The organism is Cocleimonas sp. KMM 6892 (assembly GCF_035798195.1).
GTDB classification, from domain to species: domain Bacteria; phylum Pseudomonadota; class Gammaproteobacteria; order Thiotrichales; family Thiotrichaceae; genus Cocleimonas; species Cocleimonas flava.
The window spans coordinates 1-57671 of sequence record NZ_JAPFBV010000003.1 but is presented as its reverse complement, the minus strand read 5'-3'; the positions used below and the strand labels follow the sequence as shown (position 1 = coordinate 57671).

The 57671-nt window shown below is 40.6% G+C and carries 60 protein-coding genes and 3 tRNA genes (1 of these 63 running past the window's edge); 38 read left to right on the top strand and 25 right to left on the bottom strand.

Annotated features, from left to right (window positions below; translation table 11 throughout):
- Positions 1-1082: the 3' portion of an AI-2E family transporter gene (locus OO007_RS09320; RefSeq protein ID WP_325808588.1), read on the top strand. Its footprint begins 25 nt before the window's first position; 1082 of the gene's 1107 nt are visible here — the last part of the coding sequence; its start codon lies off the left edge, out of view; the stop codon is at positions 1080-1082.
- A gap of 23 nt (positions 1083-1105) precedes the next feature.
- Positions 1106-1810, top strand: coding sequence for a DnaA regulatory inactivator Hda (hda, locus tag OO007_RS09315; protein WP_325808587.1), 705 nt, complete (start codon positions 1106-1108; stop codon positions 1808-1810).
- Positions 1811-1836: 26 nt separating this feature from the next.
- Here the strand turns inward: hda and OO007_RS09310 are convergent, their stop codons facing one another.
- Positions 1837-2349 carry a hypothetical protein gene (locus tag OO007_RS09310; RefSeq protein ID WP_325808586.1) on the bottom strand — a complete coding sequence of 171 codons (513 nt, stop codon included), beginning with the start codon at positions 2347-2349 and terminating at the stop codon, positions 1837-1839.
- A 302-nt stretch (positions 2350-2651) separates the two neighbouring features.
- On the opposite strand from OO007_RS09310, the gene OO007_RS09305 reads away from it, so the two are divergent.
- Positions 2652-2858, top strand: coding sequence for a cold-shock protein (locus OO007_RS09305; protein WP_131907351.1), 207 nt, complete (start codon positions 2652-2654; stop codon positions 2856-2858).
- Positions 2859-3078: 220 nt separating this feature from the next.
- Positions 3079-3822 (top strand): tellurite resistance TerB family protein, encoded by a 744-nt coding sequence (locus tag OO007_RS09300; protein ID WP_325808585.1) that lies wholly within the window; start codon positions 3079-3081, stop codon positions 3820-3822.
- Positions 3823-3952: 130 nt separating this feature from the next.
- Here the strand turns inward: OO007_RS09300 and OO007_RS09295 are convergent, their stop codons facing one another.
- The 3 genes from OO007_RS09295 to soxR form a co-directional block, all read right to left on the bottom strand.
- A complete protein-coding gene (locus tag OO007_RS09295) occupies positions 3953-4417 on the bottom strand; it encodes a hypothetical protein (protein ID WP_325808584.1) in 465 nt (154 codons plus the stop codon).
- A gap of 119 nt (positions 4418-4536) precedes the next feature.
- Complete coding sequence (locus OO007_RS09290; protein ID WP_131907348.1) at positions 4537-5139, bottom strand: carboxymuconolactone decarboxylase family protein; 603 nt, start codon at positions 5137-5139, stop codon at positions 4537-4539.
- A 257-nt stretch (positions 5140-5396) separates the two neighbouring features.
- Positions 5397-5837, bottom strand: coding sequence for a redox-sensitive transcriptional activator SoxR (soxR, locus tag OO007_RS09285; protein WP_325808583.1), 441 nt, complete (start codon positions 5835-5837; stop codon positions 5397-5399).
- A gap of 158 nt (positions 5838-5995) precedes the next feature.
- Here soxR and OO007_RS09280 point away from each other — a divergent pair, with 158 nt between their 5' ends.
- Positions 5996-6376: a VOC family protein gene (locus OO007_RS09280; RefSeq protein ID WP_325808582.1), complete on the top strand. Its 381-nt coding sequence runs from the start codon at positions 5996-5998 to the stop codon at positions 6374-6376.
- Positions 6377-6835: 459 nt separating this feature from the next.
- Here OO007_RS09280 and uvrD read toward each other — a convergent pair whose 3' ends face one another.
- Positions 6836-9028 carry a DNA helicase II gene (uvrD, locus tag OO007_RS09275; RefSeq protein WP_325808581.1) on the bottom strand — a complete coding sequence of 731 codons (2193 nt, stop codon included), beginning with the start codon at positions 9026-9028 and terminating at the stop codon, positions 6836-6838.
- Positions 9029-9172: 144 nt separating this feature from the next.
- Here uvrD and OO007_RS09270 point away from each other — a divergent pair, with 144 nt between their 5' ends.
- The 14 genes from OO007_RS09270 (at position 9173) to glmS (ending at position 22425) form a co-directional block, all read left to right on the top strand.
- Complete coding sequence (locus OO007_RS09270) at positions 9173-9577, top strand: VanZ family protein (RefSeq protein ID WP_325808580.1); 405 nt, start codon at positions 9173-9175, stop codon at positions 9575-9577.
- 181 nt (positions 9578-9758) lie between these two features.
- A complete protein-coding gene (locus tag OO007_RS09265) occupies positions 9759-10169 on the top strand; it encodes an ATP synthase subunit I (protein ID WP_131907344.1) in 411 nt (136 codons plus the stop codon).
- A 33-nt stretch (positions 10170-10202) separates the two neighbouring features.
- A complete protein-coding gene (atpB, locus tag OO007_RS09260; protein WP_131907343.1) occupies positions 10203-11072 on the top strand; it encodes a F0F1 ATP synthase subunit A in 870 nt (289 codons plus the stop codon).
- A gap of 71 nt (positions 11073-11143) precedes the next feature.
- Positions 11144-11428 carry a F0F1 ATP synthase subunit C gene (atpE, locus tag OO007_RS09255; RefSeq protein WP_131907342.1) on the top strand — a complete coding sequence of 95 codons (285 nt, stop codon included), beginning with the start codon at positions 11144-11146 and terminating at the stop codon, positions 11426-11428.
- A 51-nt stretch (positions 11429-11479) separates the two neighbouring features.
- Positions 11480-11950, top strand: coding sequence for a F0F1 ATP synthase subunit B (locus tag OO007_RS09250; protein WP_131907341.1), 471 nt, complete (start codon positions 11480-11482; stop codon positions 11948-11950).
- A gap of 11 nt (positions 11951-11961) precedes the next feature.
- The gene (locus tag OO007_RS09245) at positions 11962-12498 is read left to right on the top strand and encodes a F0F1 ATP synthase subunit delta (protein WP_131907340.1); all 537 of its coding nucleotides are present in this window, start codon (positions 11962-11964) and stop codon (positions 12496-12498) included.
- Between the two features lie 30 nt (positions 12499-12528).
- A complete protein-coding gene (gene atpA / locus OO007_RS09240; protein ID WP_131907339.1) occupies positions 12529-14070 on the top strand; it encodes a F0F1 ATP synthase subunit alpha in 1542 nt (513 codons plus the stop codon).
- 45 nt (positions 14071-14115) lie between these two features.
- A complete protein-coding gene (gene atpG, locus OO007_RS09235) occupies positions 14116-14976 on the top strand; it encodes a F0F1 ATP synthase subunit gamma (protein WP_131907338.1) in 861 nt (286 codons plus the stop codon).
- 73 nt (positions 14977-15049) lie between these two features.
- Positions 15050-16432 carry a F0F1 ATP synthase subunit beta gene (gene atpD, locus OO007_RS09230; protein WP_131907337.1) on the top strand — a complete coding sequence of 461 codons (1383 nt, stop codon included), beginning with the start codon at positions 15050-15052 and terminating at the stop codon, positions 16430-16432.
- Positions 16433-16479: 47 nt separating this feature from the next.
- Positions 16480-16902 carry a F0F1 ATP synthase subunit epsilon gene (locus OO007_RS09225; protein ID WP_131907336.1) on the top strand — a complete coding sequence of 141 codons (423 nt, stop codon included), beginning with the start codon at positions 16480-16482 and terminating at the stop codon, positions 16900-16902.
- 243 nt (positions 16903-17145) lie between these two features.
- Positions 17146-17655 carry a peptidoglycan-binding domain-containing protein gene (locus OO007_RS09220; RefSeq protein ID WP_207907147.1) on the top strand — a complete coding sequence of 170 codons (510 nt, stop codon included), beginning with the start codon at positions 17146-17148 and terminating at the stop codon, positions 17653-17655.
- 189 nt (positions 17656-17844) lie between these two features.
- The gene (locus OO007_RS09215; RefSeq protein ID WP_243651710.1) at positions 17845-19086 is read left to right on the top strand and encodes a hypothetical protein; all 1242 of its coding nucleotides are present in this window, start codon (positions 17845-17847) and stop codon (positions 19084-19086) included.
- Between the two features lie 131 nt (positions 19087-19217).
- A complete protein-coding gene (gene glmU, locus OO007_RS09210) occupies positions 19218-20582 on the top strand; it encodes a bifunctional UDP-N-acetylglucosamine diphosphorylase/glucosamine-1-phosphate N-acetyltransferase GlmU (protein WP_325808579.1) in 1365 nt (454 codons plus the stop codon).
- Between the two features lie 10 nt (positions 20583-20592).
- On the top strand, positions 20593-22425 hold the full coding sequence (gene glmS, locus OO007_RS09205) for a glutamine--fructose-6-phosphate transaminase (isomerizing) (protein ID WP_325808578.1): 1833 nt from the start codon (positions 20593-20595) through the stop codon (positions 22423-22425).
- Between the two features lie 143 nt (positions 22426-22568).
- Here the strand turns inward: glmS and nhaB are convergent, their stop codons facing one another.
- On the bottom strand, positions 22569-24041 hold the full coding sequence (nhaB, locus tag OO007_RS09200) for a sodium/proton antiporter NhaB (protein ID WP_325808577.1): 1473 nt from the start codon (positions 24039-24041) through the stop codon (positions 22569-22571).
- Positions 24042-24445: 404 nt separating this feature from the next.
- Between nhaB and OO007_RS09195 the strand changes: the two genes are divergently transcribed.
- The 3 genes from OO007_RS09195 (at position 24446) to OO007_RS09185 (ending at position 26974) form a co-directional block, all read left to right on the top strand.
- Positions 24446-26203, top strand: coding sequence for a SulP family inorganic anion transporter (locus tag OO007_RS09195; RefSeq protein WP_131907333.1), 1758 nt, complete (start codon positions 24446-24448; stop codon positions 26201-26203).
- 74 nt (positions 26204-26277) lie between these two features.
- Entirely contained in the window at positions 26278-26526 is a 249-nt protein-coding gene (gene moaD, locus OO007_RS09190) for a molybdopterin converting factor subunit 1 (protein ID WP_325808576.1), read from the top strand.
- Entirely contained in the window at positions 26519-26974 is a 456-nt protein-coding gene (locus OO007_RS09185) for a molybdenum cofactor biosynthesis protein MoaE (protein WP_325808575.1), read from the top strand. The genes moaD and OO007_RS09185 overlap by 8 nt, the downstream gene beginning before the upstream one ends.
- A gap of 111 nt (positions 26975-27085) precedes the next feature.
- Here OO007_RS09185 and moaC read toward each other — a convergent pair whose 3' ends face one another.
- Positions 27086-27589, bottom strand: a complete 504-nt coding sequence (gene moaC, locus OO007_RS09180) for a cyclic pyranopterin monophosphate synthase MoaC (RefSeq protein WP_325808574.1) — start codon at positions 27587-27589, stop codon at positions 27086-27088.
- Positions 27590-27766: 177 nt separating this feature from the next.
- Between moaC and OO007_RS09175 the strand changes: the two genes are divergently transcribed.
- Entirely contained in the window at positions 27767-28468 is a 702-nt protein-coding gene (locus OO007_RS09175; protein ID WP_325808926.1) for a ComF family protein, read from the top strand.
- A 33-nt stretch (positions 28469-28501) separates the two neighbouring features.
- Positions 28502-29371 (top strand): YicC/YloC family endoribonuclease, encoded by an 870-nt coding sequence (locus tag OO007_RS09170; RefSeq protein WP_131907329.1) that lies wholly within the window; start codon positions 28502-28504, stop codon positions 29369-29371.
- Positions 29372-29380: 9 nt separating this feature from the next.
- On the opposite strand, the gene OO007_RS09165 is transcribed toward OO007_RS09170, so the two are convergent.
- Positions 29381-29764 (bottom strand): DUF423 domain-containing protein, encoded by a 384-nt coding sequence (locus tag OO007_RS09165; protein WP_131907328.1) that lies wholly within the window; start codon positions 29762-29764, stop codon positions 29381-29383.
- 81 nt (positions 29765-29845) lie between these two features.
- Between OO007_RS09165 and OO007_RS09160 the strand changes: the two genes are divergently transcribed.
- Entirely contained in the window at positions 29846-30757 is a 912-nt protein-coding gene (locus tag OO007_RS09160; RefSeq protein ID WP_325808573.1) for a DnaJ C-terminal domain-containing protein, read from the top strand.
- A gap of 54 nt (positions 30758-30811) precedes the next feature.
- Complete coding sequence (locus tag OO007_RS09155) at positions 30812-31987, top strand: trypsin-like peptidase domain-containing protein (RefSeq protein WP_325808572.1); 1176 nt, start codon at positions 30812-30814, stop codon at positions 31985-31987.
- 365 nt (positions 31988-32352) lie between these two features.
- Here the strand turns inward: OO007_RS09155 and yihA are convergent, their stop codons facing one another.
- Positions 32353-32964: a ribosome biogenesis GTP-binding protein YihA/YsxC gene (gene yihA, locus OO007_RS09150; RefSeq protein WP_325808571.1), complete on the bottom strand. Its 612-nt coding sequence runs from the start codon at positions 32962-32964 to the stop codon at positions 32353-32355.
- A gap of 106 nt (positions 32965-33070) precedes the next feature.
- On the opposite strand from yihA, the gene OO007_RS09145 reads away from it, so the two are divergent.
- From OO007_RS09145 to coq7, 3 genes are all read left to right on the top strand, one after another.
- Positions 33071-33697 (top strand): c-type cytochrome, encoded by a 627-nt coding sequence (locus tag OO007_RS09145; protein ID WP_325808570.1) that lies wholly within the window; start codon positions 33071-33073, stop codon positions 33695-33697.
- Positions 33698-33875: 178 nt separating this feature from the next.
- On the top strand, positions 33876-34607 hold the full coding sequence (locus OO007_RS09140; protein ID WP_325808569.1) for a thiol:disulfide interchange protein DsbA/DsbL: 732 nt from the start codon (positions 33876-33878) through the stop codon (positions 34605-34607).
- 50 nt (positions 34608-34657) lie between these two features.
- On the top strand, positions 34658-35302 hold the full coding sequence (gene coq7, locus OO007_RS09135; RefSeq protein ID WP_325808568.1) for a 2-polyprenyl-3-methyl-6-methoxy-1,4-benzoquinone monooxygenase: 645 nt from the start codon (positions 34658-34660) through the stop codon (positions 35300-35302).
- A gap of 345 nt (positions 35303-35647) precedes the next feature.
- On the opposite strand, the gene OO007_RS09130 is transcribed toward coq7, so the two are convergent.
- The 10 genes from OO007_RS09130 to OO007_RS09085 form a co-directional block, all read right to left on the bottom strand.
- Positions 35648-37027: an SEL1-like repeat protein gene (locus OO007_RS09130; protein WP_325808567.1), complete on the bottom strand. Its 1380-nt coding sequence runs from the start codon at positions 37025-37027 to the stop codon at positions 35648-35650.
- Positions 37024-37296: a ubiquinone biosynthesis accessory factor UbiK gene (gene ubiK / locus OO007_RS09125; protein WP_325808566.1), complete on the bottom strand. Its 273-nt coding sequence runs from the start codon at positions 37294-37296 to the stop codon at positions 37024-37026. The genes OO007_RS09130 and ubiK overlap by 4 nt, the downstream gene beginning before the upstream one ends.
- Before the next feature lie 43 nt (positions 37297-37339).
- A complete protein-coding gene (locus OO007_RS09120; protein WP_325808565.1) occupies positions 37340-38086 on the bottom strand; it encodes a type II secretion system protein N in 747 nt (248 codons plus the stop codon).
- Entirely contained in the window at positions 38083-38580 is a 498-nt protein-coding gene (gene gspM / locus OO007_RS09115) for a type II secretion system protein GspM (protein WP_131907318.1), read from the bottom strand. The genes OO007_RS09120 and gspM overlap by 4 nt, the downstream gene beginning before the upstream one ends.
- On the bottom strand, positions 38577-39818 hold the full coding sequence (gene gspL / locus OO007_RS09110) for a type II secretion system protein GspL (protein WP_325808564.1): 1242 nt from the start codon (positions 39816-39818) through the stop codon (positions 38577-38579). Before gspL ends, gspM begins: the two co-directional genes overlap by 4 nt.
- On the bottom strand, positions 39819-41003 hold the full coding sequence (gspK, locus tag OO007_RS09105) for a type II secretion system minor pseudopilin GspK (protein ID WP_325808563.1): 1185 nt from the start codon (positions 41001-41003) through the stop codon (positions 39819-39821). It lies immediately after the preceding gene.
- A complete protein-coding gene (locus OO007_RS09100; protein ID WP_325808562.1) occupies positions 41003-42925 on the bottom strand; it encodes a transglycosylase SLT domain-containing protein in 1923 nt (640 codons plus the stop codon). The genes gspK and OO007_RS09100 overlap by 1 nt, the downstream gene beginning before the upstream one ends.
- Positions 42926-43230: 305 nt before the next feature.
- Positions 43231-44145, bottom strand: a complete 915-nt coding sequence (rsgA, locus tag OO007_RS09095) for a ribosome small subunit-dependent GTPase A (protein ID WP_325808561.1) — start codon at positions 44143-44145, stop codon at positions 43231-43233.
- A 16-nt stretch (positions 44146-44161) separates the two neighbouring features.
- On the bottom strand, positions 44162-44482 hold the full coding sequence (locus OO007_RS09090) for a hypothetical protein (protein ID WP_131907313.1): 321 nt from the start codon (positions 44480-44482) through the stop codon (positions 44162-44164).
- 37 nt (positions 44483-44519) lie between these two features.
- Positions 44520-45761, bottom strand: coding sequence for a M48 family metallopeptidase (locus OO007_RS09085; RefSeq protein ID WP_131907312.1), 1242 nt, complete (start codon positions 45759-45761; stop codon positions 44520-44522).
- Between the two features lie 113 nt (positions 45762-45874).
- On the opposite strand from OO007_RS09085, the gene orn reads away from it, so the two are divergent.
- Positions 45875-46420: an oligoribonuclease gene (orn, locus tag OO007_RS09080; protein WP_325808560.1), complete on the top strand. Its 546-nt coding sequence runs from the start codon at positions 45875-45877 to the stop codon at positions 46418-46420.
- Positions 46421-46475: 55 nt separating this feature from the next.
- Here orn and OO007_RS09075 read toward each other — a convergent pair whose 3' ends face one another.
- Both OO007_RS09075 and OO007_RS09070 read right to left on the bottom strand, forming a co-directional pair.
- The gene (locus OO007_RS09075) at positions 46476-47210 is read right to left on the bottom strand and encodes an LrgB family protein (RefSeq protein ID WP_325808559.1); all 735 of its coding nucleotides are present in this window, start codon (positions 47208-47210) and stop codon (positions 46476-46478) included.
- Between the two features lie 67 nt (positions 47211-47277).
- Entirely contained in the window at positions 47278-47682 is a 405-nt protein-coding gene (locus OO007_RS09070) for a CidA/LrgA family protein (RefSeq protein ID WP_325808558.1), read from the bottom strand.
- A 176-nt stretch (positions 47683-47858) separates the two neighbouring features.
- Here OO007_RS09070 and OO007_RS09065 point away from each other — a divergent pair, with 176 nt between their 5' ends.
- Both OO007_RS09065 and OO007_RS09060 read left to right on the top strand, forming a co-directional pair.
- Positions 47859-49814 carry an ATP-binding cassette domain-containing protein gene (locus OO007_RS09065; protein ID WP_325808557.1) on the top strand — a complete coding sequence of 652 codons (1956 nt, stop codon included), beginning with the start codon at positions 47859-47861 and terminating at the stop codon, positions 49812-49814.
- A 255-nt stretch (positions 49815-50069) separates the two neighbouring features.
- Positions 50070-50783 (top strand): Bax inhibitor-1/YccA family protein, encoded by a 714-nt coding sequence (locus OO007_RS09060; RefSeq protein WP_131907308.1) that lies wholly within the window; start codon positions 50070-50072, stop codon positions 50781-50783.
- Positions 50784-50891: 108 nt separating this feature from the next.
- On the opposite strand, the gene fabA is transcribed toward OO007_RS09060, so the two are convergent.
- From fabA to OO007_RS09045, 3 genes are all read right to left on the bottom strand, one after another.
- Positions 50892-51413 carry a 3-hydroxyacyl-[acyl-carrier-protein] dehydratase FabA gene (gene fabA / locus OO007_RS09055; RefSeq protein WP_325808556.1) on the bottom strand — a complete coding sequence of 174 codons (522 nt, stop codon included), beginning with the start codon at positions 51411-51413 and terminating at the stop codon, positions 50892-50894.
- 162 nt (positions 51414-51575) lie between these two features.
- Entirely contained in the window at positions 51576-52433 is an 858-nt protein-coding gene (gene ubiA, locus OO007_RS09050) for a 4-hydroxybenzoate octaprenyltransferase (RefSeq protein ID WP_325808555.1), read from the bottom strand.
- A 57-nt stretch (positions 52434-52490) separates the two neighbouring features.
- A complete protein-coding gene (locus OO007_RS09045) occupies positions 52491-52817 on the bottom strand; it encodes a (2Fe-2S) ferredoxin domain-containing protein (RefSeq protein WP_131907305.1) in 327 nt (108 codons plus the stop codon).
- A 107-nt stretch (positions 52818-52924) separates the two neighbouring features.
- Here OO007_RS09045 and OO007_RS09040 point away from each other — a divergent pair, with 107 nt between their 5' ends.
- Complete coding sequence (locus OO007_RS09040) at positions 52925-53989, top strand: DUF3549 family protein (protein ID WP_325808554.1); 1065 nt, start codon at positions 52925-52927, stop codon at positions 53987-53989.
- A gap of 125 nt (positions 53990-54114) precedes the next feature.
- On the top strand, positions 54115-54798 hold the full coding sequence (gene trmB / locus OO007_RS09035; protein ID WP_442784336.1) for a tRNA (guanosine(46)-N7)-methyltransferase TrmB: 684 nt from the start codon (positions 54115-54117) through the stop codon (positions 54796-54798).
- A 136-nt stretch (positions 54799-54934) separates the two neighbouring features.
- Here the strand turns inward: trmB and OO007_RS09030 are convergent, their stop codons facing one another.
- Positions 54935-56260 (bottom strand): UDP-glucose dehydrogenase family protein, encoded by a 1326-nt coding sequence (locus OO007_RS09030; protein WP_325808553.1) that lies wholly within the window; start codon positions 56258-56260, stop codon positions 54935-54937.
- A gap of 336 nt (positions 56261-56596) precedes the next feature.
- Between OO007_RS09030 and OO007_RS09025 the strand changes: the two genes are divergently transcribed.
- The 4 genes from OO007_RS09025 to OO007_RS09010 form a co-directional block, all read left to right on the top strand.
- Positions 56597-56680: transfer RNA gene (locus tag OO007_RS09025), tRNA-Tyr, on the top strand.
- Between the two features lie 69 nt (positions 56681-56749).
- Positions 56750-56823 (top strand) — tRNA-Gly (locus OO007_RS09020).
- A gap of 66 nt (positions 56824-56889) precedes the next feature.
- A tRNA-Thr gene (locus tag OO007_RS09015) sits at positions 56890-56965 on the top strand.
- Positions 56966-57045: 80 nt separating this feature from the next.
- The coding region (locus OO007_RS09010) for a GTP-binding protein (RefSeq protein ID WP_325808552.1) at positions 57046-57671 on the top strand (626 nt) is incomplete at its 3' end.

Sequence of the window (57671 nt, the reverse complement as noted above, 5' to 3'; positions counted from 1 at the left end):
GGTTAACGGTCGGTTTGATCAGTGCCGGTTTACTATACTTTTTAGCACCTATTTTATTGCCCTTTGTGGCGGGTGCTTTGTTAGCTTATCTTGGTGACCCTTTAGTAGATCGCTTAGAGAAGTTTAATATTTCCCGGACGTTATCCGTCGTTGTCGTGTTTTTCGTCGCATTTTTGATCATATTGCCGATTTTACTCTTTTTAATTCCCTTACTGGAATCACAGATTCGTCTACTTTTCGCTAAAGCGCCCAGTTATATCGATTGGTTGATGGTTAATCTGGAGCCTAAGCTTCAAGAGACTTTTGGTGTCAATATTCCAGCGTTAGAAGTTGAACAATTAAAGTCCACATTCACCGATTATTTCTCCCATGCAGGAAGCTTCTTTAAAAGCTTGTTGCGCACCGTTACTCATTCTGGATTTGTTGTTGTCGGTTGGGCGGCTAACCTCTTCTTAATTCCAGTTATTAGTTTCTATCTTTTAAGAGATTGGGATCGTCTAGTTGCCTATATTCATGACTTGCTACCACGTGATGTAGAGCCAACAATCAGCCAACTTGCTAAAGAATCAGATGATGTGCTGGGTGCTTTCCTGCGTGGTCAGATGATGGTGATGCTGGCGCTAGGTACAATCTATTCGATTGGCTTGAAGCTGGTCGGTTTAGAGTTTTCATTATTGATTGGTATGTTGGCAGGTTTACTTAGTTTTATTCCTTATATGGGCTTAATCGTAGGTATTATCGTTGCGGGAGCTGCGGTGTTATTGCAAACACATGATCCTATGAATTTACTCTGGGTAGGCGCTGTGTTTGTTATCGCTCAGATGATTGAAGGCACAGTCCTCACGCCGTTGTTAGTGGGTGATCGTATCGGTTTACATCCTGTGGCTGTTATCTTCGCTGTTCTTGCGGGTGGTCAATTGTTTGGTTTCTTTGGTATTTTATTGGCATTGCCAGTTTTTGCAGTCATCGCTGTTGTGATGCGTCATTTAAACAAATCCTATAAGGGCAGTCACCTCTATGGTTCGCCACCCGAAAGTTATATCGCGGCTGATGATGACGAAGCCTCCAGCAAAGCTTCTTAAGCTGATTAGTAGATAATAGAATCGTGTCAAATCAGCAGCTTACACTGAATGTACAAATTCGCGATGGTTATCGTTTTGCATCCTATTATGTGGATGAAACTGGCGACAATCATGAGTTAGTCGGCGCTTTGAAGTTATTTACGCAGTCTGCCGAGGCTCAGCAAAATATAATTTGGGGCGAGTCGAAATCGGGCAAGTCGCATTTATTGCAAGCTTGCTGTGCTGAAGTAGCAAATCATAAATATCCTGTTTCTTACATTCCCCTTAAGCAGCTGAAAATCTACGGTACTGAGATTTTTTCCGGCATTACCAGTCATTCAAACTTTATTGCAATCGATGATGTCGATGAAATCGTCGGTGATAAAGAGTGGGAAACGGCTTTATTTAACTTGATAAATAACACGCGGCAGCGTGGTCAGCGATTGATCATGAGCTCTCAGGAGAACCCCAGATACATTAAATGTATTTTGCCAGATTTGGCTTCGAGGTTAATCTGGGGAGGAAGTTATCAAGTTCATGCATTGAGTGATGAAGATAAGCTCAAAGCCCTTCAGGCAAGGGCGGAACAACGCGGTTTTGAATTAAGTGATCGCGTCCTGGAATATTTATTCCGTCGCTATCCGCGCGATATAGAATCTTTAATGGAAATACTAAACACGCTCGACGAGCAAAGTTTAATACAGAAAACCGTGATCACTGTGCCTTTTATAAAGCAGGTTTTAGACTAAAATCCCAGCTGTCTATTTTTACCTTTTTAGTTGCCATTATAAGCTTTGTTAAACTTACGGTAAGTATCATCGGTAATGCTAAAAACATAGCTTTGATTATATTCCGTATGGTTTATTTCGTAGTGGAATTCATTTTTCCCTATCCAGCGTTTAATCACTGAGTCAGCAATCTTTATCTGATGTTCTTTTCCAATCGATTGAGTCAGAAGAGCAATCAGTCGTTTATTATTTTCTTCGCCTTTAAATTGGCAGGTAATGTGCCCAAGCGCCTTTTCAAAAAGAGTGAATGTGCAACTTTTAAGCGGAAAGTCTAATAAGGTGAATGGAGGGCTCTCAAAGCTATAATAAGTATCAACCTGTGTATCACCGTATTTTGCGTCAGAATGCTTCAGCATTTTAGCCAAGGTGAGTGCGCTTGCAGGGTTGTCTTCTTTTATGCTGCTAGAAAGATCAGGTTTCGTTTCAGTAGCCTGTGCTAGTGAGAAATACAAGCATAGAAAAGTAGTGGATATCGATAAGATATAGTTACGAATAGTCATAGATTGATGGTACGTGTATTTCTAGTTGTCTAAAAGATTAAGATAAAAATAAATCAAGAAAAGCATAGGAACTAATTCTAATAAGGTTTGACTAATGTGGTGTGTGCTATATAATCACACACAGCTTGAACGTAAGTTACAATTTTTATGCAACACCATCTCGAAGTTCCATCTGTTTAGATCCTCGTCCTGATATTCATAAAGTCATAGCAACACCACTTCAGCAAAACCCGCCTGAGTATTTCCGTTTTGGAAGCACTTTTAAGGCACATTTAAAAAACTTTGAATAATAGGAAAATATTATGTCTACTACTACTGGAACTGTTAAATGGTTCAACGAATCTAAAGGCTTTGGTTTTATCGAGCAAGAGTCTGGCCCAGACGTTTTCGCACACTTCTCTGCGATCCAGGGTGACGGCTTCAAAACTCTTCAAGAAGGTCAAAAAGTTGAGTTTACAGTTACTGAAGGCCAGAAAGGTCCTCAAGCTGAGAACATCACAGCTCTATAATTTTTAATAAATTATAGCTCTCATCTCACTATTTCTAGTGTAGATGAGGTCAAAAAAAGCGAGCCGAAAGGTCTCGCTTTTTTTATGTCTGAAATAAACCAAAATCATAAAAGTGATACGTGTTAGAAGTAGATTTTGATGAGTGATACTTTAGCTAATGACTTGAAAATGCATCATTTAGCCCCTATAAACTAGTGTAATACTAACAAGGAGAAACACCATGGATACCAAATCATTTCTCGATGAATTACTCAAAACGGGCAAAGACCTCGCGAGTAAAGGACAAACCATCGCAGAAGAAAAATTACAAATACCCGAAGCAGGTGAAGAACGCGATGCCAAACTGGATGGCATGAAGAAAGGCGCCATGGCGGCGGGTGTTTTAGCATTGCTACTAGGAACAGGAGCAGGGCGAAGAGTAACGGGTTCGGCGTTGAAAATAGGCAGTCTTGCTGCCATTGGTGGCATTGGTTATAAAGCCTATCAAAACTGGATGTCAGAAAGAAATGCTACTGAACAAGAGTATGAGGACATCGCCAGAGAAGCGGCTGGTCAAGGCAAGAGTGAAGGCCGTTTAATCAACTTTGATAAACTAGAACCAGAGCAAGCCAATGACCGCAGTCAAACCTTGTTAAGAGCGATGGTAGCTGCGGCGAAAGCTGATGGTCATGTAAATAGTAAAGAAGAAGCTGCGATTAAAGAGCAGATAGTAAAACTAGAGCTTGGCGATGAAGTGGAAGGCATTCTGCAGGCAGAAATCGCTCGACCGCTTGATGTGAAAGAAATCGCGGCAATGGCTAAGAGCCAGGCAATGGCGTCAGAAATTTACTTGGTCTCGGCAGTGGTAGTGGATCGAGAGAACTCGATGGAACGTGATTATTTAGATTCACTCGCTAAAGAAATGGGGCTGCCAGATGATCTAGTAGCACAGTTACAAAAAGTGAAAGAAGAAGAATTAGCCTAAGTTAGCTTAAGTCATTTCATTCAAAAATAAGCTTTAAAGTAGGGGGGTGTCATTTTCAATGACTCCCCTTTTTTTGCTAAAAAAAGCATTTTATTAGATATTCGAAGGTAATTAAAACGGTTAAAACGCATTACAAATGCTCAACTTGTGCATAGCTTTCATTTTTAACCAGCTTAACTTTATCGCCTCTTTTAAAGGTTTGTGTTTCGTTCTCGAATTGTGTCACAACAACGTTCTCGCCATTATCCAGCAATAAAGAAATTTCTAATCCTGGTTTCTTGCTTAAGTCTCTGTCTGCACTGCTTCCTGCCGCGCTACCAATCATACTGCCAATAATCGAGCCAGCGATACTTGCAGAGCCAAGAATAGAGCCGGCTATAGATCCTGTTGTGCGCAGTACGCTACTGTTAGAACTCGGGTCAGCGACAGATACTTTTTTAACGTCAGATATCGTTGCTTTTTGCACTTGAAGCACGGGCTGTTTTTTAATGGTATTCGCTTTGTTGCTGGTCGTAGGCGCTGTAGAACAGGCGCTTAAAAAAGTACACAATACAATGATAGTTGAAAGTAAGATTGTAGAATTAAGTTTTTTCATGTGGGTCTCTTTTTCTCAAATGATATAAGGTAAGAGGCATTTTTTAACTTTTTGGTTCATCTAATCTACTTTTACTGCGTTGTGGTATTTGTATTTTTTGGTTGATAACTACTTATAAACTAAGACTCTTTTTTACTATCGCCAAAGATTGTATCCAGCTTTTCAGCCACTCGATTTTTTGATGCGGCGGCCTTCATGAAAATGACGATAGACTCCAATTCTCCAATGGCAGGGCGAATCTCGATATTTTGTTCCTGAAGAATCTGCTTCATATCGTTGCCGCAAAAATCGATTAAAAACTCATCATTACGCGCAATACCTATTGCTAGACCAATTAAGTAAGGCGTAGCAGTATCACCACTGGTGACTGTGATTTTGTGAGCAAAACGTTGCCACGCTTTAATCCAGTGTTCTTTTTCTGACTGGCTGATGGTTCGGGTATCGATACGTAAGAATAAAATTATTCGGCTAATGTTTTCTTGAAGTGTCGTGGTCTCCATTTTTCCGAGCTTTTTAGCCGCTTTCAAGTGATGGCTAATACAATGATCGCATTGATAATATTGCGCTAGCGCTAGAGCAACGCACTCTTTTTGGCGTAAATCGAGATACGTATCCCACTTCTCTTCTCCATCAGTACCGTTGAAAACCATCATGTGCATCAGATTCATCAAATCAGAAATGTGGCGTGGGAAAATATTATCTTGAAATAGAGTAATGCTCATAATTGCCCTTATTGTTCGTTAAATGAGTGTTGATAGTTAACGTTGATATTACTTTGGTTGGAGCTTAAAGAAAGTAATATTAGATCTTCGGGAGTGTTTATTAGGATTTGCTTAATCTAGGTCAAGTAATTGAATGCCTTCAGTTATTTGGGATTGTTTTAAATATAAAAGCCCCCCCCCCCCCCTACTTACAGGCGTTTTTTTAAGAGTATCTCAAAAAAGCACGGTCGTTACACACATGAAAGAAAACAGTGATGCTAACTTTCGTCTGGTTTATCACCCAATAGAAAGCGTGCTCCAGAACCATTTTTTGAAATATAGTCACCGGCGTTGTAAAGCTCGCATTTCTTCAGCGATAAACAACCGCAACCGATGCATCCCGATAGTTTTGATTGTAACTCTCTAAGTTGTTTAATTCTCGATTCGATATCTTGACTGAATTTTTTGCTCAAGCGCTCCCAGTCTGCCTTGGTGGGTGTGCGATTCTCGGGCAGCGAATCCAATGCGCCTTTGATTTCCTGTAAGGAATAACCCAGATTTTGAGAAATCAAAATAAAAGAAATACGACGAATCACCGAACGGTGGAAAAGCCTATGACCGCTAGGACTTCTGGTAAACGGAATCAAATTTTCAGTCGCATAAAATCGAATCGCCGAAACGTTACTGCCAGTACGTTTCGCAATCTGTCCAATACTCATAAACGGGTCATTTTTCATGACATAAAATATAGTCAAATTAACTCTTGATCTCAAGTTAACTTGAGATATTAGTATATGTTTATCGAAGTAAAGCTACTTGTCAAATCAGCTAAATAGCTTTGTACGTTTAAAAATATGAATCAAAAAGGAGTTAACACATGAAACAAGCCACCTTAGAACACATAAATGTAACCGTAAAAGACCCCGACGAACTCGCCTCATTATTTTGCCGTTTGTTCGATTGGAGAATAAGATGGTCAGGAGCAGCGCTGAATAATGGCAGAACCGTTCACGTAGGAAGTGACGATTCGTATTTAGCTTTATATACGCACAAACAAGCAACAGAAACTCGATCACGAAATCCAGAGAAAATTAATAACCTGAATCATGTGGGAATTGTCGTTTCAGGTATCGATGAGGTTGAATCAAAAGTGAAAGAAGAAGGTTATGAGCCCTTTAATCATGGCGATTATGAGCCTGGAAGACGCTTTTATTTTATGGTAGATGAATTGGAAATTGAGGTAGTTGATTATAGTTAGGGAGCGTCTTTTTATTGAGATCATTTAGCCACCTCCCCACTTACAGGCCATTTTTTTAAAAAGTGCCTGTAAGTGGGGAGGTGGCTTTTTAAACTTGAGTGGGCGTTTTCGTAGTTGGGGTGATTGTTCTTTTATTTCTGAGGTTGTATTTTTATTTTTTTATTCTTTATTTTAAATATCTAATAAGTTTAAGGAATAATGGATAAGAATGAAGGTTGTTTGAGTGACTTTAGGAGCGAGTTCCCTTCATTCCCATTATTTCCCTCGATGAATTCAACTTGGCAACGGTTTAGGATCACGGCATTTCTTTGGTTACTTTCTTTTTGCTGTTTTGAAAAGAAATTCACTCGGTGCTGTGAATAGATATTCGAGGGAAGTCCAATAGTCCATAAAGCAATAAACAATTTAGCGCAATCTAAAAAAATGCCCCAAAGTAGGGGGGGTGACAAGATAACTCCCCTAAAGCGACGCCAAGTTCGCATAACTAAGAACCAACCACTTGGATCCCTCGTAATCAAAATTCACCTGTACCCTGGCATGACTGCCAGCCCCTTCCACATCAGTAATAATCCCCTCGCCAAATTTCGCATGCGAAACTCGCTGCCCAATCGACATGCCTGTTTCATTGGTGCGTGTAGCGAGACGCGGTTTGGTTTCGCGCTCGTAATTCGATTGCCAATTACTATTGCTGTAGGTATTTACCTTGGGGCGAATCTCTTCGATGAGTGTTTCCGGGATTTCTTTTAAGAAGCGCGAAGGTACACCATAGAGTGTATTGCCATAAAGTCTGCGTTGTTCTGCGTAACTCATTACCAGTTGGGTTTCGGCGCGGGTGATGCCTACATAGCAAAGGCGTCGTTCTTCTTCCAGTCTGCCTTCTTCTTCGACCGACATTTGATGCGGGAACAGTCCTTCTTCGAGTCCAACGAGGAATACCAGCGGGAATTCTAAGCCTTTGGCGGAATGGAGTGTCATTAATTGAACGCAGTCATCGCCAGCTTGACCTTGTCCTTCACCTGCTTCTAATGAAGCGTGTGAAAGAAACGCGGTGAGGAAGTCCATGTCGGCGTGTTCGTCATCGGGTTTATAAGTAAAGCCTTGAGCGGCAGAGATTAATTCGTTGAGGTTTTCTATGCGAGCCTGGCCAGCATCGCCTTTTTCTTTCTTAAGGTAATGATCTTTAAGTTTCGAGGTTTCGATGACGTGTTCGACTTGCTCATCTAATGGTAGTCCATTGATGTCGCTTGCCATTTGTTCTATGAGTTGCACAAAAAGCTGTAATGCGCCTGCTGCACGCGCAGTAAAGGTTGCTGTTTCTAACAGTGCTATCGATGATTGCCAAAGTGTACTGCTGGTGTTACGTGCATGTTCGCGAATGACACTGACTGTTTTATCGCCAATACCGCGAGTAGGCTGGTTGATGACGCGCTCGAACGAAGGGTCATCTTGTCGATTGGCGCAGAGTTTTAGGTAGGCAAGTGCGTCTTTAACTTCGGCACGCTCGAAGAATCGCTGGCCACCATACACACGATAAGCAATGGAGTTTTCATTAAGTATGCTTTCAAAAACACGGGATTGCGCATTGGAGCGGTAGAGTATGGCGATGTCACTGTGTGAGTTACCGTGGCTGACCCATTGTTGAATGCGTGAGGCTACGTAAGTGCCTTCTTCAATTTCATTGTAGGCGGCGTATAAATGAATAGGTTCGCCATCACCGCCATCGGTCCAGAGGTTTTTGCCGAGTCGTCCTTCGTTGTTATCGATAACTGCATTGGCTGCATTCAGGATGTTGCCACTGGAGCGGTAGTTTTGTTCAAGCTTTATGGTTTGCGTTTGTGAAAAGTCGCGTGAGAAATTTTGAATGTGTTCTATTTTAGCGCCACGCCAGCCATAGATTGATTGGTCGTCATCGCCAACAACAAACGGTGGAATATTCTCACCTGCGAGTAGACGTATCCATGCATATTGTAAAGTATTGGTGTCTTGGAACTCGTCTACCAGAATGTGTTGAAAGCGTTTTTGGTAGTGGCTGAGAATTTCCGGGTTGTCGCGTAATAACTCTAATGAACGCAGGAGTAATTCGGCGAAGTCTACAACACCAGCGCGTTGGCAGGCATCTTCGTACTGTTTATACACGTCTACAAGCTGTCGAGTTGTAGGGTCGCCACGGTCCTCAATATGCATCGAGCGAATGCCTTCGTCTTTGCGTTTATTGATGTACCACATGGATTGTTTGGCTGGCCAGAGCTTTTCATCCAGTTGGAGTCCGCGATGGACGCGTTTAATTAGTCGTAATTGGTCGTCTGAATCCAGTATCTGGAAGTTTTGCGGTAATTTGGCTTCTTCCCAGTGTCTTCTGAGTAATCGATGAGATAAACCGTGGAAGGTACCTACCCACATGCCACCAGCAGGTGTGCCGAGTAATCCTTCTATGCGTCCGCGCATTTCAGCGGCGGCTTTGTTGGTGAAGGTAACGGATAGTATGGCAAACGGTGAAACTTGTTCTACTTGTATGAGCCATGCAATGCGGTGGACTAAAACTCGTGTCTTGCCACTGCCTGCGCCAGCTAATATCAACAATGGGTTTTTACCAGCGGATACCGCTTCGCGTTGTGGTTTGTTTAAGTCATCGAGTATGTGGGATACGTCCATTAGGGGCTCTGTAATTAAGTTCTTAATATATAAATAGGGGGTATGTATTTTATGAATTGTAACGGATTAAGAGTATGAATTTGTAGTTAATGTGGATACTATTCACGCACTTTTCAATATCACAGGTTAGAAGTCAAATACGGAATGCATAATCTAATTATTCTGGTGCGCCATTTAAGGCGAATTGCTGCATTTAAAGTGAGTACTAGAGCGTTGGTTATTACCTTGATGGTATTGGGTGCCTGGGTGGCGACTATTCATTTGGAGTTTCCTCCCGATATATCAATAAACGATAAATTGATACATGTGATCGTGTTTTTTGGTTTTGCGCTGCTGATGGATTTAGCAACCTCGCGCAGTCCATTTTGGTTATGGAAGGGATTACCACTTTTAATTTATGGTGGTGGTATAGAGGTTGCACAGTACTTTACCGAGTTTCGTTCTTTTTCATTGGCAGATTGGTTTGCCGATTTTGCGGGTATCTTGTTGTATTACATCGCTAAATCAATAATTGTTTATTGGGATAAAAAAAGATCTACTCATAATTAGTATTAAAAGATGAATAAATATTGATTAATTAAGTAAGTTTAGTTGAGTGAAAGAAAGCCTGATGCTAGTATTCCCGCGTCTTGATTCAATGACTTAGCAAGATTAAATTTGTTGATAGAGTCATAGGCTATACGAATGGCATTTGGTTCATTCGCAAAAGAACGAAATAGTGAATAGATAAATGAGAAATTTATTAGTTATACAGGCCATTTTGGTATTGCTTGGAGTCGCTGTTTCATTCTTCTATTTAGGTGATAATGGTATATTGCCGGCTGCTTATGGTGGCGCTGTTGCAATAGCTAATACGATTTTATTGTCACGTCGTCTGGATTCTGCAGGCGAAATGGCTAAGGAAAACCCTGAGGGTGGAGTGCTGACACTTTATCTCGGTGTTATTCAAAGATTTGTTTTTGTACTTGTTATGTTTGGTGTCGGTATGGGAGTTTTGAAGTTATTACCTCCTCCTATGCTAGGAACCTTTGCTGTTGCTCAGTTGGCCTTTATGTTATTTGGCTCTAAGCAAACGAAGTTGGCTTCCGAGGAGGTTGCTAATGCTGCAAAAGACGCCTCCGATAGCAACGACAATAAGTAATTATAATTATTTTTATTTTGGAGACTGAGAATCGTGAGCGAGTCTAACGCGCCAGCTATATCGAATCCCGTTGAGTATATTCAGCATCACCTGGGTAATATGACCCATAATGGTGAGCGTCCTGCTAGTCTAGTTGATTTCAGTGTATTTTTTGTTGATACATTTGTAATGAGCTTGATTTTGGCTTTGGCGTTTGCATTTGCCGCTTGGAAGGTCGGGAAGAATCTTGATCCTGATAAGCCAACTGGAATGCAGAATATTCTTGAGACGGTAGTAGAATTTGTTAATCAGCAAGTGAAAGATATTTTCCCTACGGCTGATAAATGGGTGGGTCCTCTAGCAATCACTATTTTTGTGTGGGTTGCTTTGATGAATACCATGGATATCATTCCTGTGGATTTAATTCCATCATTAGTGGCTGGTGTTGCAGGTGTGTTTGGATATGATCCGCATCACGTTTACTGGAAAGCAGTGCCTACAACTAACCTTGATACTACCTTTGCATTGGCGTTGTTGGTATTCGGTTTAATAATCTTCTATAACATCAAGCACAAAGGTTTGTTTGGTTATATGAAGGTGTTTGCTACGCATCCATTCAGTGCAAGCAATCCTATCGTTAAAGTATTGTTATTCCCGATTAATGTTGTAATGACAGCGATTGAGGAAGTGGCTAAGCCAGTGAGTCTTGGTCTAAGATTGTTCGGTAATATGTTCGCAGGTGAGTTGTTGTTCTTATTGATTGCTTTGCTTGCATTCTCATACTGGGCAATGCCTGGTCAGGTAGTGTTGGGAGTTTTATGGTCAATCTTCCATATCCTGGTTATTTTGTTACAAGCGTTTATTTTTATGCTGTTGACTATCGTTTACTTAGGTTTGGCGAGTCAGGGCACAGACGAACACTAAATTTTAGTGTTCGTTATATTTGAGTTTACTTTTTTTAATTTTTAACATTTTTTATATTTAGGAGATTTACTATGGATGCTGCAATTGTATCTGAAATCATGTCTGCCACTGCAATCGGTGTTGGTATCATTCTAGCGGCTGCTGGTTTAGGTTCGGCTTTAGGTTGGGGTTTGATTTGTTCGAAGTTTATTGAAGGTATCGCTCGTCAGCCTGAGATGCGTGCCCAATTAACTGGTCAAATGTTATTTACTGGTGGTTTGATGGAAGCATTCCCAATGATCGTTTTGGGTATCTCAATGTGGTTCATCTTTGCGAACCCGTTCATCGGTGCTGCTGCTGCTGCGATTGGTGGTTAATTTTTTCGAACTCTAATTCGACTTAACTGAAATAGTATTCGGAGAAAAATCATGAATGTAACAGCAACATTAATTGGTCAGCTGATTGTTTTTTCAATTCTGATCTGGTTTATCAAAGCAGTGCTTTGGGAGCCAGTTATTAATACATTGGAAGATCGAAAAAAACGTATTGCTGACGGTTTAGCTGCATCTGAAAAAGGCATGAAGGATCAAGAGCTAGCGGCAGAAAATGCTAAGCAGGCGATCAAAGAAGCCAAGCAGGAAGCGGCAGAAATTATTGCTCAAGCGAAAGCTCGTGACACGCAAATGATCGAAGAAGCAAAAAACAAGGCAGTTGAAGAAGCTGACCGCGTTATTGCTGGTGCTCAGGCAGAAATCGATCAGGAAGTTAACCGTGCTAAAGATTCTTTACGTACTCAGGTGTCAAGTTTGGCAGTTGCAGGTGCTAGTAAGATTCTTGGTAAAGAGGTTGATGCCAATGCGCACAAAGCTGCATTGAAAGAGCTGATTGAGCAGATATAGGAAATACGATTATGTCTGAATTGACTACAGCAGCTCGTCCCTACGCTCGTGCCGTTTTTGAAATGGCCGAGTCAGCAGGTAGCTTAGGTGAGTGGTCTGATATGCTTGGTTTTATGGGTGCTATAGCAAGTGATGAGAAAGTTAGTGCATTACTTGCAACTCCCAAAATGGCTAAGCAAGCAGGCGCTGATGCTTTCGTTCAACTTTGCGATGGCAAGTTGAACGAGCAAGCGAAAAACCTTGTTAGTATGCTAGCTGAAAACGACCGTCTTTCACTTCTCCCTGAAATGAGTGCAATTTATGAAGTACTTAAAGATGAGGCAGAAGGTTCTGTTGAGGCAATCGTTACATCAGCTAAAGCGTTAACTGAGACAGAAGAGAAGTCTATTTCTGATGCTCTCAAAAAACGTTTGGGGCGTGACGTAAAAATAAAGGTTAGCGTTGATGAAACACTGCTCGGTGGTGCGATCATTCAGGCTGGCGATTTGGTAATAGATGGTTCTTTAAAAGGGCGTTTGAGCAAAATGACGTCTGTTATGGCTAACTAAACCACAAAATTAAGAGAAAGGTATAGGTAAATGCAACTTAACCCGACAGAAATTAGTGATCTGATAAAAAAGCGTATTGAAGGCTTTGAAACAGATGCTGAAGCACGTACTGAAGGTACAATCGTATCTATCATGGATGGTATCGTGCGTATACACGGTTTATCAGATGTAATGTCTGGTGAAATGATTGAGTTCTCTAACGGAACATACGGTCTGGCTTTAAACTTGGAACGTGATTCAGTAGGTGCGGTAGTACTTGGTGATTACAAAGATATGACAGAAGGTGATACTGCAAAGTGTACTGGTCGTATCCTGGATGTTCCAGTTGGTCCTGAATTGATGGGGCGCGTAGTTAACTCACTAGGTGCACCGATTGATGGTAAAGGCCCAGTTAATGCTTCTTCAATGAATCCAATTGAGCGTCAGGCTCCTGGTGTTATCGAGCGTAAATCGGTTGATGAGCCAATGGAAACTGGTATCAAGGCACTTGACTCAATGGTTCCTGTTGGACGTGGTCAGCGTGAATTGATTATCGGAGATCGTCAGACTGGTAAGACAGCTGTTGCGATTGATGCGATTATTAACCAAAAAGGCAAAAACGTTAAATGTATTTACGTTGCTGTCGGTCAAAAAGCTTCTTCTGTTGCTGGTGTAGTACGTAAACTAGAAGAGTTTGGTGCAATGGAGTACACAATTGTTGTTGCTGCTAATGCTTCAGACCCTGCATCTATGCAATATCTTGCTCCTTACGCCGGTTGTGCAATGGGTGAGTACTTCCGTGATAACGGAGAAGACGCACTAATTATTTATGATGATTTAACTAAGCAGGCTTGGGCATATCGTCAAGTTTCATTACTTCTTCGTCGTCCTCCGGGTCGTGAAGCATATCCCGGTGATGTTTTCTTCCTGCATTCACGTCTACTTGAGCGTGCAGCTCGTGTTAACGCTGAATATGTAGAAAGATATACTGAAGGCAGAGTAAAAGGTAAAACAGGTTCTTTAACTGCTTACCCAATTATCGAAACCCAAGAGGGTGACGTATCTGCATTCGTACCTACAAATGTAATCTCTATTACAGACGGTCAGATCTTCCTCGATACTGATTTATTCAACTCTGGTAATCGTCCTGCGATTGATGCTGGTTTGTCAGTATCTCGTGTTGGTGGTGCAGCTCAGACTAAAATCATCAAGAAGCTTGGTGGTGGTATTCGTCTTGATTTGGCTCAGTATCGTGAATTAGCTGCTTTCTCTCAGTTTGCATCGGATTTGGATGAAGGAACCAGAAAGCAACTTGAGCGTGGAGCTCGTGTTACTGCATTAATGACTCAGGCACAATACTCTCCTTTGAAAACTGGTGAGTTAGCTTTCTCATTATTCGCAGCTAACGAAGGTTTCCTGGACGATATCGATGTGAATAAAGTCAACGACTTTGAATCTGCGATGTTGTCATACATGAGAACTGAAAAAACTGATTTCCTTGAAGGCTTAAATGAGTCTGGCGATTACAACGATGACATTGCTTCTGAAATGAAGAGTGCGCTAGAGAACTTTAAATCTAAAGGTGCCTGGTAGAAAGATGCTTGGTAAACAAGTACCAGAAAATCAAGGAGCTTAGTAATGGCAGGTCTTAAAGAAATACGCTCGCAGATTGGTAGTATTCAAAATACTAAGAAGATTACCAAAGCCATGGAAATGGTAGCTGCATCAAAAATGCGTAAAGCTAGAGAACGTATGGACGCATCACGTCCATACGCAGAAAAAATGCGACAAGTTGTTAGTCATATGGCATTAGGTCAGCTTGAATATCAACATACTTTTGTTAAAGAGCGCGAAACTGTAAAACGTGTCGGTTACATCATTATTTCTTCTGATCGTGGTCTTTGTGGTGGTTTAAACACAAACCTTTTCAAGAAGGCATTTCAAGATATTGCGGAATGGAAAGATAAAGATGTTGAAGTCGATATAGCAGTTTTTGGAAGCAAAGCACTATCTGTTTTCAGACGCTTTGGTGTTGTAGCAGAGTCTACAGGTTTGGGTGATAAGCCAACTACAAATGATTTATTAGGTACGACAAAAGTTATGCTTGATGCATACGAAGAAGGTCGTATTGATCGTTTGTTTCTTGTAGAGAATGAGTTTGTTAATAGCATGACTCAAACGCCTCGAGTTACTCAAATGATTCCTATAGTTGCTGCTGATATGGATGAAATCAAATATCAGTGGGATTACTTGTATGAGCCAGAGTCTAAGGAAGTAGTAGATGCTCTTATGACTCGTTATATTGAATCTCTGGTTTATCAGGGTGTTGTAGAAAATATTGCCTGTGAGATGTCAGCGAGAATGATCGCTATGAAAAGTGCATCTGATAATGCTGGTGATATGATCGATAAACTTAAATTGGTTTATAACAAGGCTAGACAAGCGTCGATTACACAAGAAATTTCAGAAATTGTTTCGGGTGCTGCAGCGGTAGAATAATCCGTTATAGCTAAAAGTAATATCCGAGCAGTTTATTAAAAAATTTAACATTTAAGGTAGAGGTACTAACACAATGAGTACTGGAAGTATTGTTCAAGTTATCGGTCCTGTTGTTGATGTGGAATTTCCACGTGACGCAGTTCCATCGGTTTATAGTGCATTAACCGTTCCAGATCACAACGGATTGACTCTAGAGGTTCAGGGTCAACTAGGTGATGGTGTTGTTCGCACAATCGCAATGGGTGAGGCCGAAGGTCTTAAACGTGGCATGGAAACAGTCAACACTGGTGAGCCAATTATGGTACCAGTTGGCGAAGGAACTTTAGGACGTATCATGAACGTTCTGGGTGATCCGGTTGATATGGCTGGTGAAGTGAAAGTTGATAAGCGTATGCCTATTCACCGCGATCCACCAAGCTATGAAGAATTATCTTCTACACTTGATATTCTTGAGACTGGTGTGAAGGTTATCGATTTGGTTATGCCAATCGCTAAAGGTGGTAAAATTGGACTGTTTGGTGGAGCTGGTGTTGGTAAAACAGTTACATTGATGGAGTTAATCAACAATATCGCAAAGGCGCATAGTGGTTTATCTGTGTTTGCTGGTGTTGGTGAGCGTACTCGTGAAGGTAATGATTTCTACTACGAGATGGAAGAAGGTGGAGTACTTGATAAAGTAGCTCTAGTATACGGTCAGATGAATGAGCCTCCAGGAAGTAGACTACGTGTTGCTTTGACTGGTTTGACTATGGCTGAGCATTTCCGTGATGAAGGTCGTGACGTATTGATGTTTATCGATAATATCTATCGTTATACACTTGCGGGTACAGAAGTATCGGCACTTTTAGGTCGTATGCCTTCTGCGGTGGGTTATCAGCCAACACTTGCTGAAGAAATGGGTGCGCTTCAAGAGCGTATTACTTCTACAAAGAAAGGATCTATTACATCTTTCCAGGCGGTATATGTACCTGCTGATGACTTGACGGATCCATCTCCTGCTACAACTTTTGCTCACTTGGATGCTACGCTCGTACTATCACGTAATATCGCTGAGCTAGGTATATACCCAGCGGTTGATCCTTTGGATTCATCTTCTCGCCAACTTGATCCTTTAGTAATTGGTGAAGAGCATTATGGTGTTGCACGTAGTGTACAGGGTGTACTTCAGCGTTATAAAGAATTGCAAGATATTATCGCTATACTAGGTATGGACGAATTATCTGAAGAAGATAAGCAAACTGTTGCTCGCGCTCGTCGTATTCAACGTTTCCTATCTCAACCTTTCCATGTTGCTGAAGTATTTACTGGAGCGCCAGGAAAATACGTATCGCTAGCTGATACACTTGCTGGTTTTAAAGGTATTCTTGCTGGTGAATATGATCACTTACCTGAGCAAGCTTTCTACATGGTTGGCGGAATAGAAGAAGCTGTTGAGAAAGGAAATAAAGACGCTTAATCTTTATTTATCTCTTAACTTATTTCGTAATACAGGAAAGATAGAATATGGCTATGACAATGCATTTGGATGTTGTAAGTGCTGAGGAATCGATATTCTCAGGCGTAGTTCAAGAATTATTAGCGCCTGGTACTATGGGTGACTTGGGTATTTTACCTGGTCACTCTCAGCTTATATCAACACTAAAAGCTGGCGAGCTAAAGTATAAAACAGATGATGGCGAGTCTTTATTGTTTGTTGCTGGTGGTGTCATGGAAGTGCAGCCTTCAATCGTAACTATTTTGGCAGATACGATTGTTCGTGCTGAGGACCTAGACGAGAAAGCAGCTGAGGAAGCTAAGAAGAGAGCAGAAGATGCGCTTCAAGGTAAAGACCCTCAAGATTTAGATTATGAAGCTATTCAAGCAGAATTAGATGCTGCTAAAGCTCAAATTGAAATGATTCATCGTATTGGTAGAACATTAAGATAACAGGATTGATTTCTGTGCTTGCGGGCTATATGACTGATTAAATGACCAATTATCTTAATATTTGGTCACTTAGATTCAGTATTTTGTGGTAAATAAAAAAAAATGTTGTTTTTTTACCATTTTTTTTGAATGTGCCCTGAATAAAGTCTATACTCCGAGTGCGGATAAACAATGATTATGGATCGTTTGTTCTAAATGGTCGTTTCGAATTTTATAACTAACAAGTAGTAAGGATGTACAAATATGAAGATTAAACATCAGCTTTCATTAGCAACATTATTAATGGCAGGCGTTTTTGTAACTGGTTGTTCTCAGCAGGAAGTTTCTGGTGGTTCACAAGTTTCAGGTGGTTCACAGGCTCAAGTAGAAGGTGGTTCACAGGTTTCTGGTTCTCAACAGCAAGTTGAAGCAGCGCCAGTTGTAGCAGCTCCAATCGCAGCTGAGCCAGCACCAATGGCAGCACCTAAGCCAGCTCCAATGGCTAAACCAGCTCCAAAACCAGCTAACCGTTGGTTCCATTACCACCCAGAAGCTCCAGCATGTGCAAAGACTAAGAGTCATTCACATAAATACACTAACCGTAACCACCGTCACCACTATGCTTGTCAGCAGAAGGCTAAGCCAGCTCAACCACAAGTTGACGTATACGCTCTACAACGTAAGTTGAAAGCAAAAGGTTACTACAAAGGACCTATCGACGGAATCGTTGGACCAGGTACTCGTAGCGCACTTCAGCAGTTCATGAAGCGCTAAACTATTGAATTAATAGTTTATCTCTGATTAGTCAGAGATTAAAATGGGACTAGGGAGTAATTCTTAGTCCCATTTTTTTTGAAACCAATTTTAAGTTATATTCGTATTAACTACTTGAGATAGGAATGGAACTTATTTGCAAATAAGTGATCATTAGAGTTTGGGGATGCTAAGGTGGTCTTAAAGGAATTGAATATCAAACATATAATTAAAGGGTTTACTCTATTTATCTTACTGTGTATCAGTCAATCATCATTCGCGATGGTTTGGAAGTCTGAAAATACTTGGGATGCAGTATGGGAAAAGAGATATCAACATTGGGTAAAAAATAATTGGACTGAAGATTTCTTCATGAATGAAAAAAAACCCATGTATTATAAGTTTTCACATGATTGTGCAGATGCTGTATATGCGATGCGATTAGTTTTTGCCTATGAGTATAAACTTCCTTTTGTAGTAAATAATCCGAGTAAACGTGGTCGAACAATCAGTAATGGTATGACTCGATGGGATAAGCTGTCTGAAGAGAAACGTGTCAGAAAGTTTATGGATTATGTGGCTAACTATACAAGTACTAGATCATTGGAAAATGATACTTATCCAATAGCCTTGGACGATATAAAGCCAGGTGATGTATATGTTGCCCCTGATGTGCATGCCTATCAAATAGTAAATATAACTGATGCAGGCATTGCTGAGGTTATGTCTTCTACTACCCCGCAAGCTCCTAGATTTATGGATCGTATTCCTTCCTTTCCATTTTATGTACCAGAAGATTATAAAAACAAGAAAGACGGGTATAGACGTTTTAAACAACCCCAAAATATTCGTAAGTCAGCAGAGAAACAGCCTGGCTACAACATTGAACAATTTGATATAGCACAATCTGTTAAACAAGATTATGTGAAATTTACCGATATTATTTCTAGTGCTTTAGGTTCAAGAGTAGAAAAGCCTGACGAGAAAACACTTCGTCTTTTGATCGCTATGTGTATGTATGCAAATGATCGAAGCATTTATGTCTACGATGCGTTATGGCACTTACAGAAGATTCGTAAGGGTGGTAGACAGTGTATGAATCGGACTGAATATAATAGTTACTCTACACCATCAAGAGACAGGCGTTTAAAAGCATTCTTTAACGCAGTTAAAAATCACTACGAGAAAAACAGCAAGTATAAGCAATGGACTCAACCACAGCGATGGGCTAAAGCATTGTTCTCAATAGAGCCACCAAAGCCTGCTGAACTAGCTGACTTAAATAAATTCTGTAAGGTGCAGATGAGCTTAGGTGAAAATTACTTCATACCACTGCGTGATTTACGTCAGAATCTATCCGCAGGAAAAGTTATATCCGATCCACATGCTCCGCTTGAGTATCGCTGGGGCGCTCAAACTAAGCCTTATGAGCCACGTTGCAAGACTTACTAATTTTTACAACAAAGTTATTTCGCGTTTAGAAGCAGTTGTCTATGCAACTGCTTCTTTTGTCATATAAAACTGCTCTATAACCATGTTCTTGGTTATAATTTAAGCATTCTCTATACACAATAATAGTCACTATGAAATTACTTCCCATTATTCTCGCTGCTGGACAAGGCTCAAGAATGAATTCTTCGCTACCTAAAGTTTTACACCCGATCGGTGGTAAAACGATGTTGCAACATGTCATTGATAGTTCCCGTAAACTTGATTATGAAAAGTTGGTGATAATTTATGGTCATGGTGGAGAGCTTGTAAAACAAGCAACAGATGCCTCAGATATTTCCTGGGTGTTGCAAGCTGAACAGAAAGGTACAGGTCACGCTGTTCTTCAAGCCGAAGATACTATTTCCGATGATAATATTGTGGTGATCGCTTATGGGGATGTTCCTTTAATAAAACCTGAGACGTTAAATAACCTGGTTTCTAAGCTTACTAATTCAGTATTAAGTGTATTAACGACTAAGTTGGATAATCCTGTTGGATACGGTCGAATAATCAGAGATGAAAACGGAGCAATAAAGGCAATAGTTGAGGAAAAAGACGCTAGCGAGAATGAAAAACGTGTTACCGAGGTAAACACTGGCTTTATCGCTGCCAGAGGTAAAGACCTTAAGCGTTGGTTAAATCAAATTAAGCCTAACAACAATCAAGCAGAGTACTATTTAACAGATTGTATTGCATTAGCGGTATCTGAAGGAGGATTGGTCGAAGCAGCAATCTGTGAAGATCCTTTTGAAGTGCAGGGCGTTAACAATAGAATTCAACAAGCACAGTTAGAAAGAGCATATCAAGAAGGTAAAGCCCAAGAGCTAATGCTTGAAGGTGTTACTTTAGCAGACCCATCTCGAATAGATGTTCGGGGTGAGATGAGTGTTGGCCAGGATGTCTTCATAGATGTGAATAATGTGTTCATTGGAAATAATGTCATAGGTGACAAAGTCACTATCCATGCTGGTTGCGTGATAGAAAACGCAACTATTGGAAGTAATACTGAAATCCACGCGAATACAGTTATTGAATCTGCAAATATAGGAAATGGTTGCTCTGTTGGTCCATTTGCCCGTGTACGACCAAATACTGTTCTCTCAGATGAAGCAAAGATAGGCAATTTTGTAGAAATTAAAAAATCCAATATAGGCAAAGGCAGTAAAGTAAGCCACTTAAGTTATATTGGTGATACTGTAATGGGCGACAACGTTAATATTGGTGCCGGAACGATTACTTGTAATTATGATGGTGTGAATAAATTTCAAACAACTATAGGTGATGATGTTTTTATTGGCTCAGACTCGCAGTTAGTAGCGCCTGTAACTGTCGCTAACGGCTCAACAATTGGCGCTGGTTCTACGATAACCAAAAATACTCCAGAAGGTGAATTAACATTGTCACGTTCTAAGCAGCTAACTTTAAAAGGCTGGCAACGGCCGACCAAGAATAAATAGGAAGAATACAATGTGTGGAATTGTCGGAGCAATCGCTCAACGCCCAGTAACTGAAATTCTAATTGAAGGTCTTAAACGTCTCGAATACCGAGGCTATGATTCGGCTGGTGTAGCATTATTAGATGCAGATAAAACAATTAAACGAGTCAGAGCATTAGGGAAAGTTACCGAACTTGAAAAGAAACTTATTGAGTCTCCCCAGATAGGTAATATCGGTATCTCTCATACTCGTTGGGCTACACACGGAGAGCCTGCAGAACGTAATGCGCATCCGCATATGAGTAATGACAGAGTTGCTGTTGTCCATAATGGCATCATAGAAAACTACGAAGAATTGCGTGCTGGTTTGATCGAAAAAGGTTACACCTTTGAATCAGAAACCGATACGGAAGTTATCGTCCATTTAATTGAGTCTAACTTAGCGAATAGCAAGAATGTATTGGACGCCGTTAAGAAAACCACTCGCCAACTTAAAGGTGCCTTTGCACTGGGTGTGATCAGTACAGATAACCCGGATGAATTGATCTGTGCTCGTGAAGGGAGTCCTTTACTCGTTGGTGTAGGTTTTGGAGAGCACTTTATAAGTTCTGATGTGCAGGCTTTACTTCCAGTGACTAGTCGTTTCATCTATCTGGAAAATGGCGATATCGCAACGTTGACCCTAAAAGCTGTCATTATCGAAGACGAAAATGGAAATATCGTTGAGAGAGAAGTTCGCCAGTCAAATGCATGTTCATTAGAGTCTGAGCTAGGGGACTATCGTCATTACATGCTCAAAGAGATTTATGAGCAACCTCAAGCAGTGCAGAAGACATTAGAAGATCGTTTGGATATCAATAGCATTAAACAATGCATCATGGGTGACAATGTTGCAGAGGTACTTAAGCAAGTCGAAGAAGTACAGATTATTGCATGTGGTACAAGCTATCACGCTGGCTTAATAGCTAGATACTGGATGGAAAGTCTTACTGATATTCCATGTCAGGTTGAAGTGGCAAGTGAGTATCGCTATAGACGCCAAGTGCCGCGTAAAAATATGCTGTTTGTAACAATTTCACAATCTGGAGAAACGGCAGATACTCTGGCTGCTCTGGAAAAAGCCAAAAAAGATGGATGCCTTGCCAGTTTAAGTATTTGTAATGTGGCTGAAAGCTCTTTGCAAAGAGAGTCTGATTTCTCTCTGATGACCATAGCTGGCCCAGAGATTGGCGTTGCATCAACCAAAGCATTTACTACTCAATTAGTTACTTTAAAACTTTTGATCGGTTTATTGATGCAAGCGAAAGGCGGGCAGTCGGAAGCAGTTTCCTCATTAGTTGAAGATCTTAAAAAGCTACCTGTACTGATCGAGCAAGCCCTTGAGCATGATAAAGCGATAGAAGTCATGGCTGAGCATTTTATTGAGAAGCATAATGCTCTGTTTCTGGGGCGTGGAGATCAATACCCTGTGGCTATGGAAGGCGCACTTAAGCTCAAAGAGATTTCTTATATTCATGCCGAAGCATATCCCGCAGGAGAGCTTAAACACGGTCCGCTGGCATTGGTAGATAGTGAAATGCCAATCGTCGCTGTAGCGCCGAATACAAGCTTATTAGAGAAGTTAAAGTCAAACCTCGAGGAAGTTAGATCTCGTGGGGGATTTTTATACTTATTCGCAGATAAAACGTCGGGAATAGCGCCTCAGGATAATATTCAAGTTATCGAAATGGATGAGGTGCCAGAAAGTATTGCGCCAATTATTTATACCATTCCTTTGCAATTACTGTCATATCACGTAGCAGTGTTTAAAGGTACGGATGTTGATAAACCGCGTAACTTGGCTAAATCAGTAACGGTTGAATAAACTGCTTTAATATTCAATAGATATTGATTTAAATTCAGGTTACAACTTTCCTAAGCCACCCCCCTACTTATAGCCACTTTTTTAAAAAAAGTGGCTATAAGTAGGGGGGTGGCTTAGCATTTTTTAGAGTGCCCCATTTATTTTTATTGGGCAAATAATCCAACTAGCGTCAGTACTATCGTGTACGGCAACGCCATATAAACCATTCTCATATAACCCAATCGGATTGCCGGTGCGAGTGTCGACGTTAATAAGAATAAAAAGGCAGCCTGACCATTTGGTGTTGCCACGCTAGGTAAATTCGTTCCGGTATTAATCGCCACAGCTAAAGCATCAAAATGCTCACGAGATAAATTACCCGCATCAAATGCAGCTTTTACTTCATTGATGTAAACAGTGGCAACGAAAACATTATCGCTAATGGCAGATAAAATACCATTAGCCAAAAAGAATGCTCTTGGTTGTTCTTCGGTAGGCAGTGTTAGCACCCAATTGACGATAGGCGTAAATAAGTGCTGATCGTGAATCATTCCTACAATCACGAAAAAAATCACAAGCAAAGAAACAAAAGGGAGTGATTCTTCAAAAGCGTGACCAATCTTCTTTTCTTCGGTAATACCTGTCATCGCAGTTAACAATACCATCAACATCAAGCCAATCAGACCGACTTCCATGACATGGAATGCCAAACCAAATATGAGTAATATCGCGCAGATTCCCTGAATGACTAATGCGTAAACTTCTTTCTGGGTTCTTTCGGTATTTTGTTGTTCGATGTAGGTTTTTAATATCTTTCTAATGTTAGGTTCAAGTTTGCCACCATAACCAAAGGTGCCGGTTAACTCAGTGCCAATAACGATAAGTAAACCAGCAATGAATGCAGGGATAGAAACGTGGCTAACTTCAGCGGCAAAGGTTAAGAAATCCCAGCCCATAATTTCGCCTATCAGGAGGTTTTGTGGTTCGCCCACGAGGGTAGCAACGCCACCAATTGCGGTGCCAATAGCGCCATGCATAACTAGTGAGCGAATAAATGCCCGAAAGTTGTCGAACGATTCGCCGCCCATTTCTTTGTTATCGAAGACCTCATTTTCGTTAAAATCTGTATTTGCTGTTGAATGTACTTTTTCATAGACTCCGTACAACGCGACAAAAACACTGATTAAAACGGCAGTGACTGTTAATGCATCAAGAAATGCGGATAGTAATGCAGCTGAAATTGAGAACATCAGAGACAATATAATTTTATTCTCAACTTTTAATAAAATTTTACCGAAAATAAAAATGAGAAGTGGCTGCATAAAGTAAATAAAACTGACCATGAACATGAGCAGCATAATTACCCCAAGATTCTGTTGAATTTCGTGCCAGAGTGTTTCGGTTGTGGTTAAACCTAGCAGTATCGAGGTTATGGCAATTAATCCACCAGATTGTAATGGGTAACATTTCAGTGCCATGGCTAAAGAAAGAATAAACATGGCAATAAAAGCCCAGCCAGCAACCATTTTTCCCAATAGCAACGTTAAAGGAAAACTAATGATTAAAAAAGCGAGCAGAGTCATTTTAAACCAATTCGGACTGGTGCCTAAAAAGCTACTGAACATCGTTTTCAACATATTGTTGATTGCTCCTGAAATACGTGAACTGTTAAAAGCAGGCAATAAATAAAAGTATCTAAATGCATTAATGCTTTATAAGTATTTTAAAACCTGTTTTTAAAAAGGGTGCTCCGGTATTTACTATTTGTGAGGATTTGTTTGCTAAGGAATTTCTGATTTATATACCTATTGGGGTGCATAGTGTAGAGAAATATATCAATGTATGGGTAGAACATCTGGGTATTTATTTTTGATCAATGAAAACAACTGAAAAAAATATGTCGATCAACTATAATCGCGCGAACTTGAATGGCTAGGAGAGTCATGCTGCTGCATTCTTTATCTAATAATTAACCATCTTTTTAGTGTTTTTTATTATGACCGAATGACGCATTTCAAGAAAAATAAGCATAGAGAAAACTATGGCAAATGCTTTCACATCAATCCTGCATAATTTAATTAACAGGCTCACTCCTTTTAAAGCATGGATTGGTGATTTAAAAGATCCAAAGACGTTTAAAGCAGATGCAATTGCAGGCTTAACTGTTGCTCTAGTACTTGTTCCTCAATCGATGGCTTATGCGCAGTTGGCTGGATTGCCGGCTTATGTGGGTTTATATGCCTCGTTCTTACCGGTGATTTTTGCTGCAGTATTTGGTTCATCAATGCAGCTAGCCACAGGGCCGGTGGCAATCGTGTCATTGATGACTGCTGCCGCACTCGAACCTCTTGCCATTTCAAGCCCAGATGGCTATTTAGCCTACGCCGCAGCGCTGGCATTCATGGTAGGTATATTTCAAGCGTCACTGGGTTTTCTACGCTTAGGGATACTCGTTGATTTTCTCTCGCATCCTGTTGTCGTCGGATTTACTAACGCTGCTGCTATTATTATTGCCAGTTCGCAGCTCAGCAAAATTTTTGGTCTGGAGTCTGTCAAGGGAGAGCATCACTATGTGACTGTCTTTAACTTGTTTCAGGATATCCCCCAAACGCATTTTACAACCTTGCTCATGGGTGTATTCTCAATTTTTCTCCTTGTCTATATGAAGAAGGTTGCTCCTAAGTTACCTAATGTACTTATCACCGTGGTGATTTGTACGCTGCTTTCTTTCTTTCTCGGTTATGAATCTCGTGGAGGAGCGGTTATCGGATTGGTGCCTAGTGGTTTGCCGGGCTTTAAAATTCCAGATGTCGAGTTTGGGCAGATGGTTGATCTGGTTGTGTCTGCGGCAGTCATCGGTTTATTGGGTTTTGTTGAAGCAATATCGGTTGCCAAGGCGATTGCATCAGAAACTCGTCAACGACTTTCAGCTAATCAGGAGTTGGTCGGGCAAGGCCTTTCAAATATTGTAGCTTCAATGTTTCAGGCATATCCAGTATCGGGCTCATTCTCAAGGTCAGCGGTGAATTTTGCAGCTAATGCAAAAACAGGGCTTTCTTCGATTGTTACGGGCGTTCTAGTTGCTGTTACCTTATTGTATTTAACGCCGTTGCTGTATCATTTGCCGCAAGCAACCTTAGCCGCCGTCATCATGGTGGCAGTGTTTTATCTGATCAAGATCGAACCTGTGGTACATGCGTGGAAAGTCCATCGGCACGATGGTTTTGTCGCGGTTGCAGTATTCATGACTACCTTGTTTTTCGCACCGCATCTAGAAAAAGGGATCATGGCGGGAGTGCTTTTGTCCCTAGGTTTATTCTTATACCGAACAATGAGCCCAAGATTTGTAGAGGTAGGGCGACATGACGATGGCAGTTTGCGCTCTGCTGAACTATTCGAACTAAAAACCAGCGATACTGTGTCAATCTTTCGTTATGACGGAGATTTATACTTCGCCAACGCAGGGTATTTAGAGGGAAAGGTGCTGAATAGTATTGCCCAAAAGCCTAATTTAAAAGTCATGGTGTTGGATTTTGAATCGGTGGATTTGATTGATTCCACGGGTGAAGAAACGTTGGCAAGAATTGTTGAGCGATTAGAAGTCGCAGGAATCGAATTGTATATTGCCAGAGCAAAACGTACGATGCTTGATGCGTTTACACGTTCTGGCTTGATGGAAAAAATTGGTGAAGACCGTTTCTTTCGAGAAAGGACGTTGGCAGCTAAATTTGCCAAAGAAAAATTTGGCGACGAGATCGATATTGAGCCAATTATTACGGTCCAGCACATTACTCGTTAGTCGTTATTGGTACCTGCTAAATGCTTTTCTAGAAAGACCTCTACGGAGGTCTTTTTTTATGCTACATTTTCAATATGAGTATTAAAGTATTATATTTCGCAAGTTTAAGAGAAGAGATTGGTCGCGGTGGAGATGTCGTCGATATCCCTACTGATCAGTCCTCTCATTCATTAAGTGTTGAGCAGTTGTGGGTAAATTCAACGGGTCAAACGCATTTTCCTGATAATCTGCTGGTTGCTGTCAATCAGGAATATACAAACCCGCAAGCTTTATTGAATGATGGCGATGAGGTGGCGTTCTTTCCGCCAGTAACCGGTGGATAGTCAGCGCAAAATTATCATTGTAGATTCGCCATTCGATCCTTTGGTGATGCAAGCCGAGTATCAGGCTCAAAGCATGCAAGGCCAGACAAAATATGGCGCAACAGCAAACTTTGTCGGTACCATGAGAGATTTCAATGAAGGCGATGATGTTCAAAGCATGACTCTGGAACATTATCCAGCCATGACTGAAAAACAACTCAATATCATCGTCGATGAAGCTAGCAAGAAATGGCCGCTACAAAATACGTTGATTGTTCACAGAGTCGGTGAGATTTTTCCCGCAGAATCAATCGTGTTAGTGGCTGTTTGGTCGGCACATCGGGGAGCCGCTTTTGATGCGTGCAGATTTATCATGGAAGATCTAAAACATAAGGCTCCTTTCTGGAAAAAAGAAGCGCTTACCACGGGAAATGATCGCTGGGTAGAGGAAAACACTAAAGGATATTAGTGTTAGTTTTTTATATACAGCCCTTAAACTTCCAAACAGTTATAGTGAGTTTTTCTCAATGCCTTTTTTCGTGATATCTGTGTGCGATGTCCTGAATTTGGATTTCTTTGATCAAGCATCCGCTTCCCAGGTTCCAGATTTTCCGCCAGTTTTTTTAAGCAATCTGACTCCGTCAATTACCATGCCCTTATCTACTGCTTTGCACATATCGTAAATCGTTAATAGTGCAACCTGTGTTGCGTTTAACGCTTCCATTTCTACGCCGGTTTTTCCGCTTGTGGCAACTTCGGTTTTGCAATATACCGCTGGAGGTTCTTGCTGAGTTTCGAGGCTGATATCGACATGCGTTAAAGATAGAGGATGACACAGCGGGATTAGGTCGGGTGTTTTCTTTGCGCCCATGATGCCTGCAATGCGTGCAATGCCTAGCACGTCACCTTTCTTGTTATTGCCTTCTAAAATGTGTTGAAGTGTTTCTGCCTTCATGAAGATGCGACCCTCTGTTACTGCAACACGTTTAGTTATGTCTTTATTGCCAATATCAACCATGTGGGCTTCACCTTGTTGGTTGAAATGCGTCAGTGTATTTTCTGAATTCTTCTCAGTTTTGCTCATTAAAATATCCTTATCTCTTGTGCTTTCTCGAAACTGCTGCCCGAGTCGTTGCTAGTGCCATTTTGTTATTTAGTTTGCGATTATAGTAGAAACTCGTTCTCAAATTATCGCTAAGATATATAATACGCATTTTTAATACACCCCCCTACTTATAGCGGCTTTTTTTGGTGAGTATTCATTAAACTATCTGTTTTAACATCAAACTGTGTGCTTTGTGGTGACTTTACTCAGCGGGATATATCATTGTGTAAAGCCTGCGAGGTTAGTCTTCCTCGAATTGAATATGCGTGTGGGCAATGTGGTATTCCTTTGGAGAAAGCTGCCACAGCAAATGCTTTGTGTGGGCAGTGTATTCAAACATCTCCAGCGGTTGATTACACGATAAGTCTATTTCACTATGAAAACCCGGTTAGTTATTTGATTGGGCAAATGAAATTTCAGCAGCAACTATCGTCTGCTGCTATTTTAGCGAATTTATTGTGTTCAGAAATATTGGATAAACATTCCGATGCCGGGATGTCTGCTAAGCCAGACGCTCTGTTACCTGTTCCTTTACATAAGTCAAGGCTGGCAAAGAGGGGGTTTAATCAATCTTTGGAAGTCTCTCGAGAGATAGCAAAGGCAATGGCTATTCCTTTGTTTGTCAATAAAGTTGAGAGGGTCAAAAATACAGATGCGCAAACTCATCTGAATAAACAGCAACGCCTGAAAAATGTAAAAGGTTGTTTTAATGTAATCAGCCCGTCTCTTGCCAGGCATATCGTTATTGTTGACGATGTTATAACAACTGGAGCAACAACGAATGAGCTGGCAAGGCTTTTAAAAACGAAAGGCGTTGAAAAAGTAGGTGTCTGGTCTATTGCTAGAGCAGATATTTGAGCATAAGCAACAACAAAATGACAGAGGTCGTAGATGTTAAAAAGCATGACAGCATTTTCTAACTGTGAAGTCACGGTGGATGATACCGTTTTAATATGGGAGATTCGGAGTGTCAATCATCGATTTTTAGATGCAAGTGTCTATCTTCCTGAAGGTTTTCACGCAGAAGAAAATAACTTTAAAGACGCGCTTAAAAAGAAGCTGGGGCGCGGCAAAGTCGATGCTAAATTGATTTGTAAAGTCGATGAAAATCAAGCTAAAGGTGCCGTTCAACTCAATGAGCAGGCGATTAAAGAGTTGCTTGATGCTAAACATAAATTAGAGTTTTTATCTAAAAAAGCGCTAGGGCTTTCAACGATGGATATCCTTAATTGGCCTGGTGTCATGGAAGAAAATCAACATGATCTTAGTGTTCATCTGGAGGCAGCGAAGACACTGTTTGCTAAAGCGTTAGATGGTTTAGTCAAATCCAGGGAAGAAGAGGGCGCGCGTTTGAAAACGCTAATTTTAACTCGAGCCAACTCGGTCTCTGAAATTGTTGTTGATGTAAAAAAAAGGCGAATTGAAGTCAATAATGCGGTTCGTGAGAAAGCATTGAAAAAGCTTTCTGAGATTGATGTCGCGGTAGATGAAAATCGACTCGAGCAAGAGTTAGTTTATTTATTACAACGACTCGATGTGGATGAAGAGCTAGATCGTTTGGATTCACACGTAGAGGAATTGAAAGCTGTTTTGGAAAGAGATGAGCCAATTGGTCGGAGGCTAGACTTTCTCATGCAGGAGCTGAATCGAGAGGCGAATACGCTTGCTTCTAAGGCTAATGATGGCGAAACCACAAAAGGCGCTGTAGAGCTAAAGGTGTTAATTGAACAAATGCGCGAGCAGGTCATGAATATCGAGTAATTATTGGGTCTACTTGGTTAAGCCAAACAGCATCAAGAAAAACCATCCCAGGATGAATGACATCCCTCCGAAAGGTGTTGCTGTTCCATAAAGTGCGTTGTCTGTAATGGCGTAAGCATACAAGCTTCCTGAAAACAGCAAGATACCGAGTAAGAAGAATAATCCTGCAAGCTTGAGCAAAATGGACGATTGGTTCCTATGAAGTGACCCTAATATGCCCACACCAAATAACGCGGCAACATGATAAAACTGGTAATCCTGAGCAGTATGAATTCTTTCTAACGCCTCTGTTGTAAGCCCTTTGTCTATAGCATGTGCAGAAAGGGCGCCTATGACAACGGCAAGAAGACCTAAAAGTGCTGAGATTGAAATAAAGAGCTTGTGAGATTTCATGATTGTCCTGAGTAGAGGCTTGAATTTTTACTGGTTGATACCATCATATAAGCAATATAAACATAGGTAAATGACAATAAAATGCAGTACAAAGATTATTATAAAATTCTTGGGGTTGATCGTGATATAGATCACGCGGAATTAAAGAAAAGTTACCGTAAACTGGCTCGTAAATATCACCCTGATGTGAGTACGGAAGCCAATGCTGAAGAGCGCTTCAAAGAAGTTAATGAGGCTTATGAAGTGCTGGGCGATGAAACCAAGCGTGCCCAATATGATAATTTGGGTGCGGATTGGCAGAATGGTCAGAGTTTTAATCCACCACCTGGTTGGGACGGCGGTTTTGACTTCAATCAGTTTACAGGTGGTGGCGGAGGTCATTCAACGGGTGGCTTTAGCGATTTTTTTGAATCCATGTTCGGCGGCGGTTTCCAGCAAGGTGGGCATCAGCAAGGGGCACATCAACAAAGATATCAGCAAAGAGCGAAACCCGCTAATGAGGTGATGAAACTATACGTTGACCTTGAGGATGTTTACGCGGGCAACAATAAGCGTGTTCGATTACCTAATGGTTCAAGTGTTGAGGTTAAAATTCCTAAAGGTATTGAAGAAGGCAAGAAAATACGCTTGTCAGGTAAGGCGTCGACAGGCGGAGATTTGCATTTGCATATAGCATTCAATAAACACCCTGTCTTTAAGCGAGAAGATAAAGATATTTATTTAGATTTGCCAATAGCGCCTTGGGAAGCGGCTTTAGGAACCAGTGCGAATATCAAAACGTTATCGGGAGAATTGAAGTTAAAAATTCCAGCAGGTTCTACGTCAGGCAAGAAAATGCGCATAAAAGGCCGAGGATTACCGGGTAAAAGTAGTGGGAATCTGAGTGGCGATCAATTCGTTGTTATTCAAATTGTTACACCTCCTGCGGAAACGGATGAAGATAAAAAATTCTATGAAGAAATGGAGAAGAAATTTGACTGGAAGCCTCGATAAGCATATAAACAAGAGTATTTAAGTGTTAAACAATACTAATCTAACGGGTTTATGATGTTTTTGAACAAAGTTGCTTCACTATTTTTTACAACTACTGTAATACTTTTGGGATGCTTAAACACTGCTTCTGCCAAGTTACCTGTAGAAGTAAATGGTCAGGCACTGCCTTCTTTAGCAGATATGTTAGAGAGGATTACCCCAGCAGTTGTAAATATATCTACTGAGAATGGCTCGTCAGGAACACCTGTAAAGGATCCTGTGTACCGTCATTTTTTCGGTAAAAATGTCCCTACTCAACCGGGTAAACCCATAGGAACAGGTTCAGGTATCATTATTGATGCGGACAATGGCTATGTGGTTACAAATGCACATGTTATTGAAAATGCAGATAAAATCATCGTTACACTAAAAGATAAGCGTCAGTTTTATGCTCAGCTCATCGGTAAAGACCTGAAGGCTGATGTCGCTGTTATACAAATTCAACCAGATAGACTAACAGCGATGGTAGTGGCAACCGGCAAACCTTCACGTGTTGGCGATTTTGTCGTTGCTATTGGAAACCCCTATGGATTGGGGCAGTCAGTTACGTCTGGTATCGTAAGTGCGCTAGGTAGAACAGGTTTAGGTATCGAAGATTATGAGGATTTTATTCAAACAGATGCGCCAATCAATCCTGGGAATTCGGGTGGTGCATTAGTTAATCTTCGTGGCGAGTTAATCGGCATAAATACCGCTATTCTTGGTGGTAAATCTGGTGGCAATGTAGGAATAGGTTTTGCCATCCCTGCAGATATGATCATTAATATTACTGACCAATTGGTTGAAAATGGTCGTGTGGAGAGAGGGCAGCTAGGTATTGAAATTCAGGATATAAGACCTGCGCTAGTAAAAGCCTTTAATTTACCTGATGGTCAGGGAGCATTAATTTCTGGCGTTGTTTCGCTTTCCCCAGCTGATAAAGCAGGAATACAGGAAGGGGATATAATTACTCGTATTAATGGCACCACTGTGACTAATAGTTCTAACTTGAAAAGTATTATTGGAAATTTGCGTATGGGTTCCAAGGTTCAAATGGAATATTTCCGTAATGGATTGATTAAGAAATGTGTTGCTGAAGTAGGGCAGGTAAGTGCCGGAAAATATCGTGAGATCGGCAGAAAGCCAGTGGTAGAAAGTAAGCCAGAGATCGAAAATGCTAGCCCTTGGGGCTCTTTTGAAGTTGAAAATTAAATAAAAGATGGTAAATAGTATAACTAAATCTTAGTCAAAACTTGCAGATTATGCATTTGCCAGCTATCCTTGTAATTATAAGCTTCATCAGTTTGATGTTGAACGAAGTTTGAATTTGTAGTTTTATAGATACATACAGTTAATTTGATACATATTCAGTTATCTGTGTTTATCCGCAAGCAAGGGAAAGTAAAAACAATGAACACTTAAGCCCGGTGTTCTTTATTTTCCTTGCGGACACAGGTTTGGTGTCCCCAATCCAGACCTGTTATTTTGACCCCGGCGGTAGCCCCCTACTGCACGGGGTTTTTTTATGGCTTTTTAACTGTCCGGTTTTTATTCTTAATTCTTTTTATATGTGTCTGTTATTGGTAATCAGGTTCGTTCTCAAACCAGATATTTAATTTCTTTTTTAGCTCATCTACTCCTACCCCTTTTAGCGCAGAAAAAATTTGAACTGTATAGATAGGATTAATTTGTTTTAGTTGTTGCTGTGTCTTCAAAAGCGCACTTTTAGCTTGTCCATGTTTTAGCTTATCAGATTTGTTTAAGACAACATGGACGGGTAAATTTCTAGAATTCGCCCAATCCAACATATTCATGTCGTTTTCTAGCATGGGTCTTCTTATATCCATCATAATCACTAGACCCGCTAAAGGTGAGCGCTGGGTTAAGTATATTTCAATGAATTGCTGCCACTGTATTTTGACTTTTTCTGGCACTTTTGCATATCCATACCCTGGCAGGTCTACCAGAAATTTGTCTCCTGGTAATCCGAAAAAATTGATTAACTGAGTACGCCCTGGTGTTTTACTTGTGCGTGCAAGACTTTTTTGTTGGCAAAGTTTGTTTAAAGTGCTCGACTTTCCGGAGTTTGAGCGCCCTGCAAAAGCAACTTCATTACCAAATTCAGGAGGCAGTGTATTTACGCTAGAAGCACTTTGTAAAAATTTAGCTTGTTGATAAAAAGCACTCATAATTGATCTCTGTCTTTGATGTATGATTAAGGATGTGATATAAATCGCGGCAGTTGAGCCAGCTATTCGTTGGCGAGAAGTATACAAGTATTTAGGAGTATGTTTGATGAAAATAGTAGTAATGTTAGGCTTGGTTGCAACTTTAAGTTTCAATCTAACTGCAAGTGCTAATGAAGCTGAAAGGAAAGCTGATGCAGCTAATGGTAAAGCGGTTAGTGGCACGTGTGCAGCTTGTCATGGAGCAGATGGGAATTCTGTTAATCCAGATTGGCCAAAAATAGCAGGCCAGGGTGAAGCTTATTTAGCCAAGCAATTGCATGATTTTCGTTCAGACAAACGTGTTGATCCTAGTATGACAGCTATGGCAAAAGCCATTAAGTCAGACGATGATGTAGCGGATTTAGCTGCTTATTTTTCTTCAGTAAAAGCTAAGCCTGGTGTTGCTAACCCAGGCATGATTGCTAAAGGCGAAGCTATTTATAAAGGTGGCGTAGTTTCATCTGGTGTTGCTGCATGCGCCGCATGTCATGGGCCAACAGGTTCAGGAAATCCTGCTGCAAAGTTTCCAAAGATCTCTGGTCAGCACGCCAAATATACTGTTACACAGTTAATGAATTTTAAAACATCAAAACGTGCTAATGACACTGGAAAAATGATGCGTAATGTAGCGTTGAAAATGACTGATGCAGAAATGAATGCAGTTGCAGAATATATTTCCGGGTTGCGTGATTAAAATGTAATCAGTTTTTCACAGTGTAATACACGTAAAAAGAGGTGACGATTGTTGCCTTTTTTTTCGTCTATAATAAATCAATCATTACCAATAGTTAATCAAAACCTTATTTCTATGGGTTGAACTATGCGATATCATCATAGTCCTAAATAGATATATACCAACAGGACTGATATTAATGAAAACAATTTATAAAACTTCTCTTCTAGCTTCTTTGACGCTGATATTTATTACTGCTTGTGGCTCGGCTTCATCTGATGCAAAAAAAGTAGAGATTAAAAAAGTTTCTGCTCCTGCGGTAGAAGCAACTGCTACAACTCAGCCAGCAGTTAAAAAGGTTGAATCTCAGTTTGAGGAAGGTAAGCATTATGTTGAAATCTTCCCGGAAATGCAGACAGATTCTGAGCCAGGAAAAGTAGAGGTTGTTGAATTAATGTGGCTAGGGTGCCCACATTGTTATTCTTTAGAGCCACAAATTTTAAAGTACAAGGAAAACCATCCAAAATACGTTGAGTTTAAACAAGTTCCTGCGATGCTTAATCCTAGCTGGTCAGCAGATGCAAATACTTTTTTTATCGCAGAGCTGTTAGATCCTAAAGGTGAAAAAGAATTAATACACCGTGCTTTTCAAGCTATTCATGATCAAAAGCGTCGTCTAAGAAACCCAGATGCCGTAACACGTTTCTTCGTTCAACAAGGTTTCACAGAAGAGCAAGTGAATAATGTTAGAAATTCGATGGCATTTCAGGCTAAATTGAAGCGAGCCCAAGAGATCTCTTCAACATCTCAGGCGCAGTCAGTGCCAACAATTATCATTAACGGAAAATATAGAACTAGTCCTTATATGGCTGGTGGTAATGATAAAGTAATGGAAGTACTTAGATTTCTTGCTAAACAAGAAAATAAATAATTATTGAAAGGCCTTTGTTTCACTGCAAGGGCCTTTTTGAGGGTATTGTTGTGAGGTCATTGAATTTAGTTGATAGAGTGTTACACGAAATAGATCAGGCATTGAGAACTGTTCATACTCTTGCGCCCACGACTGATAGACCTAACCCCTCTGCTGAAATACATAATCCTGTTGATTTAACGGATGATGAGCGTAAAAAATCTATAAGCTTGATGCGTATCAATCATGCTGGTGAAGTCTCCGCACAGGGGCTTTATCGCGGTCAGGCGCTTATGTCCAAGTCTGAAGAGATTAAACAGCAGATGAATATATCTGCGATGGAAGAAAATGATCATCTAAATTGGTGTGAAAAACGTTTAGATGAACTAGGGTCTCATAAAAGCTATCTAAGTCCTGTCTGGTATTTAGGGTCTTTAGGTATAGGTGCTGCTGCGGGCCTAGCGGGCGATAAATGGAGCCTGGGTTTTGTTAAGGAGACTGAAGATCAGGTGGTTAGACATCTTGATAGCCATTTAGATAAACTCCCCGACAATGATCTTGCGAGTAGAGCAATTCTAGCGCAAATGAAGATTGACGAAGAACATCACGCTGATGTCGCTGTTGAAGCAGGAGCAGCAGATTTACCTTTCCCAATTAAGAAAATGTTAATGCCACTTTTATCTAAAGTGATGACAAAAACGTCTGCTCGTATATAGCTTTTTCTGTTAGAAACTTTTCTACCTAGTCTATTACAAAGAAACCCTTAGAGGAGTAGAGGGTGTTCTTTTTGACAGGTGTCGTTAAATATTCCAATCAGTAGCTGATTTGTTATTACGTCTTTTGTGGGGCTGAGCTACAGTTGCTGCAATAAATTTATGAGTAACGGGTTAGCAATTTATAATATAAATGTGCTAATGATTATTTCATGAAGTGTAAGTTTCTTTAACGCTTCTTAATTAAACTTCTCTAAAAATCATTCCCCCACTTACTTATTCCACAAAAAGTGCCTCAAAGTAGGGGGGTGATTTTATTGTAAAATAATTATGCTTATAGAGTCCTTCTTATAAGCCCCTTTGTTTAAGCATGGCTAATGCCTGTTTAGCTTTAGGGCTTCCGTGCTTAGCAGCTTTTTGGAACCACTGTTTTGCTGTTGCAATATTCTTTTTGGTACCGTAACCATTTGCATACATGGCGCCTACACTATATTCGGCAGCCGGAAGCCCTTGGGCGGCTGATTTTTTATACCAGTTTAATGCTTGGCCATGATTTTTTGCAACACCAACACCATCTACATAAAGGTCGCCCATAAAGTATTGTGAAATTGGTAGGCCTTTTTTTGCGGCTTTACTAAACCATGAGAAGGCTGCTTTTTCATTTTTGGCAGTGCCCATACCTTGTAAATAAATAAGTCCGAGGTTATGTGATGCGAGCGCTACACCTTTTGCAGATGCTTTTTTATACCAATTTATTGCCTGGCCCATATTTTTCTTTGTTCCAAGCCCCTGAGCGTACATTGATGCAAGATCGTACTGAGCATCACGATTTCCTTTTTTAGCTGCGATAGAGACATATTTAAAGGCTTGTGCAGGGTTCTTTTTTGTTCCTATTCCATTGGCATAGAGTACACCTAATAAATAAGTGGCTCCTGTTGCGCCTGAGCGTTGTGCCATTTTTACGTAATTGAAACCTTTAGTGGGGTTTTTCTTTACGCCTACGCCTTTAACATAACGTTCGCCAAGCATTAATTGAACGTTGGTAACGCCTTTATTTGCCGCTAGTTCATAGTACTTGATTGCTGTCGGTAGATGTTTCTTAACACCTTCTCCATTCTCATACATGATGCCTAAACTAGTATACGCATCAGGAATTCCAGCATTTGAAGCAAGCTTGTAGTATTTGAAGGCTTGCTGAAGATTTTTGCGCGTGCCTTGGCCTGTTGCGTATAGGGAGCCTAATAAATATTGGGATCCGGGGTGGCCTTTGTCAGCTGATTTTTTGAACCATCCGAAAGCGGTTTGAGGGTTCTTTTTTTGTCCTTGGCCTAATAAAAATAGCTGGCCTAACACGTATTGCCCAGCAGGGTCTCCACGTTTGGCATAGCCTGAAGCAATTTGATAAACCCTTGCGTAATTTTTAGCCTTATATGCCCTTTGTAATTCTGTATTCGCATTATTGGCGATACCAGGGTTGCGTCTTTGGTTATTGTTTGCTTGTTTTGGGCGTGCCGGTTGTTGTTGCACGCGTTTTGCTGGAGCCTTGCCGCCAGAGGCAATACCAGGGGCACCATTACCATGTCTATGTCCGACGCCTTGGGCAGGCAATGGGTGATCATGGGATCTTCCAGCATGTGTATGGGGTTGTGCATGCAGCATTGAAATAGGAACTGCTACAGGCGCTGTAAATAGTGACACAAGAAAAACAGACTTAAAGATTTTTCTCATTTTTCATTCTCCGTTTTAGATTCTTTGCTCAGGCTCGACTCTAGGTCTGCAACTACTTTTTCAAGTGCTTCCAGTTTTTCTCTTGTTCTTAAAAGTACTGCTCGTTGAATATCGAACTCTTCTCTAGTGACTAGGTTCATTTTACGTAAACCACTTTCTAGCGTAGATTTCACATTTTCTTCAATATCTGATTGTAGGTTTTGTAAAGAGCCAGGCATAAGTCCTGATAACTTCTTTGCTAATTCATCTATTTGCTTTGGTTTGTCCATATCTGTTTCTCGGATTTAAATATCGCAGTTTAAATCAGTATTGTTAAGGTGTAATAAAGGGTGAAAGATCACCTTTGTTAACTATAGTCACACTTCCGTTGGCTTGTTTTTTACCCGCAAGGTTTAACATTGCGGCGATTCCGGGTTCGCTCGATTTAGCGCTGATATTTGTACTGTAAGTCCAGTCCTTGATCAGTTTTATATCACCACTAAGGTCTATAGGGGCTTCATTAGAGCTTAATTTGATGTCTAAATCGCCAGATAAGGGGGATACGATGGCTTTGTAATTTCCAGGTCCTAATTTGATAGGTGAGCTCAAAGCCCCGTCTTTCCAGTCGATAATACCTTTAATTTGAGGTACCTCTTTCTCACTAAGTGTAGCGTGTGAGATATCCCCAGTGATATTGCCGGATAGTTTTGCATTCTTTTGTAGCTTGTTTATGTAGTCAGAGTTGATGTCGAAAGTAGTATCATCAAACGAAAGCTGTTTATTTGTCCCAATACCTGCAATCCCTTCGGCATTGATGTCCTTTCCTTGAACTTTAAAGTATGACTTCAGCTTAAAAGAAGTGAGGCTTTTTAAAAGCTGAATTTTCCAGTTAACCTCACCTAAAGAATTATTGTTTAGTGTGAATTCTTTTGCTTCACCGTTCCAGATTGTTCCGCTAGTTGGCCCTAGTGACAAACCTTTCACTGTTTTTTCTAAATATGGCTGTGCAATGCTTAAAGGTAGTTGCCAAACTGCAGCTAATAGAAATGCTATTAATCCAAAGAATATGATTTTTTTCATGATTTATCATTTCTTTTAATTGTTAGTCTAAAGTCAGCGAGTCCTGCTTCTTTTTTACTTTTGTCGATTAGCATATTGTCGATGACCAGCGTGTGTTTATTTTCAAGTTCATATAAGAATCGCATAACCCTGTCTGCATTTGCATCTTTTAATATGAGTCTTACGCCATTGCTACCTTGTGACTGCATGCGTTCCAGAGATTTTTTTAATCTCCATGTTTGTAATGAGCGTTCAATCAATTGTTGCGGGTTTTGAGTGCGACTGGATGAGGGTACTTTAATATTTTGCTGCTGTAATTGTTTAATCTCTATGCTTTGTCTTTGCATGGTCGCAAGTTTTATTTCTTGCTGTTCAATCAAGTTATTCAGACGAACATGTTTTGCATACATGGGTCTAACAGCTAGTAACCATAATAGTATCAATGTCACGGCAATTGAGCCGTAAGTAACGAGTAAGCGTTCTCTTTGAGAAAGTGAGTTGTACCAATTTTTCATGAGTTACCCCTGGGTAAATTATTTGGGGTAACATCTTTTGCCGATGAGGTCATTAATGGGGAAATGATTAAGGTTGCCTCAACTTTGTTGGACGTTGTCGTTGAAGACTTAATGTCAACCTTGAGTTTTACCTTCTCTGCAGCATCTCGCTTAAATGTTTCTAAGCGTGTCAAGGATGGAGATTGCATGACGAGTGTTAATTCATTTTCTTTGTAATTTATTTCGCTCAATGACATGTCTTTATATTCTTTTAATAAAGGGCTTAGATCTGAAATTAAGGGCAGCGGAGAATCTACCACTCTCCCAGCATTTTCCTTTAGTTTATCTAGCGCTGCTTTCATTTGCACAGAAGGGTCGACGATTCTTCCTTTTGGGAAAGATGATTTATAGACTTGTTCAATTTTTTGGTTTAATAGCTGACTTTGTTGTTGCAATAAATTATTTTGCCAAAAGAAAACACCTGCCCAGACACTCGCTAATAAACCCGCTAATATAATCGTAGGTCGCCATACACTCCAGTTGATGGTTGATTTGTTGGATTGACGAGAAAAATTTGTAATAAGATTTAAAGGTAATGCGTTATAAATACTTTCATAATCAATAGTATTGGCGCTTATTGGTTCAATATCTTGCTGCTGTAAGCTTTCAGGAAGATTGGACTTGTCTTTATTTGAAAATATCTTTTTGGGCTTGTTGTTTTCAAGTGGTTTTGCTAAAAAAATATCTAGCATACTGTCATCACAAGTAAAGCCTTCCAATTCACCAAGTCGAATAGTTGCACTTTCTTGGTCTGTATTGAAAATAATTGACCATTCATCTTTACGATAATATTGCCCTAACGTTTCAGGAAGCATGAAATGTGCAGTGATCCCGTGTTCCTGGAATGTATCAAGGTGTTTTTCAAGAGTGGACCGTTTAATAATCGCTACTTGAGAGTGATTGCTGGTGTCATCTTGTTTTACAGCGAAGTGTAAGTCTTCTATGTCGTCAGCAAGAGAATCTTCTAACGAAAATGGAATCGCTTGGAGGAGCTGCTTCTTGTTCTTGCTTGGAATATTCACAGATGTGATTACCACATCGTTAGCGGGAATCAATGCGACAACTCTTCTTCCGCGAGTGAGTGAACGAATCTGCTTCCAGTCACTAGCAATGAAATTACCAGAAGCTTGTTTCTTGCCTAAAAGTGAGTATTCAGGTGTTGATCCTGACGCTTTTAATTTTATAACCAGTAACTGCATTTAATTGATGACTTTCGTTATAGATTGAGGATTGCTAAAGTCGCGCATTATGACAGAAACCTTACCGTTTTTCCGTTCTAAAATAGAATTTATAAAAATTCTGGTATTGTTTATTTCTACTCTTCCTTCTAAATAGAAAAAATTAGTTTTAACATCTAATTGATCCGTATCAACAGCGCCATCTGGATTGCTTTCTGTCTTTATATCATTGCTCACAATGCTGGACTCTAGGAAATCATTGATATTCTCAAAGGGGGTTTCTTTAACAAGCTCAATTAATTCATCTGCCTTATCAGGTGTGAGGCCTATGGCAAGTAATACTGGTTTTTCTGCAGTATTTATATTGATTGGTGTGCTGATGGTTTTATTGGCGTTGTCAACGATTGGGAGTGTTGTTGTGTATCTTGCTAGTTTTTTATAAATGCCTTCTTTCATTTCTTTTAATAGTCTTAACTCAGTTAAGCTAATCATGGTGGTATCGGCACTGAAATAGGCAGGCTCTAGTGTTTGGTAATAAGGACTTTCTGCTCCATTACCACTACCATTTGCACCTTGTTCTTTATTGCCATTGTCCTGATCACTGTCGATCCAGTCCTTTAAGATATCTGTGAAGTTTTCTGGTGGACCAAGCTCCTGTTCAGGGTCGACTTCAATGGTCATAAGGTTGACCAGCCTTTGTCGTGCAGTTTCTGCAGGGTAATAATACTTCTCATCATTTTCGTCTTTATCTTCAGTATTTTCTTGTTCTTCATTATTAGTATCGGTATTTTCATTCCCTGCTACTAAAGATGCATTTGTAGTTGTCGAAGAATTAGAAGAAGTTGATGATGTTTTATTTAATGATTTAGGTCTATTTAAAGAATTAAGGTTTATTCTAGCTTGTAAATCATATAATTTACCTTGCATTATGCCGCCAGTAATAGGAAGTACAATGCCTGTCTCGGTATACCAATCGTCCGTTAGAGAATCATAATCGGGATGATCTTCAAAACTTTGATCCAGTATCGTTCCTGCCCAGTCCTCCATGCCGTTTGCATACAGATAAGCTTGCTCAAAGTGACCAATATTACTCGATAATCGTATCTGGATTTGCTGGCGATACATAATCATCCCAGCTAGTGATACAGCAATGCTGGTAATAATCATCGCGGTAATAAGTGCGATACCTTTCTGTTGCTTAGGCATTAATTCGGTCCGACTGCCTGTAGTCGTTTTGATAGACGTTGATTAGCGTTATTTCTGGCATGTAATTTATAATCATAGATAGTTGTATATGACATCACTGCGCGCACATAATTCCGTGTTTCTTCAAACGGAATGCTTTCTATCCAGCGGGGTGCTGAAATATGATTATCAGGTGTCCAGCGCGGGATTCTTCCGGGGCCAGCATTGTAGCTGGCGGTTGCTTTCACATAATTGCCTTTAAAGCGTTTTAGCATCTGACTCAAGTATGCTGCACCTAGGTTGGCATTCTTTTCAGGCACAAACAAATCAGAGGTTCGATGAGAACGAATGCCTAACTTTCTAGCAACGTTTTTTGCAGTTGCTGGTAAAATTTGCATTAAACCCTTGGCATTAGCGCTGGATACAATTTGCGGGTCAAAAGCGCTCTCTCTTCGCATAATGCCATATACCCAGGCAGGTATAATGCCATGTTTTCGGGCTGAATTAGAAACGAGCGACTGGTATTCCATGGGAAACCGTAACCCAGTTTGATTCCAGTCTTTTGTTTGAGAAACCGTAATAATTGCTAAGAATGGTTGATTGATTTCTAAGGCATACGCCGCAGCAGTTAATTTGTCCTGTTTATTTAATTTCTTCAAGGTCCAGAACCATTCTTTCTTTGCTAGCTTAGGTTTGCCGATTGCGTAGAGTTCGGTTGCTCTTTGCATAGATGGCATATTAGCAATTCGAGGTGTTAGCTGAGACCAGTTTCTTGTTGGTTTTATCTGTGCTGAGTAAGGTCTTCTTAATTCATCAGCAGCTAAAAAACCATAGAATGAGGCATTGTTTGCCACAGGTAATAATTGTTGATGAGTATTTTTCTCACCTAAACGCTTTCCTGTTTGTGCTCTCCAGTAGCGCCACCTGTCTTTGGTTTTAGTTTCAGCTGGCATACTATCAATTGCGCTACGTAATTTTCTCCAGTCACCTTGATGTAATGCCATTCGTGCAGTCCAGATAGTTGCCTCTTCACTACGAAGATTGGCGGGGATGGCAGCAAGCTTTTGTAATGCGTAAGGATTGTGATTCAATGCTTCGCGTACACCGATATAGCTCTCAACATCGGCTTTAAGTTTTGTCGAAAAAGTATGCGATCGTTGAAATTTATTCCATTGGCTTCTCGCGGTTTCTGTGTTTTTTCTAGCTAGTCTATTTATGCCATAAGCAATTAATTGAGTGCTTCGGCCATCTTTGTTTTTCAGTCTTTTATTTTTGAGATTCTTAAGCGGGTGCTTGCGTAAGTTAATCCATAGACTAACAAGACTTGGTTCGTTTAAGTATTTACTTAACGCTCTGGCCAGGCCTGTTTTGCCTTTGTCCATTGCCAGCGTAATTCTTTGCCAGGCTCGACTGTCATTGACTAATCCTTTGCGCACTAAAAGTGCAAATAAAGGGTCGCAAACTTTTGGGCGACTATTTGCCGAAAGCCATATTTTTAATGCTTCGTTATTAACAGCCGCAGATGGCCTAATATGCATCGAGGCTTCTGCATTAACGCATCTTGCTTTAATGCCTCCTTGGCCTTTTTTATAGAACTTAAGAATCTGTCCCCATTGTTGTTGCTGTGACAGTTTTATCAATAACTCGGTATTAATATCATCAGATAACCATGAAGGTGGGTTTTGATGGATAAAATTGAGTAGAGACTGGTTGCTACTGGTTTTTATATTTTGTTTTAGACGTTCATAATCAAGGTAAGGGTGAAGCATATAACCTTTTAAATGAGAGCTATCGTAAAGCTGACCTTTGTGTAATTTGTCATAAGCCTCATGAAAATCATTTACCTGTTTCTGGTTAGTATAAGCAAAAGAATTGTGCGATAAGAATAGCAAAAAAACTATTCCTGGTAATGACTTGTAAATAATCTTAAGTGCCGATTTCATAATCAGTATATTTTCCCCTGAACCCCATTGATCACAATCATCTGTTAAAAAAAAACAGGCTAAAAGTGGGGGGGTGACTTTTTTATAGATGTTGTTATATGTTTTAGGTAGCTAATTTTAAGTAACAAGTTTAAATAATTACATAAATATTTAACGGCATACAAAGAGCCCATTCTTTGCAAGCTTCATATATCATTATTCATGATATAACTAATAGATTCTTTTTAAAGGTTTTATTTGCGAATTACAATGTTTTTATCGCAAGTATGTTGCTGCGCCTCTGTCTTAAGATTAGTGCTTTATGTTTAACTATTGGAGTTCTCTTTCAGGGTATGTAACGCATCGAGATAACGAAGATACCTTTCTTTGCTGATCTCGTTGTTTTCAACAGCTGTCCTAACTGCGCAACGAGGCTCGTGATCATGAGTACAGTTATGAAAACGACAATTGTTTTGGTATTGCGCAAATTCAATATAGCCATCAGCGAGTTCTTGGGTGCTAATATCGCCTAATGCATAATCTCTAACACCCGGGGAATCAATTAAATACCCTTTGTTTTCAAGTCGATATAAGTCAGCTGTAGTGGTGGTGTGCTTGCCTTCTCCAGAATCGGAAATTATGCCCACCGCAATGTCTGATGTCGGCAGAATACGATTGGCTATGGAAGATTTACCTACGCCTGAGCGACCACTAAAAATACTGGTTTTGTCATCCATCATTTGCTTCAATTGCTCAATCCCTTCTCCGGTGTGAGCATTCAGTTGAAGTACTGGATAACCAATTTCTTCGTAAGTTTTCATCGCCTGCCAGTCAGCCTCAGTCGCATGTGCTTCGGCTAAATCACTCTTGTTCATAACGATGATAGCTTCGGCATTGAGTTGATTTGCTGCAATCAAGTAACGGTCTACCAAATCCCAAGAGGTTTCGGGTAACCAGGAGTTAACGATTACGAGTTGATCAATATTTGCTGCAATAGTACGAGGGCGACCACGATAGCCGGGCCTTGTCAGTGCATTGGTTCTGGGGAGTAAATCATCAACAGAGGCATTACCATGTTCGTTGTGATGCCAGGTAATGTAGTCACCACAAACGATAGTATCGAATTTACGTTTGGCGGTGCAGCGTACGTGAGGTATATCTGGATTATCTTCAGTATTTTCTACAAGAAGTTCAGCCCCGAAACGGGTGACTACCCGTCCGGTATTTACTTCTGTTTTCAAGATTTGAACATCCTGATTATAACTTGTAATACTGCTGGTTTAAATAAGCAGTAACGTCATGGATTTCATCATCAAACCAGTTAGTGTTCAAGTTAGAGTCACAGCGTCGTACCTGAGCTTCAAGCGCTTTTAAGCTGTTTACCTTTCTATCTTTCTTGGTAAAGATGCTGGTTGTATGGCATTGGTTACACTTTGATTGGGTAAATAATTTTTTACCATTAGCAGCATTACCTTGGGCCATCGCTGTGCTTGAAATTAGCAAACCTGCTAAAGACGCTAATACTGTTTTAGTTATTATCTTAGTTGTCTTTGAAAATGATGTCTTTGAAAATTTCATATCAATCTCCGTTTTCCTTATTGCCTTACTTTTCTATTTATCCTGCTTGTTTCAAGTGCGCAATGCGAATTGATGCAGGTGGGTGAGAATCATAAAATGCCGAATACAAAGGATCTGGCGTTAATGTTCCCGCGTTCTTTTTATATAGACCAACCAGTGCACTGATAAGTTCCGCAGAATCAGATTGTTGGGCGGCAAAGCTATCTGCTTCAAATTCATGTTTACGAGACCAGCGTGACATAATCGGCCCAATAAAGAAAGTGAAAGCAGGGCTAACCAGAATAAATAACAATAACGCCATATATGTAGAAGGTTGTGATACGCCCAGCGCATTGTAAAACCACTGTTGTTGCATTAGCCACGCTAGTACGGCAAAGCCTACCAGTGTCATCGTCATAGAAACGATCATGCCTTTCAGTACATGCTTATGTTTAAAGTGACCTAACTCATGTGCCAGAACAGCCTCTACTTGTGTCGGAGTAAGGTGTTTAAGCAGTGTGTCAAAGAAGACGATGCGCTTGGTTTTGCCAAAGCCTGTGAAATAGGCGTTACCATGGCTAGAGCGTTTAGAGCCATCCATTACAAATACACCGTCTGAATTAAAGCCAGTACGATCGAGCAATGTCGTGATGCGATTAAGCACTTCACCTTCTTCCAATGGTTTAAATTTATTGAAGATTGGCGCGATAAATTTTGGGTAGGCCCACATCATCAAAATTGAGAAAGCAGTTAGTGCCACCCAGGCATAAAGCCACCATAAGCTGCCCGCAGATTCCATTAGCCATAAAACTAACATGATCAGCGGAATTCCTATCACAACCGATAGCGCCGCACCTTTAAACATATCGATGAAAAATACTTTAAGCGTTGATTTGTTGAAGCCAAATTTTTCTTCAATAACGAAAGTACTGTATAACGAAGTTGGGATATCGATGATGCTTGAAATTAGCGAGAAACCGATGATAACCGCGACACCTGTAGTTAATGGGCCCCAGCTGAACGATCGCATTGCGTTATCCAGTAGCTCTAGTCCACCGCCTAAAGTCCAAAGCAGTAAAACAACAGCGCTTAGAATCAGGTTGAAGCGTCCGAAGCTGCCCTTAGTGCGTGTGTAATCGGCAGCTTTTTGGTGTTCTTCAAGCGTGATTTTGTCGGCAAACTCTTCAGGAACTGCAGAACGATGTTGTGCAACGTGTTTGGCGTTTCGCAAAGAAAGCCATAATTGCACTCCTGTTGTAATGATTAGAAGTGCTAGAAAAATAAAAGTAAATGTATGCATAGTTCTATAAAATAAGGCTCAGTTTTATTAATTCAACATGAGTATTCACGTAAATTACGTTAAAAATACCAATATAATTAATATCAATTAAATTCAACCGAGCATTATACCCTATGAGCCAAGACAAGAATAATTTGATTTGGATTGACCTGGAAATGACAGGACTAGACACTATTAATGATGTCATTATCGAAATCGCTACCGTAGTGACAGATAAAGACCTGAATAAACTTGCCGAAGGCCCTGTGATTGCTATCCATCAACCTGATAGTGTTTTGGAGGGTATGGATGAATGGAATCAATCCCATCATGGCAGTTCTGGTTTGGTCAAACGGGTAAAAGAAAGTAACTATTCTGCTGCTCAGGCAGAAGCTGAAACCATCAAATTTCTAGAAGAGTACGTCCCCAAAGGTGCCTCACCTATGTGCGGTAACAGCATTTGTCAGGATAGACGTTTTATGGCGCGTGAGATGCCAATTCTTGAAGATTACTTTCATTATCGTAATCTTGATGTCAGTACTTTGAAAGAATTGGCGGCACGCTGGAAGCCGGAAGTATTGGAGCAGCACACAAAGAAAGGCGCTCATCTGGCATTGGATGATATTTTGGATTCAATAGATGAATTGCAATTTTATCGTAAAGCGATTCTGTCCATTTAAAACGACTATAAAAAAAGGCCTATAAGTAGTGGGGTGTAAGAAGCTCACCAAAAAATCACCCCGTTACTAATAAAAAGCCTTTTACCAGCCAGGGTAGCATTAATGCATTTAACAAAGCGGCTAAAGCCATAGATAAACCCGCAAAAGCACCCATGCTGGTATTTAAGGTGAATGCTCTGGCAGTTCCGATACCATGAGAGCTATTACCAATAGCGATACCTTTGACGCTATTATCTTTGATTTTCAGTAAATTCAAATAGTGGGTTCCTAACACTGCACCAATAATGCCGGTTAACACCGCAAGAACCGCAGTTAACGATGGTATTCCGCCAATTTTTTCTGCGATACCCATCGCTACAGGGGCGGTTACCGAACGTGCTGATAATGAAATCTGCGTGGCTAAATCGGCACCTAATAACTTGGCAATAAACATAACCGCAATGGTGCCTACCGTAATACCAATGACCATCGATAAAATAATGGGAATAAAAAGCCGCTTTACTTGAGCAAATTGTTGAAATAAGGGAATCGCCAGAGCAACCGTTACAGGACCCAATAAAAAGTGAATAAATTGCGCGCCTTCAAAGTAGGTTGCGTATTCAGTACCGGTAACTTCTAAGATCAAAATCAATAAAATTACCGAGATCAAAACGGTATTGGTTAAGGGGTGGGTGCCTGTTTTTCGATGCAGAGTATATGCGGTTAAATATGCCACTAACGTTATCGTTAATCCCGTTAATGGCGAAGTGGATAAATATACCCAGAGTGTTTGAAGGTCTGTGTTTTGCATAATTTGAGTTTGTTTGTCTTGCGATAATGGTTGCTGGTTTATTTTGTTCTTTAATATCCAGCTATTGTTAAGGGTTTTTTTTGGCTTTCTTATCAAAGAAACGCATGAGAAATTGCATACTCAAAGCGGTGGTACCCATCGTAATCAACACGCCTAAAAATAGCGCCACTGTGATTGGTAGCCACTCTTCTTCCAAACGTTGAAAGTGAACCATGACACCCACACCTGCAGGCACAAACAGCAGTGAAAGGTGATTCAATAACGCCAGCGATGATTGCTCCAGAGATTCAGGAGCAGGGCGTTTAAACTTTCCCATGGCCAGCAATAACACGAGAAGGTAGAGCAAGCCGGCAACTGGGCCCGGAACAGGTAGGTCGAGCAAACGAACGCTGACTTCGCCTAAAAGTTGGAATATCAGTAATGCGGTCATCCCAAATAAAAATTCTATACCGCTAGATTTATTGGCTTTCATGCTACTTCTCGTTTTAATTAAAATATGTGGTTGTAATTAAAATAACTTTTTTAAGTGATATTTAATATAATTTTGTTTTAAAGATAATAATTCGACTGCCGTTACTGATAAAAACTCGCTATAAGTGGGGGGGTGTGTTTTCATATTCCACTTTTAGTAAAAACCATAGAAATTCAATGATTGTACTTTCTGATGTCACGCTCAGACGTGGCCCACAAAAGCTCTTATCCGATGTGTCGATTAGTGTACACCCGGGTTATAAAGTTGGCTTAACCGGCGCCAATGGCACTGGTAAATCGAGCCTTTTTGCCATGTTGCGTGGTGAGTTGGGTCAGGACGAAGGTACTGTCAGTATTCCGCCAAACTGGGTAGTCGCGCATGTGGCGCAGGAAACACCTGCAACTACTATCTCTGCGTTGCAGTATGCCTTGCAAGGCGATACCGAATACATCGATCTGCATAAACAATTAGAAGATGCAGAAGGTGCTTTGCTTGGTGAATTGCATGGTCGTTTAGATGCAATAGATGGATATACCACCGAAAGCCGCGCAGCGACTTTATTGCATGGTCTGGGGTTTTCTCAAGAGCAAATCAATAACCCTGTCGATAGTTTTTCCGGTGGTTGGCGAATGCGCTTGAATCTGGCGCAAGCATTGATGTGCCGTTCTGACTTGTTGTTACTCGATGAGCCAACTAACCATCTGGATTTAGATGCGGTTATCTGGCTTCAAAGCTGGTTAGTGCAATATGAAGGAACGTTGATATTAATATCGCACGATAGAGAATTTCTCGACGCGGTGGTTAAGCACGTCGCACATATCGAACATGCAAAGTTAACTTTATACACCGGAAATTATACGGCGTTTGAGAAAATCAGGGCGGAGCGTCTGGCGCAACAGCAAAGTGCTTACGAAAAGCAACAGCGTGAAAAAGCACACATGCAAAAATATGTGGACCGCTTTCGCGCTCAGGCAACCAAGGCAAAGCAGGCGCAGAGTCGTTTAAAGGCTTTAGGTCGCATGGAAGAAATTTCTGCGGCACAAGTTGATTCGCCGTTTCACTTTAAATTTTTTGATCCCGAGAAACTACCTGAGCGTTTACTCAATGTGGTCAATGCATCTATTGGTTACGGTGACAAAATCATTGTCAAAAATGTGAAAATGCAGTTAATGCCGGGTCAACGTATAGGTTTGATTGGCCCAAACGGTGCAGGTAAGTCAACCTTAATCAAATATTTGGCAGGAGAGCTGCAATCAATTGCGACTGCTGCTTCTGAAGATAAAGAGGGTGATAAAGAAAATAAAGAAGATGAGTCCTGGGAAGCTCAAGATCTGAAGATAGGCTATTTTGCCCAGCACCAATTAGAGCAATTAAGAGTCGATTTAACGGCGTTGCAGCAACTTCGTGCTTTAGATAAAGAGGCAAGAGAACAAGATTTGCGGAATTATCTGGGTGGGTTTGGTTTTAAAGGCGAAAGAGTCGATGAGCCTGTTGAGCCCTTTTCCGGAGGAGAAAAAGCACGCCTGGTTTTGGCTTTACTGGTATATCAAAAGCCTAACTTATTATTGTTAGATGAGCCGACCAATCATCTGGATTTACAAATGCGTCATGCCTTGAGTGTGGCATTGCAGGGTTTTGCAGGCGCAATGGTAATTGTTTCCCATGATCGTCATTTGCTAAAAACAGTTACGGATGAATTAGTGATTGTGCATGATGGCAAAGCAGAAGAGTTCGATGGTGATCTGGATGATTATGCAAAATTCATCAATGAATCAAATAAGCAACTTGCCTCAGCCAGTAAGGAAGCCGCTTTAGGGGATAATCAGGATGATTCTGAAAAAGGTTTGTCTAAAAAGGAACAACGTCAGTTAGAAGCGCAGCGCCGTAAACAATTACAGCCCTTGTTGAATCAATTGAAAAAAGCGGAAAAAGAGCTCGACGATCTTTCTACCAAGCAAGCAAAACTTGAAAAACAACTTTCTGACCCCGATATTTATCAGGAAGAAAACAAACAAAAGCTGAAAAGTCTGGTGTTAGACAAAAGTGAACTGGATAAGAAGCTGGAAGCTGTAGAAATGCAGTGGATGGAAATCAGTGAAGAATATGAAAGCGCAGCGGCGCAAATCGTTTAGTCAGGCTTTTATAGCATTATAAAAAAAGCCCCTCAAAGTAGGGGGGTGGCTTTGATAGTTGTGTTAACTAAGAATAGTGTTAACTAAGAATAGTGTTAACTAAGAATAGTGTTAAATAAAAATAACCTATCGTTTGTCTGTCTATTCATAGAACTTTTAAACTTTATGATAGACTAATATAGTGTTGATATTAAACATGATCTGCGTTTTTAAATATCAAACACGTAGATCTACTTTTATTTTACGGAGAAAAGAATGAGTCAGTTAGATATGAGTACGGGCCAGATTGTTGCAAATGCAGCAGAAAGCGAACGTGCTAATTTTATTAAACGTACATACGTACATTTGGCCGGCGCAATTGCTGCGTTTGCTGTAATAGAAACACTATTAATCAAGTCTGGTGTAGCGCTTTCTTTTATGGGCATGCTTTCAGGTAGTAAATGGAGCTGGTTAATCGTTTTAGGCGCATTTATGTTAGTGTCTACAGTAGCGAATAACTGGGCTCATTCTGGAATTTCTCGCGAAAAGCAATACATGGGCTTAGGTCTTTTCGTTATTGCTGAAGCGATTATCTTTATGCCGCTAATTTACATGGCATTAGTTAGAGCACCTGATGGGCATCTGTTGCAAAATGCTGCAATTGTTACTGCCGCACTCGTTGCTGGTTTAACATTCACTGCGTTTTCTACCAAAATTAACTTCTCATTTATGGGGCGTTTCTTGATGATTGGTGGTTTTGTTGCAATGGGCTTAATCCTTGCGAGCATTATGTTCGGCTTCTCTCTAGGACTTTGGTTCTCAGGTGGAATGATCCTATTTGCTGCGGCTTCTGTACTTTACAGCACATCAAATATCATACATGAGTATCACACTGAGCAGCATGTAGCGGCTTCGCTATCTCTATTCTCTAGTGTTGGATTATTGTTCTGGTATATCCTGCAATTCTTCATGAGCATGGGTGACGACTAAGCGATTGCTTAGAGCCTATATAACTTATAAGGAATTTTAAGTATAAAAAAAGCCCGTGATTCGAAAGAATCACGGGCTTTTTAGTGTCTGAATTTTGTTGAACTTAACTTAGAAATTTTCTGTTGAGGTAAATAATCCAACCTTTAGGTCTTTCGCTGTATAGATTTCCTTGCCATCTACTTCCATGCTTGCATTTGCAACACCCATAACCAACTTGCGTTGAATTAGGCGAGAGATATCAATTTTGTAAGTAACTTTCTTGGCATCAGGAAGAACCTGTCCTGTGAATTTAACTTCGCCAGCACCTAGTGCACGACCGCGTCCCGGACTTCCTGACCAACATAGGAAAAATCCGACTAATTGCCACATAGCATCTAGACCTAAACAACCAGGCATTACAGGGTCGCCTTTAAAGTGACAGTCGAAAAACCAAAGATCTGGGTTTATATCTAATTCAGCTATGATTTGACCTTTTTCAAATTCACCACCATCAGAATTGATTTCAACGATACGATCAATCATTAACATTTGTGGTGCAGGTAGGCGGGCATTTTCTGGGCCAAATAATTCGCCGTTTCCGCTTTTAATGAGGTCTTCGTAGCTGTATGAATTTTTTCTTTCTGTTTCCATCGTGTGTGAATCCTGATTTTGTAATGTGAGTCTATGTCTTTAAAATATAAAAAGAATGGCGATATTACTTGATAATAGGGGGTTCGACCAGTGCAAATAGTTGGGACTAGGTGGTAATTATGTGCCAATTTTGAATCTTAGTCTCAATATTGTCGGTGTTTCCTAAGCATAATCTATTGCTATACCAATAAAGATAATCATCCCCAGCCAGTTATTATTGAGAAATGCCGTTAAGCATTTTTGAGGCTCTCTGAATTGTGTCAGGGTCTGTTGGTAAGCAATAAAGCCACAAGCAAGCAGAATGCTTGTATAAAATGCCGGGCCGCGGTGAGTCATTATTCCTATGACAGTAATTATAATTAAGGCCAATAACTGCAATGTAACAATAATAAAGTTGTCATATTTGCCAAATAAAATAGCGGTCGATTTGACTCCTATTAGTAAATCGTCTTCCTTATCGACCATGCCATACTGGGTGTCATAAGCAGTTGTCCAAAGTAAGGCCGCAACATATAAAAACCAGGCTTCTATGGGGGGAAGTATGCCAGTCACGGCTGTATAAGCCATTGGGATAGACCACGAGAATGCAGCACCAAGGTGTACTTGTGGAAAGTGGTGGTAGCGCTTCATAAAGGGGTAGCTGGCTGCTAAAGCAACAGCAGCAAAAGAAAGCATGATGGTTAATGTGTTGAGTTGTAAGGCTATCAAAAAGGCCACAAGACAAAGTACAGCAAAAACACCCAGTGCTTCATTTGCACTAATTTTACCGCTCGTTAACGGACGATTTTTGGTGCGTGCGACATGTAAATCAATATCACGATCCGCGTAATCATTAATCGCACAACCAGCGGAACGCATAAGAAACACGCCCAGGCTAAAAATGATTAATAGTTTGAAATCCGGGATTCCTTCAGAAGCTATCCATAAAGCCCATAAAGTTGGCCACAGTAATAAATACGTGCCAATCGGGCGATCGAAACGAATTAACTCTGCGTAGAGTCTTAATTTCTCGCTATTCATTGATTAATGAGTCTTTGGTAAATGTTGATAGTAGAGTGAAAACGTGAAAAATGTTGATCAGCACGGAGACTCGTTATCGAGTAATAAGCGTTCTACTTTGTTACCTTTCAATAGGTGTTCTTCAATTATTTCGTCGATGTCATCTTTGTCGACAAAGGTGTACCAGGTCTCATCTGGGTAAACCACAATAACCGGACCAAGTTCGCAACGGTTTAAACAGCCTGCTGAATTAACTCTTACTTCACCTCTGCTAACCAGGCCTAATTCTTTGCTGCGTTTTTTCATGTAATCACGCATCTCTTGTGCATTGTATTGCGCACAACATTGGCTGCCGTCTTCGCGGTGATTGGTACAGAAAAAAACGTGATTTTTATAATATGACATAGTTAATTGATACGTTTAGTTAACACACTAGTTACAGTGTTAGTTGAAGAATGCTTGTAAGATGTGCGATTATGCCCGATTTTTCTGATCCTGAGAAATGCTAAACGATGGAAAAGTTCGACAGTATTACCGATTTCTTGAAAACTGAGGATTTTAATTATCGCGTGTACGACATGGGGCGTAAGGTTTGCCCGATTTCAAATGAAGATTTTGAACAGATAGAAAAGCAGAAACAACTTTTTCCTTACCCCTTTCAGCAGAAGGCTTGGCTGGCTTTATTGTTTTGGCCAAAAAATAAGGAAGATCAAGCTGTTATCTGGTTTCTTCAGTTTCCGATTGATGAGTTGGGCTATTTAAAGCAGCTTTCTCGTGATGCTTTCTTAATTGATCTGCTTGAGCAGACGGGTAAAAATATTCAGGCGAAGCAGCAGGGTGATGCTGTAGAAGATGGTCTGGGTGAATCTCCATTTGCATTTAAGCCTCGTGAAGATCGGCTTTCCATGTTTCATGCATTGGCAACTGTTGAGTTGAGTCAGGAGCCGTCGCAACATTATCAATATGCACATGATTATTTGTTGCCAAAAGATCAGGGGGGCCCCGGGTACGAACAATGGCAGTTTTTAGGTTTGCAGGGAATTGCGGATGTGATTGCCAGATTAGGTGAGGACAATAATGCATCTTTGCTGGCAAGTGCTATTGCTGACATGCCATCAACGCCTTTGCAGAGTTTTGCACATGGTCTGGAAAATACCGTTTTTGATAAGTCTTTATTTGATTCTATTTTGCTTAGATTAAGAGCAGAGCTGGTTAGTGGTAAAGATATTGTGCTGATTGCTGCGTTAATACGTGCTATTTCTTCACAGGCTTTAGATGCTGAAAAAACTAACGTATTGTCGGAAGTATTGCAGTCACCATTGGCGAATGAAATAGAAGTTATCGCTGCTATTTCTGGACGATCGTGGGCGGATTTAGAAAATAAAGAGTTGATGGCGTTGTTTGTGGAAAAGTTAGCGACGCAAGAACAAATGGCATTCAATGCGATACTCGCTGATTTAATTATGATTCCGGGTATGCGTGAATTAATATTGGCGAGTATGAGAAGCGAGAATCGTTCGCCTGAACTGGCTCAGCGTTTTGGGGTGTTTATGCAAGCTATCAACGCGAAGGCTTAGTTTTTCAAGTTATTCCTTAATGCGAAATAACTAACACCAAAAAACACGCTAAAAGTAGGGGGGTGACCTCTATTTATTCAATATGTGGCGTGTAATTAGAAGATATTGATAAAAGAGAGATTATAGTGACTGATAAGTTTATGCGCCCCGTGCGCAGTTTTGTTCTACGTCAAGGCCGATTAACCAGAGGGCAGGATGATGCTTTGCAGAATTTCTGGCCTGTTTTTGGAATCGATCGTGGTGATTCGGCGTTAGATGTCGATAATCTGTTTGAATCAAAAGCGCCCGTTACGTTGGAAATTGGATTTGGTGACGGCGTATCTTTGGCGACAATGGCAGAAAATGCGCCAGACAAAAACTTCATCGGCATTGAAGTGCACAAGCCTGGTGTGGGACGTTTATTGCATTTAATCGATGAAAAGAAACTCACCAATGTGCGTGTCATGGATGATGATGCGGTACAAATTATCAAAAATAGAATTCCTGAAGCCTCTTTAGATCGAGTGCAGTTATTCTTCCCAGATCCCTGGCATAAGAAACGTCACAACAAGCGACGTATTGTCCAAGACGATTTTGTTTCGTTAATAGCGAGTCGTTTAAAGCCAGGTGGTGTTTTTCATTTGGCTACAGATTGGGAGCCTTATGCTGAACACATGGCAGAGGTAATGGAAGCATCAGCTGATTTTAGCTCTATGGCGGATACGCCTTATTCGCCAAAACCAGAAGAGCGTCCAACGACAAAATTTGAAACACGCGGTATAAAATTAGGTCATGGTGTTTGGGATTTGCTTTATCAAAAGCAGGATTAAAATTCTCGTTGATCCTGTTAATTAGATCTGTTGGTTAATAAGCACCTTACTTTTTGTTAAAAAAAGTGCCCCAAAGTGGGGAGGTGCCTTAAAGATAATTGTTAGTAGCTTATTTTCAATGGGCGTCGATTGGCTACTATTCACCCCGTCCAATACCATAGTAAGTAATACCTAAATCTTTCATGTGATCTGGCTTGTAGAGATTTCTTCCATCAACAATGACAGGATCGTTAAGCGTGTTAATGATCTTGTTGAAATCAGGTGATCGAAATTCTTGCCATTCGGTAGGTATCACGAGGGCGTCTGCTCCCTCAAGTGCTTCATCAGCAGTATTGCATATCGTTAATGCTTCTTTGTCGCCGTAGAGTTTTTTGCATGCTTTGTTTGCAGCCGGATCATAAGCTCTTACGGTTGCACCGATGTTCCATAGCTGTCTCATTAATACGCGACTTGCTGCGCCTCTCATGTCGGCTGAATCAGGTTTAAATGATAAGCCCCATATTGCAATGGTCTTATCTTTTAATGATTCACCGTAATATTTGTTAAGTTTTTCGAAGAGTTTTTCTTTTTGTCGATAATTGACAGCTTCTACGGCATTTAGTAATTCAGCGGTGTAGCCTTGGTCTTCGGTACAATGCGCGAGTGCTCTCACATCTTTGGGGAAGCGTGAACCGCCATAGCCGCAGCCAGGGTAAATGAAATGATAGCCAATTCTTGGGTCTGATCCTATGCCAATTCGGACCTGCTCTATATCGGCACCAAGAATTTCGGAGATGTTTGAAAGTTCGTTCATGAAACTGACTTTGGTGGCTAATAAAGCATTGGCTGCGTATTTGGTTAATTCTGCAGAGCGAATATCCATAGCAACAATACGATCACGGTTGTGGTTGAAAGGAGAGAACAGTTCACGCATGAGTTCTATGGTGCGAGGATTGTCTGAACCAATGATAATTCTGTCTGGTTTCATAAAGTCATCTATCGCAACACCGGTCTTCAAAAACTCGGGGTTTGAAATCATGTCAAATTCATGTTTTTCACCTCTTTCACGAAGTGTGTTGCTGATAATTTCTTTAACCTTGTCTGAGGTCCCAACGGGAGCAGTAGATTTGCTTATAATGATGCGGTAGCCATTCATGTTATCTGCAATAGATTTTGCAACAGTTAGAATGTGCCGGGTATAGCAGTTGCCTGAATCGTCAGAAGGAACATTAACCGCTATGAAAAGGTATAAACCATGTTCGGCGCCTTCAGCTGCAGATGTCGTAAATTTTAATCTTCCTGCCTTGATGTTTTCCTCAAGCAATTTCTTTAGACCAGGTTCGTGAATACTGGTTTTACCTTTGGAAAGTCTTTTTATTTTTTCTTCATCAATGTCTACACACAAAACATCATTACCGACTTGGGCCATGCTGGCACCTGTAATTAAGCCGACATAACCAGCACCATAAATTGTTATTTTCATATTGGGTTTACTTAGCCTTGTAATAGTCTATTTGAATTAATTGGTTTAATAGTACCGTATTGTAAATATTTTTCTATATTTGGGTGATGTAAAGGTTGTTTGGGTTCATGGGTAAATAAATAGGTGTAGCTTATAGGTTTGTCATGAGGTTGCTGGGGTAGACTTGAATTATGAGGCATATAATATTGATATTTATATGTTGTTTTTCAGGGCATTTTTAGCGGTTTATATGGAAAACCAGTTTAGGCGTAAATTAAACATAAAAAACATTAAAATAAATGCATTTAGATGGTTGACACAACCTTAGCTTTGCCTCAGAATTGCCCGCTTGATTTTGGAGGGGTTCCCGAGCGGCCAAAGGGATCAGATTGTAAATCTGACGCGTAAGCTTCGGTGGTTCGAATCCACCCCCCTCCACCATTAGTTTTTTTATTCAAAGTTAGATGAAAAGAGTAAGTGCTCTTTCGAGCTTTGAGTGAGTTAAAAGATGCGGATGTCGTATAGTGGTAATACCTCAGCCTTCCAAGCTGATGCTGCGGGTTCGATTCCCGCCATCCGCTCCACATTGAGTTAAATGATTTGCGGTTTTGTGGGCTATAATTGCACAAGTTCCTGTAGTTCGTTGATGTGCTCATATAGCTCAGTCGGTAGAGCGCGTCCTTGGTAAGGACGAGGTCACCGGTTCAATTCCGGTTATGAGCTCCAAGTTTATTGCTGTTGTTATGTTTTGTAATGATAGTGGAAGATTTTTAATATTATTAGATTTTAGAGAAGGGTGATTCACCATGTCCAAAGAAAAATTTGAACGTAATAAGCCCCATGTAAACGTGGGCACAATTGGTCACGTCGACCACGGTAAAACCACGCTAACTGCTGCGCTTACAAAAGTAATGGCAGAGAAGATGGGTGGTGAAGTTAAAGCATTCGATGAAATCGATAATGCGCCAGAAGAAAAAGCACGTGGTATAACTATCGCGACATCTCATGTTGAATATGAATCAGATACACGTCACTACGCACACGTAGATTGCCCTGGTCATGCTGATTATGTGAAAAACATGATTACTGGTGCGGCTCAGATGGATGGCGCTATTCTTGTTGTTTCTGCGGCAGACGGCCCAATGCCACAAACTCGTGAGCACATCTTGTTGTCACGTCAGGTTGGTGTTCCATACATCGTAGTATTCCTAAACAAAGCTGATATGGTAGATGATGAAGAGCTACTAGAGCTTGTTGAAATGGAAGTGCGTGAGCTTCTAGATATGTATGAGTTCCCTGGTGATGATACGCCAATCGTTACTGGTTCAGCGCTTAAAGCGTTAGAAGGTGATGAGGCTTATACAGCTAAGATTGTTGAGTTGGTTGAAGCGCTAGATACTTATATCCCTGAGCCAGAGCGTGCTATCGATGG

Bases quoted from the DNA above. Each gene is read 5' to 3' on its own strand.
- OO007_RS09310 (WP_325808586.1), bottom strand. From the start codon at position 2,349: ATGACTATTCGTAACTATATCTTATCGATATCCACTACTTTTCTATGC.
- OO007_RS09305 (WP_131907351.1), top strand. From the start codon at position 2,652: ATGTCTACTACTACTGGAACTGTTAAATGGTTCAACGAATCTAAAGGC.
- OO007_RS09300 (WP_325808585.1), top strand. From the start codon at position 3,079: ATGGATACCAAATCATTTCTCGATGAATTACTCAAAACGGGCAAAGAC.
- OO007_RS09295 (WP_325808584.1), bottom strand. From the start codon at position 4,417: ATGAAAAAACTTAATTCTACAATCTTACTTTCAACTATCATTGTATTG.
- OO007_RS09290 (WP_131907348.1), bottom strand. From the start codon at position 5,139: ATGAGCATTACTCTATTTCAAGATAATATTTTCCCACGCCACATTTCT.
- soxR (WP_325808583.1), bottom strand. From the start codon at position 5,837: ATGAGTATTGGACAGATTGCGAAACGTACTGGCAGTAACGTTTCGGCG.
- OO007_RS09280 (WP_325808582.1), top strand. From the start codon at position 5,996: ATGAAACAAGCCACCTTAGAACACATAAATGTAACCGTAAAAGACCCC.
- uvrD (WP_325808581.1), bottom strand. From the start codon at position 9,028: ATGGACGTATCCCACATACTCGATGACTTAAACAAACCACAACGCGAA.
- OO007_RS09270 (WP_325808580.1), top strand. From the start codon at position 9,173: ATGCATAATCTAATTATTCTGGTGCGCCATTTAAGGCGAATTGCTGCA.
- OO007_RS09265 (WP_131907344.1), top strand. From the start codon at position 9,759: ATGAGAAATTTATTAGTTATACAGGCCATTTTGGTATTGCTTGGAGTC.
- atpE (WP_131907342.1), top strand. From the start codon at position 11,144: ATGGATGCTGCAATTGTATCTGAAATCATGTCTGCCACTGCAATCGGT.
- OO007_RS09250 (WP_131907341.1), top strand. From the start codon at position 11,480: ATGAATGTAACAGCAACATTAATTGGTCAGCTGATTGTTTTTTCAATT.
- OO007_RS09245 (WP_131907340.1), top strand. From the start codon at position 11,962: ATGTCTGAATTGACTACAGCAGCTCGTCCCTACGCTCGTGCCGTTTTT.
- atpA (WP_131907339.1), top strand. From the start codon at position 12,529: ATGCAACTTAACCCGACAGAAATTAGTGATCTGATAAAAAAGCGTATT.
- atpG (WP_131907338.1), top strand. From the start codon at position 14,116: ATGGCAGGTCTTAAAGAAATACGCTCGCAGATTGGTAGTATTCAAAAT.
- atpD (WP_131907337.1), top strand. From the start codon at position 15,050: ATGAGTACTGGAAGTATTGTTCAAGTTATCGGTCCTGTTGTTGATGTG.
- OO007_RS09225 (WP_131907336.1), top strand. From the start codon at position 16,480: ATGGCTATGACAATGCATTTGGATGTTGTAAGTGCTGAGGAATCGATA.
- OO007_RS09220 (WP_207907147.1), top strand. From the start codon at position 17,146: ATGAAGATTAAACATCAGCTTTCATTAGCAACATTATTAATGGCAGGC.
- glmU (WP_325808579.1), top strand. From the start codon at position 19,218: ATGAAATTACTTCCCATTATTCTCGCTGCTGGACAAGGCTCAAGAATG.
- glmS (WP_325808578.1), top strand. From the start codon at position 20,593: ATGTGTGGAATTGTCGGAGCAATCGCTCAACGCCCAGTAACTGAAATT.
- nhaB (WP_325808577.1), bottom strand. From the start codon at position 24,041: ATGTTGAAAACGATGTTCAGTAGCTTTTTAGGCACCAGTCCGAATTGG.
- OO007_RS09195 (WP_131907333.1), top strand. From the start codon at position 24,446: ATGGCAAATGCTTTCACATCAATCCTGCATAATTTAATTAACAGGCTC.
- moaD (WP_325808576.1), top strand. From the start codon at position 26,278: ATGAGTATTAAAGTATTATATTTCGCAAGTTTAAGAGAAGAGATTGGT.
- moaC (WP_325808574.1), bottom strand. From the start codon at position 27,589: ATGAGCAAAACTGAGAAGAATTCAGAAAATACACTGACGCATTTCAAC.
- OO007_RS09170 (WP_131907329.1), top strand. From the start codon at position 28,502: ATGTTAAAAAGCATGACAGCATTTTCTAACTGTGAAGTCACGGTGGAT.
- OO007_RS09165 (WP_131907328.1), bottom strand. From the start codon at position 29,764: ATGAAATCTCACAAGCTCTTTATTTCAATCTCAGCACTTTTAGGTCTT.
- OO007_RS09160 (WP_325808573.1), top strand. From the start codon at position 29,846: ATGCAGTACAAAGATTATTATAAAATTCTTGGGGTTGATCGTGATATA.
- OO007_RS09155 (WP_325808572.1), top strand. From the start codon at position 30,812: ATGTTTTTGAACAAAGTTGCTTCACTATTTTTTACAACTACTGTAATA.
- yihA (WP_325808571.1), bottom strand. From the start codon at position 32,964: ATGAGTGCTTTTTATCAACAAGCTAAATTTTTACAAAGTGCTTCTAGC.
- OO007_RS09145 (WP_325808570.1), top strand. From the start codon at position 33,071: ATGAAAATAGTAGTAATGTTAGGCTTGGTTGCAACTTTAAGTTTCAAT.
- OO007_RS09140 (WP_325808569.1), top strand. From the start codon at position 33,876: ATGAAAACAATTTATAAAACTTCTCTTCTAGCTTCTTTGACGCTGATA.
- OO007_RS09130 (WP_325808567.1), bottom strand. From the start codon at position 37,027: ATGAGAAAAATCTTTAAGTCTGTTTTTCTTGTGTCACTATTTACAGCG.
- ubiK (WP_325808566.1), bottom strand. From the start codon at position 37,296: ATGGACAAACCAAAGCAAATAGATGAATTAGCAAAGAAGTTATCAGGA.
- OO007_RS09120 (WP_325808565.1), bottom strand. From the start codon at position 38,086: ATGAAAAAAATCATATTCTTTGGATTAATAGCATTTCTATTAGCTGCA.
- gspM (WP_131907318.1), bottom strand. From the start codon at position 38,580: ATGAAAAATTGGTACAACTCACTTTCTCAAAGAGAACGCTTACTCGTT.
- gspL (WP_325808564.1), bottom strand. From the start codon at position 39,818: ATGCAGTTACTGGTTATAAAATTAAAAGCGTCAGGATCAACACCTGAA.
- gspK (WP_325808563.1), bottom strand. From the start codon at position 41,003: ATGCCTAAGCAACAGAAAGGTATCGCACTTATTACCGCGATGATTATT.
- OO007_RS09100 (WP_325808562.1), bottom strand. From the start codon at position 42,925: ATGAAATCGGCACTTAAGATTATTTACAAGTCATTACCAGGAATAGTT.
- OO007_RS09090 (WP_131907313.1), bottom strand. From the start codon at position 44,482: ATGAAATTTTCAAAGACATCATTTTCAAAGACAACTAAGATAATAACT.
- OO007_RS09085 (WP_131907312.1), bottom strand. From the start codon at position 45,761: ATGCATACATTTACTTTTATTTTTCTAGCACTTCTAATCATTACAACA.
- orn (WP_325808560.1), top strand. From the start codon at position 45,875: ATGAGCCAAGACAAGAATAATTTGATTTGGATTGACCTGGAAATGACA.
- OO007_RS09075 (WP_325808559.1), bottom strand. From the start codon at position 47,210: ATGCAAAACACAGACCTTCAAACACTCTGGGTATATTTATCCACTTCG.
- OO007_RS09070 (WP_325808558.1), bottom strand. From the start codon at position 47,682: ATGAAAGCCAATAAATCTAGCGGTATAGAATTTTTATTTGGGATGACC.
- OO007_RS09065 (WP_325808557.1), top strand. From the start codon at position 47,859: ATGATTGTACTTTCTGATGTCACGCTCAGACGTGGCCCACAAAAGCTC.
- OO007_RS09060 (WP_131907308.1), top strand. From the start codon at position 50,070: ATGAGTCAGTTAGATATGAGTACGGGCCAGATTGTTGCAAATGCAGCA.
- fabA (WP_325808556.1), bottom strand. From the start codon at position 51,413: ATGGAAACAGAAAGAAAAAATTCATACAGCTACGAAGACCTCATTAAA.
- ubiA (WP_325808555.1), bottom strand. From the start codon at position 52,433: ATGAATAGCGAGAAATTAAGACTCTACGCAGAGTTAATTCGTTTCGAT.
- OO007_RS09045 (WP_131907305.1), bottom strand. From the start codon at position 52,817: ATGTCATATTATAAAAATCACGTTTTTTTCTGTACCAATCACCGCGAA.
- OO007_RS09040 (WP_325808554.1), top strand. From the start codon at position 52,925: ATGGAAAAGTTCGACAGTATTACCGATTTCTTGAAAACTGAGGATTTT.
- OO007_RS09030 (WP_325808553.1), bottom strand. From the start codon at position 56,260: ATGAAAATAACAATTTATGGTGCTGGTTATGTCGGCTTAATTACAGGT.